The following is a 57,671-nucleotide window of genomic DNA, read 5'->3' on the forward strand; positions in this document are numbered from 1 at the left end:
TTTAAACCCGTTTCTTCTAACACTTCTCTTCTTACTGTATCTTCAACAGTCTCGCCAATTTCCATAAATCCGCCAGGGTGTCCCCATTGTCCATTATCAGATCGTAATTGCAAAAGTACTTCATTTTTTTCATTAAGTACAAAACAACCTGCGGCCACCATGATTACTTTTTCATGCCCAACCATATTTCTTAAATAGCTTATATAATCCATCCGTTTCAGCTCCAATATTAATTTACATCCATTATAAATGATTCCAGGGAATTTCATTTTGTCCTTTTTTAAAAGAATAGAATAAAAGGATGGTGTATATAAAAAACAAGGTTCCTCAAAAAGGAGGAACCTTGTTTTCATTTAGAAATTGAACGTTACATCCTTGGAGGTTCCATTCCAGCTAGAGCCCATTCTTCTTTTGCAGGGCCGTAAATACCAGGAACCTTTAATCCAGCTTGACGCATAAGTACCGTCATTTGTCCGCGATGGTGGTTTTGATGGTTGATGACAGTCATTAAAAATATTGAATTTGGCATTGGTTTTCCAAAGAAATCATTTATCGTTGCTAAATCTTTATCGGTCCATTGTGTCTTTATTGCCTGAGTAAATGCCTCATTCATTTGACGATAGCTGTCTGCGATATGCTGAGCTGAAGTTGGCACAGGATAATCCTTTGTTTCTCCTTCAAACTTTAGTCCTGTACGGGATGTAATGACAGGAATAGCAGTTACAATATGCCATGCAATGCGTCCTAACGTCCAGTTTTCCGGCGTGATTTCTTGTTTTAACGATTCATCGGTAAGAGCATCTAATACCTTTTGTGTTGACTCTGCTTCGTATTTCCATGATGTTAAAAAGCCTTCAATTGTTTGGAACATAGAACAAACCTCCTATGGTTAGATTCAAATGGTAAATTCGTGAAAGTTTTGTAGTTTCCTTCTAGTATGAAGAAAAATAAAAGATTCCAGTTTTATTATTTGTTAAAGGAAATAACACGAACGTCTTGAAGTTATGTATGTAGGGGAGATGTGTGGTTCATAACACACATCTTTTTCTTATGTAAAGAGAAAGAATGGGGAGATAAGATGGGGTAGAAAAAGAAAAAATCGTAGCAAGTCATAAGCAGCATGAGTTTCTACAAGGAATGAAGCACATTTTACCGATTGCATCTGCAAGTATTGTAGATGGACTCATTTTTGGTATTCTCGCGAAACAAACAGGATTAGGTGTGATTGAAGTATTGCTTCTAAATATGACTTCATCACAATTTGCAGCAATTGGATTCATTAATCAAGGAATCATTGGATGGCCAATGATTTTGTCTACGACGCTATTAAATGTTAGACAAATGCTCTATGGATTATCTTTAGGTCCAGCATTTCGTAATATTCCTACTGGAAAGTTAATGATGATGGCGTGGATGTTAAATGATGAAATGTATGCTTTAAAGTCTGCCTATGTAGCAAAAGAAAATAAGGCCAGTTTACCTTATTATTTTGGAGCAGGAGTGTTAGATTATGTCATTTGGAATGTCAGTACACTTGTGGGATTGTTTTTTGGCACATTTATTTCTAATCCAGAAGAATACGGTCTTGATTTTGCGTTTATTGCAACGTTTCTAGGGTTTCTAGCAACGAGTATCGTTTCTCGTTTTTATGCAGTTGTTGCACTTGTTTCGGGAGCAATTGCATGTTTAGGCTATTATATAGAAGGAACGGCATTGGCGGTTGTTTTTGGTACCATTAGCGCTGTAATTGTAGGAGTGATGCGTCGTGAATAATATGCTATTTGTATCGATTTGTATTATGGTTTTACTTACGTATTTAACTCGTTTTCCTATGTTATTGTTAAGTTCCCGCATTTCTTTTCCAAAGTGGGTAGAAAGAGGATTGAAAGTCGTTCCGATTGGTATCTTTGCTTCGTTAACAATTCCGCTTGTTCTGTTTCATATGAAAGGAGGGAGCTGGAGTTCTGAGTATATCGTTGCGGGAATTGTGGCATTTTGTATAGGAGTATGGAAAAGGCAAGTTGTGTTTTCATTATTAACGGGAGTGATTACACTTGTTTGTTGGAGAATGCTTGTAGGATGGTAATAGGTGTAGAATAGTCTGAATATTATGATTGTAACGCGATAATCCCTATACTATAATGAAAATAGTCAACATGAATACACATTCAGTTTACCTTGTTGTTAGAGGAAAGAAAGCCGTTAGTACAGGAGAATGAGATGCTGATGGTAGTTTTATAATGTAGAGAAGGGGGAGTTTTTAAATGGAAAGGCCCTGGTTAAAAAGTTATCCAAAGGAAATTCCGCATACAATTTCCTACGATATGCAGCCTCTTCATGTGTATTTACAGCAAACAGCTTCACAATACCCAGATAAGAAAGCACTTCATTTTCTTGGGAAAGATATTACATTCTCAGAACTAGATTGTAAAGTTAGGCAATTCGCCAACTATCTTCGCAAACTAGGGATAGAAAAAGGGGATCGAGTTGCCATTATGCTGCCAAACTGCCCGCAAGGTGTTATCGGTTATTATGGAACACTATTAGCTGGCGGTATTGTTGTACAAACGAATCCGCTTTATACAGAAAGAGAGCTTGAATATCAGCTTCATGATTCAGGAGCGAAAGTCATTCTGTGCCTCGATTTAGTGTTTCCGAAAGTCAGCAATGTGCAGTCCTCAACCGACATTGAGCATGTCATCGTAACACGCATCGCAGATTTTTTACCATTTCCGAAAAATTTATTATATCCATTTGTGCAAAAGAAACAAACGAACCTTGTGGTGAATGTAAGAGAAAGTGAGAATATCCACGTTTGGAGGTCCATTGAACGTGCAGGGGATGAAGCGGTAGACGTTTCGTGTGATCCCGAGGAAGATATAGCACTTCTGCAATATACAGGCGGGACGACAGGATTTCCAAAGGGTGTAATGCTTACCCATAAAAATCTTGTATCCAATACAATTATGGGCATGCATTGGCTGTATAATTGCAGAAAAGGAGAAGAAGTTATTCTTGGTGTACTTCCATTTTTTCATGTATATGGTATGACGGCAGTAATGAATTTATCAATTATGCAAGCGTATAAGATGGTGCTCGTTCCGAAATTTGATATTAAAATGATGCTAGAGGCGATTAAAAAACATCGTGTGACGTTATTTCCTGGAGCCCCGACCATGTATATTGCTCTATTAAACTATCCTGAGCTTCATAAATATGATATTTCTTCCATTAGCGCATGTATTAGTGGTTCCGCCCCGCTTCCGGTTGAAGTGCAAGAACAATTTGAAAGTGTAACGGGGGAAAGCTTGTAGAAGGATATGGCTTAACGGAATCATCCCCGGTTACGCATGGTAACTTTTTATGGGCAAGACGGGTGCCGGGAAGTATTGGGGTGCCGTGGCCTGATACGGATGCGCGCATTATTTCGTTAGAGACAGGTGAAGCATTGCCAATAGGAGAGGTTGGAGAAATTGTTGTGAAGGGTCCGCAAGTGATGAAGGGGTATTGGAATAAACCAGAGGAAACAGCAGCAGTTTTGCAAGATGACTGGCTTTATACGGGTGATGTTGGATATATGGACGAAAACGGCTTTTTTTATGTGAAAGATCGTAAGAAAGATATGATTGTTGCCAGTGGATTTAACGTATATCCACGCGAAGTAGAAGAAGTATTGTATGAGCACGAAAAAGTGCAAGAGGTTGTCGTTCTTGGTGTGCCTGATCCGTACCGTGGTGAAACAGTGAAGGCGTTCGTTGTTATTAAAGATGGTGCAACATGTTCAGAAGAAGAATTAAATGAGTTTGCTCGTAAATATTTAGCAGCGTATAAAGTTCCTAAAATATATGAGTTTCGGAAAGATTTGCCGAAAACAACTGTTGGGAAAATTTTACGTCGTGTGCTTGTTGAAGAAGAGCTGCGAAAACAAGAAGATGAGCAGACGGGCTAAACGCCCTTTCTTTTTTGGGATGAGTAGTATTGACAACATTTTAAATAGTCAGTATTATTGAAATGTGAATGAATCATCATTCAGTCATCTTCTTGAAGGGGATAGTACTGTGAAAAAGAATCGACCGAAATATAACCAAATTATTGATGCAGCGGTGATTGTCATCGCAGAAAATGGATATCATCAAGCGCAAGTTTCCAAAATTGCAAAGCAAGCTGGTGTTGCCGATGGAACTATTTATTTATATTTCAAAAATAAAGAAGATATATTGATTTCTCTATTTCAGGAGAAGATGGGAGAATTTATTGAAACAATTCGTCAAAAAACAGCAGGAATTGAAAGCGCTGTAGAGAAGTTATTTATGTTGGTAGAAACGCACTTCTCTTTACTGTCGAAAAATGATCCTCTTGCTATCGTTACGCAACTAGAACTTCGCCAATCTAACCAAGAATTACGCATCAAAATTAATGAAGTGCTAAAAGGGTACTTGCAAGTCATGGATGAAATTTTAGAAACCGGCATACAACAGGGAGAATTTCGCACGGATCTAAATGTACGCGTGGCAAGACAAATGATTTTCGGAACAGTAGATGAAGTTGTAACCAACTGGGTAATGAGCGATCATAAATATGATTTGGTCGCAATTTCAAAAACGGTGCATGAGCTATTAGTAGCAGCTTGTGGTTACCGCAATTAATGGGGAGGGAGTACATTTGAATTTCCTATCTTTAACGGTGGAAGATTACGTAGCAATTGTAAAGATCAATCATCCGCCGGCAAATGCGATGTCTTCACAAGTCATTAGTGAAGTTGGTGAACTTCTTGATGTAGTGGAAACGGACGAAAATGTGCGCGTTGTACTTGTTCATGGAGAAGGTCGCTTTTTTCAGCGGGAGCGGATATTAAAGAATTCACTTCTGTTGAAGAAGCAAAAGAGGCGACGAAATTATCACAACATGGGCAAGTCATTTTTGAACGTGTTGAAAAGTTTTCAAAGCCAATTATTGCGGCTATTCACGGTGCAGCGCTTGGCGGCGGGTTAGAATTTGCAATGTCTTGCCATATGCGTTTTGTAAGTGAAACTGCAAAAATCGGTTTGCCGGAGCTAACGCTAGGGTTAATCCCAGGTTTTGCGGGGACGCAGCGCTTACCTCGTTATGTGGGGAAAGCAAAAGCTTGTGAAATGATGCTAACAAGCGATCCGATTTCAGGTGTGGAAGCAGTTGAATATGGACTTGCAAACCGAGCATTCCCTGAAGAAGCATTGCTAGAAGAGACGTTAAAACTAGCGAAAAAGATTGCAGGAAAAAGCTCAGCATCTACTCGCGCTGTGTTAGAGTTATTGCAAACAACAAAATCTTCTTCTTATTATGAAGGAGTGCAACGCGAGGCACAGTTATTTGGTGAAGTGTTTACAAGTGGGGATGGAAGAGAAGGCGTTGCTGCTTTCTTAGAAAAACGTAAACCTTCTTTTAGTGGTAGGTAGTTCTATATTTTTTAACATAAATAAACAGAATATTATAATTAACAAAATTTTTATAAAAAAACAAGGGGGTAAATAGAATGAACATCTACGTACTCATGAAACGAACATTTGATACTGAAGAAAAAATCGCAATTAAGAACGGTGCAATTTACGATGGCGAAGCGGAATTCATCATCAACCCTTACGATGAATATGCGATTGAAGAAGCAATTCAAGTAAGAGATGCACAAGGCGGTGAAATTACAGTCGTTACAGTTGGCGGTGAAGATAGTGAAAAAGAACTTCGCACGGCACTAGCGATGGGCTGTGATAAAGCAGTATTGATTAATATTGAAGATGATGTTGAAAATGGCGATCAATATACAACAGCAAAAATACTTACTGAATACTTAAAAGAGAAGGATGTCGATTTAATTTTAGCTGGTAACGTAGCGATTGACGGCGCATCTGGACAAGTTGGACCACGTGTCGCTGAAGCGCTTAATATCCCATATGTAACAACAATTACAAAGCTTGAAATTGACGGTACAAACGTAAAAATCGAGCGTGATGTAGAAGGGGATACAGAAGTAATTGAAACGACATTGCCAATTTTAGTAACAGCACAGCAAGGATTAAATGAACCGCGTTATCCATCGCTTCCAGGTATTATGAAAGCGAAGAAAAAGCCGCTGGAAACATTGGAATTAGATGATTTAGATTTAGAGGAAGATGATGTAGAAGCGAAAACAAAAACAATTGAAATCTATTTACCTCCTAAGAAAGATGCTGGAAAAGTGTTACAAGGCGAACTGCAAGATCAAGTAAAAGAACTTGTATCGTTGTTGCATACAGAAGCGAAAGTAGTTTAAAAAATACTAGGATATCCAGGAGGGAAAACATATGGCTCGTAAAGTATTAATAATGGGAGAAGTTCGTGACGGATCTTTACGTAACGTTTCATTTGAAGCAGTAGCAGCAGCAAAAACAATTGCAGAAGGCGGTGAAGTTGTCGGTCTTTTACTAGGTGAAAGCGTCGCTTCATTTGCGAAAGAACTGATTCATTACGGTGCAGATCGCGTTGTGACAGTTGAAAGCGATAAGTTAAGCTCATATACATCTGATGGATATGCACAAGCATTTCTAGCAGTGTATGAAGAAGAAAAGCCAGAAGGAATTGTCTTTGGACATACGGCGCTTGGGAAAGATTTATCACCAAAACTTGCAGCGAAATTACATGCAGGTCTTGTTTCTGACGTGACAGCGTTAGAAGTGGCTGGTGGAAACGTTGTGTTCACACGCCCAATTTACTCTGGTAAAGCATTTGAGAAAAAGATTGTAACAGATGGTGTATTATTTGCGACAATTCGTCCAAATAACATTGCGCCGCTTGAGAAAGATGAAGCACGCGAAGGCGATGTTTCTTCTATGACAGTCGACGTAAAAGATTTGCGTACAGTTATCAAAGAAGTTGTTCGCAAAACAGCAGAGGGTGTAGACCTTTCTGAAGCAAAAGTCATTATCGCAGGTGGACGCGGTGTGAAGAGTGAAGAAGGTTTCAAGCCGTTAAAAGAATTGGCGGATGTGCTTGGCGGAGCAGTTGGCGCTTCTCGCGGAGCATGTGATGCAGAATACTGCGATTATTCACTGCAAATTGGACAAACAGGTAAGGTTGTAACACCAGATTTATATATTGCATGTGGTATTTCTGGTGCGATTCAACATTTAGCTGGTATGTCTAACTCAAAGATTATTGTAGCAATTAATAAAGATCCTGAAGCAAACATTTTTAAAGTAGCTGACTATGGCATCGTTGGCGACTTATTTGAAGTGTTACCGCTTCTAACAGAAGAATTCAAAAAGTTAAAAGTACATTCTTAAACATGAAGTTACGCATAATGGGTTCCCATTAAGTAATTACCCCTATATAAATAAAGGAAGGCGAGAGGTCCCCTGCTTCTCGCTTTTTCGTACGAAAAGTAATACTTTCTTATAGTATAAAGGCATGATTATTTGATACAATACTTAACGATACATATTATTCGCCACGTATATAAGATAATGATATACTTTGGTTAGAAAGTTCATAAAGGAGGAAATAAAATGGCAATTGTAAACGCAACTGACCAAACTTTCGCAGCTGAAACAAGCGAAGGTGTTGTATTAGTAGATTTCTGGGCACCTTGGTGTGGCCCTTGTAAAATGATCGCTCCTGTATTAGAAGAAATCGATGCAGAATTAGGCGATAAAGTAAAGGTAGTAAAAGTAGATGTTGATGAAAACCAAGAAACAGCTCGTAAATTCGAAGTAATGAGCATTCCATCTCTTTTCGTAGTAAAAGATGGTCAAGTGGTTGATCAAGCATTAGGTTACAAACCGAAAGAAGCGTTAGTTGAATTAGTATCTAAACACTTCTAATTATGAAAAAAGCTGCCGCGGGGCAGCTTTTTTATGTACAAAAAATATGGTTAACTTCGTAAAGGAATTTTATATCTTCTTTAGCGGTTGCTATGTATAATGTTTTCATTTTTTCTACTTTCCGTTACAATAAAAGAACGTATGTTGGGGAAATGGTTTGTTGTATTTTTTTAGGTGAAACAAGAATGATAAACATGCAAGAAACGGAGGAATACGAGTGCACGAGCATTTAAAAGAGAAGTTAGCGATTTTACCAGATCAACCGGGCTGTTATTTAATGAAAGATAAGCAAGGAACAGTTATATATGTTGGGAAGGCAAAGGTGTTAAAAAATCGTGTGCGCTCGTATTTTACCGGATCACACGATGGGAAAACACTACGTCTTGTCGGAGAAATTGTTGACTTTGAGTATATTGTGACCTCCTCGAATCTGGAGGCTCTCATTTTAGAATTAAATTTAATCAAAAAATATGATCCAAAATATAACATCCAATTAAAAGATGATAAAACATACCCATTTATTAAAATTACCGCTGAAAAACAACCGCGTTTGCTCATTACGAGAAATGTGAAAAAGGATAAAGGGAAATATTTTGGTCCGTATCCAAATTCGCAGTCGGCTCATGAAACAAAAAAATTGTTAGATCGTATGTATCCGCTTCGGAAATGTACAAATATACCAGATAAAGTTTGTTTATATTATCATATGGGGCAATGTTTAGCTCCTTGTGTGAAAGAAGTAACGGATGAACAAAATAAAGAAATTGTAGATGGGATTATTAAGTTTTTAAATGGTGGACATAAAGAAATTCGTTCAGAATTGGAAGCGAAAATGTATGAAGCTGCGGAAAAATTAGAGTTCGAACGAGCGAAAGAATTGCGAGATCAGATTGCTCATATGGATGCGATTATGGAAAAGCAGAAGATGATTATGAGCGATCTAGTTGACCGTGATATTTTCGGTTATGCGGTAGATAAAGGCTGGATGTGTGTGCAAGTTTTCTTTGTTCGAAAAGGAAAGTTAATCGAGCGAGATGTTTCGATGTTTCCCATTTATGATGATCCAGAAGAAGGTTTCCTGACATTTATCGGGCAATTTTATGAACAAAATAATCACTTTAAGCCGAAAGAAATTGTTGTACCAAGCAGCATTGATAATGAACTGATCGAAAAATTTTTAGAAGTAGAAGCGACGCAGCCAAAACGCGGTAAGAAAAAAGAACTCGTTGATTTAGCGAGTAAGAATGCTAAAATTGCGCTGAATGAAAAATTTTATTTAATTGAACGCGACGAAGAACGCTCAATTAAGGCTGTAGAAAACTTAGGAGAACATCTTGGGATTGAAACACCGCACAGAATTGAAGCATTTGATAACTCTAACATTCAAGGGATAAATCCGGTTTCCGCCATGATTGTCTTTATTGATGGAAAACCTGCGAAAAAAGAGTATCGAAAATATAAAATTAAAACGGTGCAAGGACCGGATGATTATGAATCGATGCGCGAAGTTGTGCGCCGCCGTTATACACGTGCTTTAAAAGAAAATTTGCCTCTTCCCGATTTAATTGTAATCGATGGCGGAAAGGGTCATTTAGCTGCAGTAAGTGATGTGTTAGAAAATGAACTCGGTCTTTCTATTCCAACAGCAGGACTTGTTAAAGATGATAAGCATCGTACGTCACATTTAATTATCGGTGAACCTCCTGAACCTGTTATGTTAGAGCGTAATAGTCAAGAGTTTTACTTATTGCAGCGTATTCAAGATGAGGTGCACCGCTTTGCGATTACGTTCCATCGTCAAATTCATGGGAAATCTGTCATTCAATCGGCATTGGATGATATACCAGGAGTCGGAGAAAAACGGAAGAAAACACTTTTAAAACATTTTGGTTCTCTCAAGAAAATGAAAGAAGCGTCTGTTACAGACATTATAGAAGCAGGAATGCCGCAAAAAATAGCAGAGACGATTCATTCGTATTTAACAGGGAAGACATTGTAGTTTACAGTGTCTTTTCTTTTTTGTTATAATTTCAGAAGATTGAAAATAATAAAAACCGAATGTTTATACATAAATAAAAAAGTCAACTGGACATTTTTATGCCTAGTTGACTTATAAAATAAACATTACACTTCGACAGGATCTTTTACATCCCATTTTACGAGAAACATAATAGAGTCAGAACGCTTCTTTTGTTCTTCATAGGATTCAGCAACTACACCACGCTGTTTTTGAATTTGCTCTGCAATAAACCCAGCTTCTAATTGGTAAGAAGAGTGTCTATTTTGTTGTTGGCGTTCCTTAATAAGAGCACCTGTTAGTTTAAATTCCATTTCACGGCGTTTATGTTCAATGATGGTTAAGTCACCCCATCCAGCTTTTACGAAAAATTGAATCACTTCATCAATTGTTTCTAAAGGATATTTTCGTGCTAAGTTTCTGCCAGCCCAATATAGAATAGCATCTAATTCTTTCCCTATTAAGTCTGGGAGTAATTCTTCACGCAGCAATTCGTAGGCAAAAGCACTCATTGAAATATTTTGTAAAGATTCGCTTTCGATTTTTGTTGTACTCACAATATTCCCCACTTTCTATACTGCCAATATTATATACCATTTTATATATATAAACCCAGCTATTTCTTGGCAAAAAATCTGATTTAGAGAATGAAAAAAGAATATAAAAATTATATACAGATTATGTATACGTTTTCTTGACGCTTCGACAAAAATAGGAGTAAAATGAACTTGGTATCAAATTATGCTGAAATATTGCGAATAATTTTTTCAGTTTTTCTTATAGCAATAGTGAAAAAATGCTATTGTTATAAAGTGACGTGACAAACAGTAGTCAAACATTCGAGGGGGTAATGGGGACATGAAAGGCCGCGAGTATACGTTTCGCAAGTGGCATTCGTTAATGGGTGTCATTCCGATTGGTGTCTTTGTGACACAACACTTAGTAGTAAACCACTTTGCAACACAAGGGGCAGAGGCTTTCAATAGCGCTGCTCATTTTATGGAAATGCTTCCATTTCGGTATGCATTGGAAATCTTCGTGATTTTCTTGCCGTTGTTGTATCATGCTGTGTACGGTTTATATATTGCTTTTACAGCGACGAACAATACAACATCTTATAGCTATTTCCGTAACTGGATGTTCGCTCTGCAACGATTCACAGGGGTGTTTACGCTAATTTTCTTAGCTTGGCACGTTTGGCAAACGCGCCTTCAAGCTGCAATGGGACAAACAGTAGACTATGATATGATGGCAAGTATTTTAAGCAATCCGTTTATGTTTGGTTTCTATTTAGTAGGGGTTGTATCGGCTATTTTCCACTTTGCAAATGGATTATGGACATTCTGTATTAGCTGGGGTATCACGGTATCACCACGTTCGCAGCGTATTTCTACGTATGTAACATTAGCAATTTTCTTAGCGTTATCTTACGTAGGGGTGAGCGCATTACTTGCGTTCATTAATCCGAATCTAGCAAACATGTAAGGAGTGGGAGAGCATGAAAGGGAAACTTATTGTAGTTGGCGGTGGATTAGCCGGCTTAATGGCAACGATTAAAGCAGCGGAAGCAGGCGTGAATGTAGAACTATTCTCTTTAGTACCGGTGAAACGTTCTCACTCTGTATGTGCACAAGGCGGCATTAACGGTGCTGTAAATACAAAAGGTGAAGGGGATTCTCCGTGGATCCACTTTGACGATACAATTTATGGAGGGGACTTCTTAGCGAACCAACCTCCTGTAAAAGCGATGTGCGATGCAGCGCCTGGTATTATTCATTTAATGGATCGCATGGGTGTTATGTTTAACCGTACGGAAGAAGGTTTACTAGATTTCCGTCGCTTTGGTGGAACACAGCATCACCGCACAGCATTTGCTGGTGCGACAACAGGACAACAATTATTATATGCATTAGATGAGCAAGTGCGCCGTCATGAAGTAGCAGGTCTTGTTACGAAATATGAGGGCTGGGATTTCTTACGCGCTATTGTGGATGACGAAGGCGTATGCCGCGGAATCGTAGCGCAAGACTTACAATCTATGGAGATTAAAAGTTTTCCAGCTGATGCTGTAATTATGGCAACAGGGGGCCCTGGTATCATCTTTGGAAAATCTACTAACTCCATTATTAATACAGGTACAGCAGCATCTGCTGTGTATCAGCAAGGTGCATATTATGCAAATGGTGAGTTTATTCAAATTCACCCAACAGCAATTCCGGGTGATGATAAATTACGTCTAATGAGTGAATCTGCACGTGGTGAAGGTGGCCGCGTTTGGACATATAAAGACGGTAAACCATGGTATTTCCTTGAAGAGAAATATCCAGCATACGGAAACCTTGTACCTCGTGATATTGCAACGCGTGAAATTTTTGATGTGTGCGTTGAGCAAAAGCTTGGTATTAACGGTGAAAACATGGTATATCTTGATCTTTCTCATAAAGATCCGAAAGAGCTTGATATAAAACTAGGTGGTATTATTGAAATCTATGAAAAATTCATGGGTGATGATCCACGTAAAGTACCGATGAAAATCTTCCCTGCTGTTCACTATTCAATGGGTGGACTATGGGTTGATTATAAACAAATGACAAATATTCCAGGATTGTTTGCAGCAGGTGAGTGTGATTACTCTATGCACGGTGGTAACCGACTAGGTGCTAACTCATTATTATCAGCGATTTACGGCGGTATGGTAGCGGGACCAAATGCAATTGAATATATGAAAGGTCTTTCAAAATCATCAGATGCTGTTTCATCTGCTTTATATGAGCAAAATGAATTAATCGAAACAGAAAAATTCAATAATATTTTAACGTTAGATGGTAATGAAAATGCGTATGTTCTTCATAAAGAGCTTGGAGAATGGATGACAGATAACGTAACAGTAGTTCGTGAAAATAAAAAATTATTAGAAACAGATGCGAAAATCGTAGAGTTAATGGAGCGTTATAAACGCATTAACATTAACGATACGGCGAAATGGAGTAACCAAGGTGCTTCATTTACACGTCAGCTGGCAAATATGCTTGAATTAGCTCGTGTTATTACAATTGGTGCATATAACCGTAATGAAAGTCGCGGTGCACATTATAAGCCAGAATTCCCAGATCGTGATGATGAGAACTTCTTAAAAACAACAATGGCGAAGTTTGAGGGAGCAGGAAATGCACCAGCATTCCATTACGCAGACGTTGATATTTCATTAATCGAACCACGTAAGCGTGATTATTCTTCAAAACATGAAGTAGCTGCTAAGGGAGAAGAGAAGGGGGATAAACAGCATGTCTGAGAAAACAATCCGCCTTATTATTACAAGACAAGATGGTCCGAACTCACAGGAGTATGATCAAGAATTTGAAATTCCATATCGCCCAAATATGAATATCATTTCGGCATTAATGGAAATTCGCCGTAACCCTGTTGATGCAAAAGGGAATCATACAACACCTATTGCTTGGGATATGAACTGTTTAGAAGAAGTGTGCGGAGCATGTTCTATGGTGATCAACGGAAAACCACGTCAATCATGTACAGCACTTATTGATCAACTTGAACAACCAATTCGCTTAAAACCGATGAAAACATTCCCGGTTGTTCGCGACCTGCAAGTGGATCGCAGCCGTATGTTTAATGCGTTAAAGCGCGTTAAAGCATGGATTCCGATTGATGGTACGTATGACTTAGGTCCAGGGCCAAGAATGCCAGAGAAAAAGCGTCAGTGGGCATATGAATTATCAAAATGTATGACTTGTGGTGTATGTTTAGAATCATGTCCAAACGTAAATAGCAAATCTGATTTTATCGGTCCAGCACCGCTTTCACAAGCACGTTTATTTAATGCACATCCAACAGGTGAAATGCATAAAGCGGACCGTTTACGTGCAATCATGGGTGATGGAGGACTTGCAAACTGCGGTAACTCACAAAACTGTGTACAATCTTGTCCAAAAGGAATTCCATTAACGACATCGATTGCGGCTTTAAACCGTGATACAACGATTCAATCATTTAAAGATTTCTTTGGTAGTGACAATAACTATTAATCTAATAAATATTGCCTCTTCAGTTTGAAGAGGCAATATTTATATCATTCTTACTTAAGTTACTTAATTATATGTTTACATCTGAGTATACTTATTCTTACCTTAATAGATCGTAATTTTATAGGTTTTTAATTCAGAAAAATCAAACAATATAAAATGAGAGAAATTTTAAAGGAGATGAATAATTATGAAGAAGATTCATTATATTGAACACTTTGAGCAATGGGAAAGTACATTTTCATTTTACATCCCTATAAAGGTTCGTTTTAGTGAAACAGATATGTTTGGACATATGAATAACGGTGTTGCGTTTACTTATTTTGAAGAAGCTCGTATTGAGTTTTTTAAAGAGCTTGGCTTTATGCAAGAGTGGGTACATGAAGCATCGGAAACAATGATTGTAGTGGCGGATTTACAATGTAATTTTTTGAAACAAGTGTTCTTTGATGAGAACTTAAAAGTGTATGTAAAAGCTGAGAACGTCGGAAATTCTTCTTTGGATTTGCATTATATGGTAAGGAACGAAGCAGGAGAGATTTGTTTGATGGGGCGAGGTGCACTGGTGCAAGCTTCTAAAAAAACAGGGAAAGGAGTACCTTGGCCAGCGGAATGGAAACAACGGTTATTAGACAAAAAATAAGAGGGCGCGTCGCCCTCTTATTTTTTGTCTCCCATTGCTTCTTCTAATGTCAGATGATGCTCGTATAAATATGTAGCTTGTGGATTGCCGACAAAACGAAGATGCCACGGTTCATAATCATATCCTGTAATGTCTGTTTTATCTTCTGGATAACGAATGACAAATCCGAATTCGTGAGCATGCTCTGCTACCCACTTTCCTTCAGGTGTTTCTCCAAATATCGGCTCCAATTGAAATTTTGCTGATTTAGAGCTAATATCCATGGCAAGTCCAGTTTGATGTTCGCTTGTCCCTGGAATGGCGCTTAATGCATCAGCAGCTTTTTTCCTTGACGATTTACATATGTATTATGCAATGACTCTTGTCGTTTGTAAGAGCGAAATCCAGATACTGCAGTAAGTTCAATCCCTTGCTGTTTTGCAGCTTTAAACATTTCTTCTAGGGCATCTGCTGCTGGTTTACGAAGTAATGTTTTCTCTTTATCTTGCAGACTGAAAAATGGAACATCTGGTTTTGTTAAATCGCGTGGTGTGTAGGAATCTGGGAGTTTGCGATGTTTGTTTACTAAAACGAGTAATGAATCAGTGTTAGTTACAAGTGAATATTGTTCATCGGTTTTTTTAGCTGTTGCGCTTGCTTTTGGGAATGGAGGAATCTTCTCTTTTGGATGTTCAGCATGCTGCTTTGTTTCAACTGCTTCTGCTTGATTATGTATATTTCCTGTAAAAGCTTTGGAACCAAAATTTATTAAAGAAATAACAATGAGAATCATAATTGAAATTAAAATTGTTCTTTTCATAATTGTTTTTTTCATAATTTTTAACCGATTTATTCCTTTCTAAAATACTTGTACTTTATTATCTTTTTACATTATAAGTCTATCGTATATAAAAAGGAATAAAGGAGTCCTCATGTAACAAAATTGAAAAAAATTTGTAAAAAAAAGTCGATTTCTTCATGATTTTGTTTAAAATGACACATTGCAACCTTTCATGAATTCTATTTTCTGTATAATATATATAGATAGATGTAACGATTATATTATGATATGTAGCTTCTTATTGTATCGAATAATCTAGGAGGGAACAACGATGAATTTGGCATCAATCATTGGAATTATCCTTGGGATAGTTGCCGTTGTATTAGGAATGTTTTTGAAAGAAGCTGCACTTAATGCGCTGTTAATTTTACGCAAGTATTGCTCCAAAATAAACAACTGCTTCCGGAAAAATTTAGTGCAATTGGCTACGGAGAATATCGTCCTGTCGCACCGAATGATACACCGGAAGGAAGAGTGAAAAATAGACGAGTAGAAATATTTATTTTACCTCTTATAAAAGATAAAAAATAAAGGGTGGCGTAGTGCCGTCCCTTATTCTTTTACTTCGAATAATTTTAAGTTGTCCCTGCGAATTTTATCTTTTTCTGCATCTGATTTTTTTAAGTCATAGTTATATAAAGCGCCTTCCCAATCGCCGTACATTGGATTTGGGAAAATAATGAATTTCTCGCCAAATTGGTCTTTCGTTTCTTCTACTGCTTTATTACGATCTTGTACAGATTTTGCATCAAATCCACTGAAATCTGATAAATTGTCACCAAATAATAAGACGATATCATGCGTTGTTGAAACGAGTTCTCTACGCTTTTCTTTTCCTTGTTCTTTCGGTTCTTGTAGTAAAATATGCTCTGTCTTTGCTTGCGGGGCACCAATGCGTTCTAAATTTTTAACGGTTGCATCGAGTTGGTTTGTTTTACGATTTGAAATGTAGTAAATGTCTACACCTTTTGATTCTGCATATTTTAAGAAATCAAGTGCACCAGGAAGAGCTGCTGCATCTGCTTGATTAACCCATTCATCCCATTTATAAGGATAGCCTTTTCCTGTTTTTATTGTCATTGCTTGGTATGGACTATTATCTAAAACGGTTTCGTCTAAGTCTAGTACAACAGCTGGTTTCTTGCTTGTCCCTTTTGCAAGAGAAGCATCTAGCTTAAGTGTGCCGATGTTGTAGCCTTGATGGTATAATGCTTTTGCTTCACCAGCTGTTTGATACCATAAATTAGCCATTATTTGTTGATCTGTTAGTTTGACTGTTGCTTCTTTTGCTGTAACCTCGTAAGTTGTCAAGGATGTTGATAATAATGCAACAGATAGTAGAGTTGCAAACTTTCGTTTGTTTTGCATACGTATCCTCCTAGGTGTGTATGTGAATATTTTTAAGGGACTTCCAATATATTTTTCTGTTACAATTATGAGTCTATACATAGTATGTATAATGTTTTTTACTTTATATGATGAAGGAAAATAGTATATAATAAAGGATACGTTATTTTTAAATAGATGAGAGAGAATGAACATAAAGGAGGGGGATACAAGTGGGGATTAGTAGTCGTTTTACAGTAGCTGTTCATATGTTAACATTGCTAGAAGTCGATAAAAAATCTCGATGTACATCTGAATGGATTGCTGGCAGTGTCAATACAAACCCAGTCGTTATTCGCCGAATTACAGGAATGTTAAAAAAAGCGGGATTAGTTGATGTACAAGCTGGAAAAGGTGGTACCTCCTTAGCTCGTGATTTAAATGAAGTTACGTTACTTGATGTATATAAAGCGGTTGAAGTTGTAGAAGAAGGACATTTATTTTCTTTTCACGATAATCCAAATGTGGAATGCCCAGTTGGAGCTAATATTCAAACTGTGTTAGAAATTATATTGTTGCAAGCGCAAGACGCGATGGAAAATGTCCTTGCAAATGTAAAGGTAAAACAGCTCGTTACAAATTTAGAAGAGAAGATACAACAATAAAAGAACCTAGCCTTGTATTGATGGAAGGCTAGGTTCTTTTTTATCCTGCTATTCGTGGGCAGTAAGGTCCTCTCAAGATTCAGAGAGAAGGATAACTGCCCGTAAAAGCCCGATTGGTTCAACTAACCCTCAGTGGGGGATGAAGAAAATACCCACTGAGGGAAGTTTCACTTTATTAGGCGTTACGTACTGTAAAACGTTGACGAGAAAATTGTGGGTTTTCTACTTCGTCTAATAAAGCAACAGCGTAGTTTGGAATTGTAATTCGGCTCTCACCGTTTTCGTCTGTTAATAGTTGATCTGTTCCTGTGACATATTTGCCTGTACGCTCACCAGGCTCAATCATCGCAGCAGGACTTAAATTCGTCCAGTTGAAATCGGATTGTTTATACACCTGTAATGCATCGCGGTGTGCTAATGCGATTGGTTTCCACTCTGCTGGGAAGTCTGGTGTATCAACAACTTGTAAACCAGGCGCTACTTCTAAGCTGCCTGCGCCTCCAACAGCTACAAGACGAGAAACACCAGCTTGTTTTGCTGCTTCTAATAAAGAGTGCGTTGCTTCTACAAGTTTCTCATCTTCACCATGTTTAGGGCCAAATGCACTAATTAAAATATCGTGATTTACTGCTTCTTTTGCAATACTGTCTGCATTGAAAATATCACCTGTTACAACATGTAAATTTTCATGTGCTGTTTCTACGCGAGATGCATCGCGAACAATCGCTGTTACCTCGTGTCCACGTGTTAAAGCTTCTTCAATAATTTGTTTTCCGATGTTACCAGTTGCGCCTACTACTGCAAGTTTCATAATCATTCTCCTCTTCCACTTTGTTTTATATAAAAATGTATTTACTTTTGATTTAGTTGTAATCAATTCAGTTACAACTTTATGTAACTATTATAGTTACAACTATTATTCTTTGTCAACATAAAAACAAGTTGCTTTTATATTGAGTAAAAAGCAACTTGCGGAAAAGATAATTATGCTGTTTTCTTTCGTTTTGTAACAGGGACAGAGCGGTTTAAAATGCTGTTTGCTATCATTCCAATTATGATAACAATCATCCCAATTAAAGATAATCCAGTAGGCCAAGAACCGTTTAAAAATAGAATTTCACCGAGAACAGTAAATATCATTGTTCCTGCTTGAGTCGCCTCTACTGCTCCTAACAAAGCAAAATTGTTTTTTGCAAGGTCAGTAGCAAAGAAAAATGTCATTGTGGCAATAACGCCAGAACATAGTGCCAATAAGAAACCTTGCATCATTTGCCCAGATGTTGGTATGCCAGTTGTAGACCATCCGTAAATTACCAATATAATACTGACGGGAAGACTGCCGATTGCCATACCTAACACACGTTGAAATGTATCTAAACGTCCCCCGACAACTTCCATCATTTTTCTGTTACCGAAAGGATATAGGAATGCAGCGATAACTACAGGTAGGAAACCGGATAAAAATTGAGAAACAGTAATGTGCCCAGCTTCTGTTGCTTGCATGCAAATGACACCTACTAAAATAAATAAGGAAATGAGCAAGCTTCGTATTGGGATTTTACCGCGAACTCGTTTTGTTCCTGATTTCGTTTCAACTGTAATAAAAAAAGCGGAGACAATAATAAGCCAGCTAGGATTGTCGTTTGCCATGTACCTGCAACGAGCCATGCAGGACTAAATACAGCGGCGAAGCTTAATAAGGAATAAAATCCAACGCCGGCTAATGTGCCGAAACTAATCCATGCCAAAGGGTGTCTTCGCATTTCTGTCCATAATGGACGAAGGTTTTTGCGAAATAAGACGATAAAGAATAAAATAGGTAAAGCGAATAAAAATCGGAAAGAAGCGGTCCAAGCCCAGCTTGTGCCTGATACGTTCATAGCCCGGTTTATAATAAATGTAGCGGAAAAAAAGGCGGATGATAAAATGCCTAATAAAATTGCACGCATTACGTTCGCTCCTTTTTATAAAGTGATGTATATTATAATATTCCTTTTATATTAAAAAGTAAACTATAATGTATTTTAGGATGTGAGGATACATATGCGAGAACAAGAAGATATACAGACGAAAGAAGTTATTCAACAAGTTGGTCAGCTGTTGAGACAAATACGAAATGAACAAAAATTAAGTTTAGAAGAATTAGCGAAAAAAACTGGTGTTAGTAAATTAACATTAGGAAAAATTGAAAGGGGGAAACAAACCCTACATTGGGCGTGATTTGGAAAATTACAAAGGGATTATCCATTCCGTTGTCACGGCTTATGGTTGTAGGAGATACAATAAATGTTTCACGCTGTGGAGAAGGGTTCACTGTAGAGGAAGAAAGTCAAACTTGGCGATTAGAGACTATATTTCGCTATGCAAAAGAAACAGGGATGGAAATGCATCGTGCTTGTTTGCAGCCGAATAGCACATACGAAGCAGATCCGCATCATGAAGGAGCCATTGAATTTGTAACAGTAATGAAAGGGAAAGTTTCCATTCAAGTTGAACAAGAAGTATATAAATTAAACGAATTTGATTCTATCCAATTTGAAGCAAATCGAAAGCATAGCTATGAAAATAAGGGAAATGAAGTAGCAGTTCTACATTTAACAATGAAATATTCATCGTAAAATAATAAAAAGGCACCGGTGGAACCGGTGCCTTTATTCAGAAGATTGTGGCATAAGTAACATAAGAATAAAATAAGCTAAAAAGCCTGTTCCGAAAAATAAAATTGCAATTATCCAAAGAATACGGATCATATTTGTGTCCACACCGAAGTATTCCCTAAGCCACCACAAACACCGATAAACACTTTATCTGTTGAAGATTTACATAATTTTTTATCCATGATGAAATCCTCCCCTTTTCGTGATTCACCATTTTCCTATGTAGTAGTGAATACCTATGCTGTTATCCTGCATGGAAAGAAATATAGGAACTATCGAATTATATTATGTTTTTGGGGGAAGATTACAGTTTTATCCCACTATTTGTAGGGAGTAAGATCCACTACCTTAAGATTCAGAGAGGAGCAAGGAAGATAGGTGATGGAGAACTGATGGAAGTTTCACTTTATATGGTTACTGTTTTTTATTATTTCGTGTGTTTGCATGGGAAATATAAACATAAATAATAAACCAAAAGCAATGATTAAAAATAAATCATTGCTTTTGGCTTTCTATAAGGATAAAGCATCTTTATTTCTTAAATCGATACGGGACAGTTGAAACGATAACATTCTTTTTATACAAAAGATATATTCTTAGTAAAACACTCGATTGGTTATGCAAAAAGTTATGCCAATTTTTTTTCGTAATAAATTGCGGAATGAGAACGGTAACTGCATAATGTTCCTCTTCTGCTTTATCTTGAATTGTAGTTACTAATTTTTTTATGGGTCTCATTAAGCTTCGGTAAGAGGAAACCAATGTAACAAGACGAATGTTGGGTTGCCACGCATTCCATTTCTCCTGTATTTTGATCTCGCTTTCTTTGTCGAAGGCCACGTAAACAGCAATGACAGTATCTCCAATAGATTCAGCGTAATTGAGCGATTGTTCCACTACCTTTGTAATTCCAGCAATAGGTACGATGACGACGTTGCCCTCGATTTTTTGAGGTGATTCATTAGGGTTTATACGTAGTTGTTCACCTACCGCGTCATAATGTTTATAAATGCGATGGAAGGTAAATACAATAATGGGTAAAAATATGAAAATGGCCCAAACTTGCATAAATTTTGTAACAAAGAAAATGAGCAGTACGGTTAAGGAAATGAGTGCTCCTAATAAATTAGTGAGTAATTTTGGTAACCACCCTTCTGGTTTTTCCCGAATCCATTTTATAATCATACCTGTTTGTGACAAGGTGAAAGGGAGAAATACACCCACTGCGTACAATGGAATTAAATGTTCGGTTTTCCCGTGAAACGTAATAATTAAAATAATGGAAGCAAAACTGAGTGTGATAATACCGTTTGAATACCCTAAGCGATCACCACGCATCAAATACATGCGAGGCATATATTTATCTGATGCTAAGTTGTAAGCTAACAATGGAAATGCTGAGAATCCGGTATTGGCAGCTAACACTAAAATAAGAGCAGTTGCTCCTTGAATAAAGTAGTAAACAAAGTTTCTTCCAAATACATTGGAAGCGATTTGAGAAACAACAGTTTCAGTATGTTTAGGAGCAATGCCGTACCAATATGCTAAAAAGGTAATGCCAGTGAATAAAACGGCAAGAATCGCTCCCATCATGACTAATGTATTGGCAGCATTTTTAGCAGCGGGTTCTTTAAAGTTTGGAATGGCGTTGGAAATTGCTTCAACACCCGTTAATGCAGAACACCCGGATGAGAATGCCTTTAATAAGAAGAATAATGTAATTCCAGGTACTGCCGTACCAATAGGTGTGTGCAAAGTGGCCGGTGCTTGTCCAGATGTAATTTTAAACATCCCAACAATAATTAAAATAACGAGCGCTAGCACAAAGAGATAGACAGGATAAGCTAATACAGAGGCAGATTCCGTTACCCCTCTAAGATTGAGAATTGTAATAAGAATAACGAGTATAACAGCGATAGGAATGGTGTACCGATGTAAAGTCGGAAACGCAGATGTAATGGCATCTGTTCCTGCTGATACACTTACTGCTACTGTAAGGATATAATCTACCAACAATGACCCACCGGCGATGAGGCCTGCATTTACGCCTAGATTTCTTTTAGAAACTACATAAGCTCCGCCCCCGTGTGGGTAAGAATAGATAATCTGTCGGTATGATAAAATAAGTGCTGCCAATAGAACTAAAACACCGACAGCGATAGGAATGGAGTACCAAAATGCAACTGCTCCAATTGTTACAAGAACAATTAATATTTGTTCTGTTCCATATGCAACTGAGGAAAGCGCATCAGAAGACAGGATAGCCAGCGCTTTTAATTTATTTAACTTCTGCTCTCCTAATGCTGTTGATTTTAAAGGTCGCCCAATTAAAAATCTTTTGACTGTAGAAAACATATTTACACCACCAATATGCAAAATTTCCATGAATAGATACTATGTAGTATGAGCGTCTTGTAGCCAAATATTTAGTAAGGAAAGAGGTAATAAATGGGGAGTTTTTATTTAATGGGACATTGTGTAAAACAGAGAAGAATAAAAATGAAATACAAACAACTTTTTTATAATTAAAACATGGAATTTCTCTTCGTTTTTATTCACCACCACTTACCTCTATTCATACAATATCATGACTAAATAAACACCCAACTTACACATATACAGCTCTGGCTTAAGCAAGGAGGGTTATACCAATTGAAGGAAAAAGAATATCAATCCAAACCGTTGCTCACAAAAAGAGAAAGAGAAGTGTTTGAGTTACTTGTTCAAGATAAAACAACAAAAGAAATTGCAAGTGAACTTTTTATTAGTGAAAAAACCGTACGTAACCATATCTCAAATGCAATGCAAAAGCTAGGGGTTAAGGGACGTTCACAAGCGGTTGTTGAGCTCCTTCGTATGGGAGAGCTTGAATTATAAGGGATGAAGCCGGCTTTTATATAAGGAAAAGCCGGTTATTTTTGTATGTTGCAAATTACTAGAAAAAGGAGGAGAATAAAAAGGTCTAACATGTACATAAAGTGAAGCTTCTATCAGTGGGGGATCTTTATTTCCAAACTGATGGAAAGCTCTTACCAATCGGGCTCTTATGGGCAGTTATCTTCTTCCTCCCTTCTTTGATTTCTCGGAATCTTGAATTGGAAGTTTTATTGCCTGTTAGAATGGGATGAAGTGAACCTTCTATTAGTCTATGTATGTTGTACTGATGATGAGTGCACGATTTGGGAATGTACGCTTAGATTATGAAAGAGAAAACGGGGCGATTGTTTTGAATAGAGCGATTGGTGTAATTGATTCAGGCGTTGGCGGATTAACAGTAGCGAAAGAATTAATTCGGCAATTACCGAAAGAGCGAATTATATATTTAGGAGATACAGCACGTTGCCCGTACGGTCCGCGATCGCGTGAAGAAGTAAGACAATTCACATGGGAAATGACAGAGTATTTATTGGCGCAGGATATTAAAATGCTTGTCATTGCTTGTAATACTGCGACAGCAGTTGTACTTGAAGAAATGCAAAAAAATTGTCTATCCCAGTGGTAGGGGTAATCCACCCAGGTGCGCGCACTGCACTTAAAATGACAAATACGTACCATGTTGGTGTAATAGGCACGATTGGAACAGTGAAAAGTGGTGCGTATGAAGAGGCACTAAAATCAATTAACAACCGCGTATTAGTAGAGAGTTTAGCTTGCCCACCGTTCGTTGAGCTTGTAGAAAGCGGGAATTTTGAGAGTGAAATGACGTATGAAGTGGTAAGAGAAACGCTACAACCATTGAAACAAACTGAAATCGATACGCTGATTTTAGGATGTACGCATTATCCAATTTTAGGGCCAGTTATTAAACGGGTCATGGGTGATTCTGTGCAATTGATTAGTTCAGGTGATGAAACAGCTCGTGAAGTGAGCACCATTTTATATCATAGTAAGATGCTGCATGGCAGAGAAGAGCAAAGTGATCATCTTTTTTTAACAACAGGAGAAATTGATGTGTTTAAAGAAATTGCTTCCAAATGGTTTGGGCAACCAATTGAGAATGTGAAGCATATCATTTTATAAAGAGGCTGTTTTCATAGCTATCAAATTAAGAGAATAATATAAAAAGACAAAAAGACCATCCTTATTCAGTGTGTATCTGAAAATGAAAGGATGGTCTTTGATTTTACTGAATTGTACCCCGAATAGTAGCCGCTCTGAGGGAAAGTTCATTATTTGGGTTGTAGTGTAGTTCAAGGGTGAATGAAAGTTACTGCTCGTAAGAGTCTGATTAGTTCAACTAATCAACAGTAGGGATGAAGAAAACTCCCACTGTTGGAAGTCTCACTTTATAAGCTGTGAAAGAACAGCTGTTAGTTTTTGTTTGATTTGTTTTGCAAATGCTGGATCTTTACCTGAAGTGGATATACTTACAATATACTCGTTATTTCGAATAATTGCGGGCGTGTGAAAAGATGATTGCGTGCCATCACTTACGATATTAACCCACTGAAAATCATGCGCTGCTTGTTTGACCATCATATTTACATCGTGATGATTTGTTGCAGCATAAATGAGATGAGCATCTTTTATATCTTCCTCTGTAAATGCTTTTTGTTTCCATGTAATATAGGAGAGCTTCTCCATTTCCTCACAAATGTCTGGGCTCACAACAGTGACAATGGCTCCTGTATCCTTTAATCCAACCGCTTTTCGGTATGCGATTTTGCCACCGCCGATGATGACAACGATTTTGCCTTTTAGATTAAATATAAGAGGATATAGGTTGCACATGTATATATTCCTCCATTCGTTCTAATAATGCGGACTTCATATAGGGATCAAATTGAAGGCAGTTGCATGTTGTAACGTTCGTATATGTGTGTGCATGGCGCTCAATTTTCCGGAGTAGTAATCCAGTAAAGAGAAGGTATGGCATGACATATACATGTTGAGCTGATGATGCTATACCATTGAGTTCTTCGGTAAAAGAAGGTGCTCCTTTTGTTAAAAAAGAGCAGGAAACGGGCATGCCGATTTTTCGCTCAACTGCTGATCCGATTTGCTGCAATTCATGTATAGGCTGAGGATCACTACTACCTCGGCCGACGAGTAGAATTTTGCTACCTTGTGTGGGCATGGCTTCATGTATTCTTTTGATTACAAGTTCAATCATGAGCGGGTGTGTACTAAAAGGTGGTACAACTGAAAATGTAATATGCGGATAGCGCTTTTGTATTTGCTCAATTTCAAAAGGAACGTCACGTTTATAATGAGCAGCTGCAAATAATAAAACAGGGACAAGTAAAACTTCAGTTGCTCCGTCTAGAATCGCTTCTGTAATCGCATCCTGGACAGTTGGTGTTGTGAGTTCAAGAAAGCCAATTTTTTGGATATTTTCACTCCGCTCTTTTATAACGGACTGGACAAAGTGAATGAATTGTTCATTTCCTTCTTGTAATCGGCTACCGTGCCCAATATAAACAATCCCTTTCATTGTGCCGCCACTTCTTTCTCATTAAAAATAGCTTGTAATTCATAATCAATGTTCTGTAATCCGACTTTATTTGCATACTGCAAAGTGAGTTCATCTGTATACGAGAATGGTAAATTGAAAATATGCATGAAACCAAGGCGTTTGATCTCTGCTATAAATGTATCAATTGCGGCACGCCCTTCAAATACAATGCTATCCCATGTAAATTCAGAGAGCATACGTGTATGAATTTCATCAAAACGATGATCTATTTTATATTCATGTGTCATTATATAAGAACCGGGGCCAATTTTTTCTTGAATAACGGCAATTCGATTGATGTTTCGCCCTAAATACACAGTTGATTCTGCAGAAAATTTTGCTGGTTCACCGAAGAGTCCATATTGCATAAGTACCTCTTGAGTGCCGCTATTCATATACTGCAGTTCCCCCTGCAAGGAACGAACATCTTTACGATGTTGTGCACATGATTGCAACAAAATTGCTACGCTTTCGGCTGAACAAAAAACAAGACGTTTAGCGTCAAATATTTCACGGAGTTGTTCCTGTGTTAATGTGTATTCTTGTTTTTTGAAAGTTGGAATCTGATATGTTTCTGCTCCGGCTTCTTGTAAATTTTGCTCTGCTTTACTTGTTTTATTTGATGAAGAGGCGAGCAAAACTTTTTTCCGTGTAGTGGCTTATGTTCTTTCCAAGCAATTTGTTTTCGCAAGGATACGACATCTCCAACAATTGTCATGGAAGGATTTGAAATGTGTTCTTTTTTGACTCTGTCAACAATTGTGGATAGAGTACCTGTAACGACTCGCTGTCTTCCTGTTGTACCCCATTCAATGACTGCTACTGGTGTATTTTTTTCTTTCCTGTTTGTAATAAGTTTTCACAAATGATTGGTAAATTTTTAATGCCCATGTAAAAGGCAACAGTATCACTATTTAAGAGTGAGTTGTAGTTGACATGATCCTGAATCGGTCCCTTTGTATGACCAGTTAGTAATGTCACGCTATTACTGTAGTCGCGATGGGTGAGAGGGATGCCGGCATACGCGCTAGCGGCGATGCTAGATGTAATACCTGGTACAATCTCATATGGAATGTTTTCTGCTGCTAAAGCGGCTGCTTCTTCACCAACTCTGCCAAAGATAGAGGGATCTCCGCCTTTTAAGCGAACAACGGTCTTACCTTCTTTGGCAGATTGAAGTAAATGAGCGTTAATCATTTCTTGGCGCATAATATGATTTGTTGGCATTTTTCCGCAATAGACAAGTTCACATGTTGACTTCGTATAGCGAAGTAAATTTTGATTCAATAAGCGGTCATATAAAACAATATCTGCTTTTTGTAAACACTCCATCGCTTTTTTTGTAATAAGCCCTTCATCACCAGGTCCTGCACCGACTAAATATACGTATCCGTTCATCTCTACACCTCATCTGTTTTTACTGGAAAGGAAGCCGAGAAGAGGCTTCCTTATATAAGCTACATGTATATATAAATATCGCCATCAATAACTTGTACTTCATACGTTTGAATGCAACCATCATCAGGTTTTTGTACTTCACCTGTTAGTAATGAAATTTTCCAATCGTGCAGTGGACAAAAGACAAATTCACCAGAAACAATTCCTTCCGCTAAAGGTCCATTTTTATGAGGGCACCGATTTTCTACAGCACGAATGTCGCCGTTTGCAAGGCGAAATAAGGCAATAGACATATCCTTTATTCGCACTTCCTTACCAATTTGTACGGGAAGATCTACAGCATGCATGATTTTTATTTTTTCTTTCGTTTGTAACATACGAATCGCTCCTTACTTTACAATCTCTACTTCATACATCGTTTTTAATGATTGCGTTTCTAGTGCTTGTCCCCAAGCCTCTTCATATGTGCTACGTGCTTTTTGGAAACGTTCATTTAGCATAGCGACCATACTTTCATCTTGCAGCACTTCTTTTATGTGGTGTAAGCCCATACGCTCTACCCAAGGAGCTGTACGTTCGCCATAAATACCAGTTTCACGATAGTATTGTACGTAAGCTGTGGCAATGCGAAGTACATCTTCCTCCGAAGGGACAATCATTACAAAATCAGCTTCACGCACTTCTGTACCGCCATTACCACCGATATAAAGTTGGAAGCCGTTTTCAACACAAACGACACCGAAGTCTTTCGTTAATGCTTCCGCACAGTTACGCGGGCAACCTGTTACACCCATTTTCATTTTATGTGGTGTATCTACCATTTCTAATGACTGTTCAAGCAACATGCCAAGTCCTAATGAATCTTTTGTACCGAAGCGGCAGAAACGAGATCCGACGCATGATTTTACATTGCGAAGGGACTTCGAGTAGGCATAGCCAGAGTTCATACCAAGGTCGGCCCACACTTTTGGTAAATCTTCTTTTTTAACCCCATATAAACCGATGCGGCTTGCGCCTGTTATTTTCACGAGTGGAACGTCGTACTTCTTCGCAACTTCTGCAATTTTCATTAAATCATCTGCTGTTGTAACGCCGCCGTACATACGTGGAATAACAGAAAATGTTCCGTCATGTTGAATATTTCCATTCATTCTTTCGTTAACGAAGCGGGATGCTTTATCATCGGCATACTCTTCTGGGCAGGCCATACGTAAATAATAATTTAATGCAGGACGGCATTTTGAACAGCCTTCTTCGTGCGCGAAGTCAAGGACGTTTCGCACTTCTTTCGGTGATTTTAAACCTTTCTCATGAATTGCTGCTACAACTTCATCGCGAGATAATGTTGTGCACCCACACATACCTGCAGCCTGAGCAGAAGCATCAAAACTATCTCCAAGTGTATGAGATAGAATTTGTTCAACAACTGGGCGACATTTACCGCAGGATCCTGCAGCTTTTGTGCATCCTTTTACTTCTTCAAATGTCGTTAGGTCTTGTTCTAAAATAGCGTGAACAATGGCTCCTTTTGTGACACCGTTGCATCCGCAAACAGTTTCATCAGCACTCATACTTGCAATATCAAGTCCGCTATCTTCACCAGCTTTGTGAAGAAGAGAAGCTGGTGTATATTCTTGTATATCTTCTTCTTTTTTTAACATGCTGAAGAGGCGTGTGCCATCAGCTGTATCACCATATAAAACAACACCAACAACTTTATTGTCTCGGATTAGTACTTTTTTATAGGAACGTGTACACTCGTCAAATATGGAGATTGCTTTTGTTACCTCATCTTCATAAATTTGACCAGCGGAGAATAAATCGCATCCCGCAACTTTCAGTTGTGTACCGACGATGCTGCCTGTATATCCATCTGTTTGTGTATTTGTAATCTGTTTTGCTAATACAGCACCTTGCTCATAGAGCGGTGCAACAAGACCATAGGCAACCCTTTTATGCTCTGCACATTCACCAACCGCATAGATGGATTGGTCATTTGTTTGCATATAGTCATTGACTATAATGCCGCGGTTCACAAGTAAACCGGCGTCTTTTGCTAACTGTGTATTTGGGCGTATTCCAACAGCCATGACGATTAAATCACAATTTACAATATCGCCATCTGCAAATTGAATGCCCTCAACGTGATCTGTACCAAGAATTTTTACCGTTTTCTTCTCCAGAAGGAACTTCATACCTTGTGATTCTAAGTCTTCACGCAGTAATGAAGCTGCCTTAGCATCGAGCTGTTGCTCCATTAAGTGTGGCATTAAATGAACAACGTGCACGTCCATTCCTAAATCAATAAGCCCTCGTGCGGCTTCTAAACCAAGTAATCCGCCGCCAATTACAACTGCTTTTTTATATTGCTTAGCCGTATCCATCATAAATTGTGTATCTTCGATTGTGCGAAATCCTGTTACACCAGGGAGATTTGAACCTTCCACAGGTAAGATAAAAGCACTGGAGCCTGTTGCGATAATGAGCTTGTCGTACATAACAAGACGATTCTTTTCTGTAACAATGACTTGTTCTTCCCGATCAATATGAAGTACTTTTTCATTTGTATACAACGTAATATCATTTTCTTCGTACCAACTGTATTCGTTCATAATGATATCTTGCATATTTGTTTTTCCTTGTAGGACGTGGGAGAGCATAATACGATTGTAGTTCGGGTGCGGTTCATCTCCAAAAATGGTAATGTCGTATAACGTATTGTTTTGTTTTAAAATTTCTTCGATGCAGCGTATTCCAGCCATACCATTCCCAATCATGACTAAACGTGTTTTCATATTCATGTCCCTTCTTATATGTGAAATATTTAACAAACTTTGATACTTGTATTATAAAAGTTTTAGAAAATAAGGAGATGTGATATTTATCACAGTTTTGGAGGATTCATAAATTGTTCAAATTTGCACATAATTTGCTGTAATCTCCTTTTACATTTGATAATTTTATCTTACTAGTTGTAGGTAGTAAGACCCCACTTCAAGATTCAGAGAAACTAAAAAAGATGGATGGGGGATGAAGCCTCAACTAATGAAAGTTTCACTTCATCCCGCTATTTGCGGGCAGTAAGACCCCCACCTCAAGATTTAGAGAGAAGCAAAGAAGATAGGTGGGGGAACTCCGTAAAAGTCCGATTGGTTCAACTAACCATCAGTGAGGGATAAAACCCCACTGATGGAAGTTTCACTTTATCGCGAAAGAATAATACGGAGACGTTAGTAAAGAGGCTGAAAATATTCCAACAGAGGTAAGGAGTAAGTTTTTGACCATGATATAAAACTTTGCGCAGGTATTTTTTAGAAGAGATAAGTTGTCATCGCTTGTTCTAAAGTGAAAGTTGAGCTCGTATACATGTAGTACAAACTTAGATTTTTAGGAGGAAAGCGTATGCCTAAATCGACTTTCAAATGGCTTGTTTGTGCTACATTAAGTACAGTTTTATTAGCAGGATGCGGATTGTTTGGTAAGGAAAAAGGAACAGAGCAAATTGATCCACCTAAGAAAGTTACCTATACAGACGGTGAGAAGAAAGAAACAGCGAAGCAAGGGGAAACGATAAAACAAGATTTATATCTCGTAGATAAAAATGGTTATGTTGTGCCGCAAACGGTGCAGTTACCTGCTCCGAAAAATAATGCGGTCATTAAGCAATCATTACAATATTTAGTGAAAGATGGACCAGTAACAAATTTATTGCCAAATGGATTTCAAGCTGTACTTCCCGCAGATACTGATATGACAGTTGATGTGAAAAACGGGACAGCGGTTGTTGATTTTTCTAAAGAACTGAAAAATTATAAAAAAGAAGAAGAACGTCGCATTGTAGAAGCAGTTACTTGGACATTAACGCAGTTTAAAGAAGTGAAGAATGTGAAGTTTCGTATGAATGGGCAAGATTTAGCGAAGATGCCTGTTGCTGGTACGCCGATTGGTAATGGATTAAGCCGGGCAAATGGCATTAACTTTGATGATGAGCAAGTGGCTGATATTACAAACACAAAACCAGTTACGTTGTATTTCTTGGCGCAAAATAATAAACAAAATTATTATGTACCAGTAACGCGCCGCGTTGCAGAAGGAAAAGAAAATGAAGTCGCGACAATTGTAAATGAACTTGTAAAAGGACCAGCGCATCAATCAGCGTTAACATACGACTTTAATCCAGATGTGAAGCTAATCAATGAGCCGAAACTTGAAAAAGGAACGGTGACGCTAAACTTTAATGAAAATATTTATGGGAATAAAGGTAAAAGTATGATTTCTGACTATGTACTCCAGTCTCTTGTATTAACTTTAACGGAAAAACAAGGAGTAGAAAATGTGTTAATTCAAGTGAATGGAAAAGCGAATCTTGTTACAGAGAAAGGTGATAAATTAATAAAACCAGTCGCTCGTCCGCAAAACGTGAACACAGGTAGTTTTTAAACAGGAATAATTTGATATACTTAATTTATGAAAAGAAGGGGAACTCCCTTCTTTTATTGTCATACATAACATAATTTTTAAATTGGCTATACTAACATGTAGCAGTTATAAGGGGGTTATTTTTATGCGAGTAGATGGTAGACAAGCATCAGATTTGCGCCGTGTACATATTCATACGAATTATTTAAAACATCCAGAAGGATCAGTATTGATTGAAGTTGGTGATACGAAAGTTATTTGTACAGCAACGATTGAAGAAAGGGTTCCGCCGTTTATGAGAGGCGAGGGAAAGGGATGGGTTACAGCTGAGTATTCCATGCTTCCTCGTGCAACAGAACAGCGTACCATTCGTGAATCGAGTAAAGGAAAAGTAACAGGGCGCACAATGGAAATTCAACGTTTAATAGGACGAGCATTACGTGCTGTGGTTGATTTAGAAGCGCTCGGTGAAAAGACGGTTTGGATTGACTGTGATGTCATTCAAGCTGACGGCGGAACGAGAACTGCTTCTATTACCGGTGCGTATGTTGCGATGGTATTAGCGTTTGAGAAGCTTGTAACAGCAGGGAAAGTATCAAAAATTCCAGTGAAGGATTACTTGGCAGCAACGTCTGTTGGAATCGTTGATGAGAATGGTGTTGTGTTAGATTTAAATTATGCAGAAGATTCTAAGGCAAATGTCGATATGAATGTCATTATGACAGGGAAAGGGCATTTTGTTGAAGTGCAGGGTACAGGAGAAGAAGCGACATTTAGCCGCGGTGAATTGAATGAATTGCTTGATGCAGCAGAATATGGAATTTTACAGCTTATTGAAATGCAAAAAGAAGCGTTAGGCGATATTGTAACTCATATGGAATAGAGGTAAAAATATGAAACAAGTTGTAGTAGCAACAAAGAATGCTGGGAAAGTACGTGAATTTGCGGAGCTATTTGAAAAGTTTGATTTAGAAGTAAAATCACTTTATGATTTTCCTCATATTGAAGAAGTAGAAGAAACTGGTGAAACGTTTGAAGAGAATGCCATTTTAAAAGCGGAACATCTGTGTAAACAGCTAGATGAAATTGTCATTGCGGATGATTCAGGTTTAATTGTAGATGCCTTGCAGGGGAAACCAGGGGTTCGTTCGGCTCGTTATGCAGGAGAGGAAAAGGATGATCAAGCTAACATTCAAAAGGTTCTAGAAGAATTAAAGAATATTTCAATGGAGAAACGGACAGCACGTTTTTATTGCGCATTAGCCGTTGCGTTTCCACAAGAAGATAAAAAACCATTGATTGTAAACGGAACGTGTGAAGGGAAGATTTTAGAACAACAGCGCGGGGAAAATGGCTTTGGTTATGATCCAATCTTTTATGTAGAAGAATACAAAGGCGCAATGGCAGAATTGTCATCCGATGAGAAAAATAAAATTAGTCATCGCGGGCGTGCTCTTCGTAAATTAGAAGAAAAAATTCCAGTATGGTTTTTAGGAGAAGAATAATAAGGGAGCGAAACCGATGAAGGCGTTAATTGTGAGCGATAGTCACGGTTCTGTGAAAGAGCTAAAGCAATTAAAAGAGCGGTATGAGGGAAACGTAGATGTGATGATTCATTGCGGTGATTCTGAATTAACATCTCATCATTCTGAACTAGAAGGGTTTCATGTGGTGAAAGGAAATTGTGATTTTGTTGGTGATTTTCCAAATGACATCATCACAGATGTGCAAAGCACACGTTTTCTTGTAACGCATGGCCATTTATACAATATTAAAATGACGCTGCAAACACTTTTATATCGTGCGAAAGAAGCTGAGGCAAATATTGTTTGCTTCGGTCATTCGCATATATTGGGAGTAGAAATCATAGACGATATATTGTTTATCAATCCAGGAAGTATTCTCTTGCCGCGCTCGCGAAGAGAAAAAACATTTGCTTTACTCGAAATACAAGAAAGCGAAATAGATATTCGTTTTCTTACATTAGATGGTGCAACTGTAGCGGAAAAAACGTTTAAAATAGGGTGAAGAACTTTTCTTCACCCTATTTTAAAAAATGTTGACTTTAATTATTGATAATAATATAATAAAAACTGTCGATGAGACATTAGCAAAAATTTCATATCATGCGGGTGTAGTTTAGTGGTAAAACAAGAGCCTTCCAAGCTCTGGTCGAGAGTTCGATTCTCTTCACCCGCTCCATGTCCCAGTAGCTCAGCAGGATAGAGCAACGGCCTTCTAAGCCGTCGGTCGGGAGTTCGAATCTCTCCTGGGACGCTAAAAAAACCTTGTTATCTTTTGATAACAAGGTTTTTTATTTGTTTTAAACGCATTCTTTTTTGCGTGAGCCAGTAGAATGGTAGTAATACGAGTATAAGGATGGTTAAAAGGGGATTTGAAATGAAACGATTTATAATGCTTTTAGGCTTTATAGCGCTTTTTACTCTTTTGACAGCTTGCTCGTCTAAGCCATCTTTAGAACTTGTAAATTCAAAAGTTGATATAGTTACCGATAAAAATAAGGTTGGTGCGATAGGTATAACAGAAGGTGATAAGAAAGGGCAGGAGCTTGTACCAACGGCATTATATTATGAGTTTAAAATTAAAAATAATGGGAAGCAAAAAATTGGAGGGATTGGTGATAAAGGTTTACAAGTTAAAATTGAACCCAGTGATAAATTAGTAGCTACCTCCAAAGAAATAGTGGGTTTTAATATTTTTGATCCCTCTTCATATGAAGGAACGGGTGTAGGTTTTGGAAGTTCCTTTGACGGAGAAATCAAACCTGATAAAAATGGGGAATATATTCTAACTTTTGATTTAGGTGTAGGCGAAGAAAACTCTCAAGTTCCACTAAGGGTTCCATCAAAAGAAGCATTGAAAAAACTTGAGAATAACGCTTTAGATGCTTCCCTATTAGTGACGTTAGATGGTAAAGAAATAGCTCGATTTGACTTAAATAAGAAAGAGTAAGTGTGTTATTTAATATCATAAAAAAGTAAAGCATCAGTGATAAAACTGATGCTTTTTTTAGTGTTAAATGATTGTTATTTTATTTGTTTTTTTAACTTTTGTTCCTTGGAAGAGAACTTGTTATAAAGAATGCTTTCCTTTTTTTAATAAATTTCTCATTTAGATTTAATTAGATTTTCAGACGAATTTCATTAAAAGATAGTAAAGTAGGGACTAGTTCTTGTAGTAATCATCAAATGAATAAACGAGAATCACGAAATGATTTGAGACATTGATTATCGGTTTAAATACAATAAAAAGGAGATGAGTTCATTGGCAAAAAATCTATCCGTTTCTGATGAAGTCGCTGCCGCCTCGTCACTAGGCCGGCAGATGTTGAATAAGGTTCCAGAAGTCACGATCTTCTTCTGGATAATCAAAATTTTATGTACAACTGTCGGTGAAACATTTGCTGATTTCCTAAATTTCAACCTTGGATTTGGTTTAACTTTCACTACCATAATTATGGGAGTAGCGTTTTTCGTTGTATTGTATCTTCAATTCAGAGCAACTAAATATGTTCCAGGCATTTATTGGCTAACTGTTGTTCTTATAAGTGTATTTGGAACGTTGGTAACTGATAATTTAACAGACAATATGGGAGTACCTCTTGAGGTTAGTACGGTAGTTTTCTCCGTGCTTCTAGGTTTAACTTTTCTTTTTTGGTATCTTAGTGAAAAAACACTCTCAATACACTCGATTTTTACAAGAAAAAGAGAAGTTTTCTATTGGCTTACCATTCTTTTCACATTTGCACTTGGAACAGCAGTCGGAGATTTATATTCCGAACAACTCGGTCTTGGCTATCTTTACACAGGAATAATAGTCGTTATGATAATTGGTTGTGTATTTTTGGCATGGAAATTTTTGAAACTTGATGGGGTATTAGCGTTTTGGATTGCGTATATTCTTACTCGTCCACTCGGAGCATCATTAGGAGATTACCTATCTCAACCAAAAAATAATGGCGGGTTAGGTTTGGGAACAACAGTTACTAGTGTAATTTTTCTTATAGCTATTTTAGCGATAATTGTTTTTCTTGCTGTTACAAAAGTTGATACAAAGGCAAAAAGTGATACAGCAGAAACAAACCAAGTGAATGGAAACAAGAAAAATGTTTTGACACAAACCATTGTTGTACTGTGCATTTTCTTAGTTGTTGGCATAGGCGGTTATGTTTGGCGCAGTAATAATATAGTACCGCAAACCGGTTCTGCACAAACTACATTAGCTGGGCAGTTAACAGATTTTGTTAAAATTGAAAGTGATATGCTAAACCATGTAAACTCAAATGACTTTACTTCGGCGAAAAAAGAGGCTGACGATTTAGAACATGAATGGGACACATCGGAGCCTAAACTTAGGAAAATAGATGGCTCAACATGGACTAAAATTGATGGAACTATTGACAGTGTATTAGCAGCAGTTCGTTCATCAAACCCTGATGTTAACAAGTGTAAATCTGCACTTAACAATTCGCTTAGTGTCATAAACGGAGCGAATAAATAAAAATTCTAGGAATCGCAAATGAACTGCACCTCAATTGTTAGACACAACTAACAATGGGAGGTGCAGTTTTTTTACGACCAAATCTTTGGAAACGAAGTTAGATGCTGTCCATGCCTATCTTAACGGTGTAGAATCCTTTCATGGATACGCCATGAAGGGATTCTATTTTTATGTTTTCAATGAATTTTACAGAAAAACTGTAGTTATTAGAAAAAGAATTAAAAGCAAAATTAGTTTAGGTTAATTGTTAATAAACTTCTCAAATACAAAGCCAAAATCTTTTACATTATATTGTTTCTTTGTATCAACAAGCCAATTGAACGCAATTTGATTAATTTCTTTAAACTGTGCTGCTAGATCTACTTCGGCATTTCTTACGTTGCCTAATGTGGAAGATGCCATTTCTAGGCTCTTATGTGCGTATTGCGTTGCGATATCATTTTCGTGAGTGATTTCTGCAATCTTTAGAAGCGCCTTATATAAATCTTTTACTTCTTCAATATGTTTTTTATGTATGTCGATGGAGTAATGCTCTCCGCCCATATTAAATTTAATCTCAATATCTAAGTCTACTGTCCCTGCTGTTTCAAGCAGAACGTTAGAAATTTTATGCGTGTTGTAATTATAACGGCGAAGTGTACGTTTCTTACTTACCGCACTTGTTCCGTCAACATGAATAAGAGCTGTATTTGTAAAGCAATACTCATCTGTTTTTGATTTGATTAAAAAATAAATTTTTTCGTTTTCTTCATGCATGACATAATCATCAGCATCTACTTTATCGTAATCAGCAGGGGTAATAACGGACCCAATATCACTTAAACCAAGCATATCAGCTGCTACTTTTTTAAACATTGTATATCGCCCTTTCGTTTTGAAATTTCTGAATCATTTCGAGTTTATTATAACATGAGAGAAGTCTATTTTGAGAAATCTTACAATTCTGTAAGGTATATGTAAGAAAATTCGATGGTAACTATTTCTAAAAAATTTATAATAAAGGCAACATAGACGAAGCGAGGGGAAGAAATAGTGAAAGGTTTAGCTATAACAGCCTTATCAATTGCTTTTGGAGTTGTTGCCTATGATAAATTGATGAATATGATTAATGTGATAAAACAATTAATTGCATAAATAAAGATTTAAGGGGATAAGGGATGGAATGGTTACTTGGTATTATTGGAATTTGTAGTGTTGTTTTATTATTTATGTTTCCAATTGGATTATTAAGTTCAAGCATAAGTGTATTTTTTATGTGTTTAATCATCAGTACGATAATGATTATTATAGTATTAATGAAACGTAGTAAGTCTATTTTCTTTTTTAGCATTATCGTGATGACAATTATTGTTCTTCAAATGATAACCCTCTTTGTATATCCTACTATTATAAAAGCTTTCCATTAAAACTCTTCGCGCCGGTAGCCGAGAGTTTTTTATTTTCTCTCGTAGAATCCTCATTTGCTATAAAAGTTCTATTTTCGTATTTCTAGGCAATATATTCGATTTTTATATAGTAAAAATCGGTATTTTCTCAGTAAAAACGAACAGATTCCAAAGATTGTGTTCTGAACTATCATTTGTTATATTAACTTTGAAGTGTATTGAAAATCTAAAAAAAGAGGCGAGCGTATGGATAAAAAAGAAAGTACGGTCGTATTGTTTCCGCAGTTGTCAGCGCGATTTATCGACGAAGGATTTATTGCATTGCGTGAGCGTCGGTTTGAAGAAGCGTTAACATGCTTCGAAATGTTGCGCCAGTACGGGGCACAGACAGAACAATCAGAATTGGCTTCAGTTATTTGTTTACTAGAATTAAAGGAAACGAAAGAAGCGAAAGAGCGATGCGAGGAATTGCTTGAAACAGGGGAACTCTTATTTCAAGATATTCTTGAGACATATGTTACAATTTTAGTGCAAATAAATGATTATGAAGGCATTATTGAAACGGTACAGTCCGTTTTACAAACGAAAGAAATAACAGAAGAGCAAAAAGAGAAATTAGCACAACTTGCATTGTTTGCAAAGAGCATGCTAGATGGTGAAGAAGTAGTAGAAATAGACAATGACGTATTTTTTGATGAACCTGCGTTTGCAGACGCTTTGCTTAAAGGTGATTATGGGAAGCAATTGCGGGCGATAAATGAGCTTGCGAATAGAAATATCGAAAGCGCGTTGCCGGCGCTGTGTACATTTTTACTAGATGAAACGAAACACCCGTATATTAAAACTTCTATCTTATACATATTAATGGAAAATCGAATACAAGAAAGCATAGATGTGGAGAAATTCGGTGAGACAATAACGGTCATACCGGCTAATTTATCTTATAATCCATATGATACAGAAGAAGTGTTACATATATTGTCTGATCGCTTAGAGCATGATAATCCAACGATGTATGAGGCGATTGTTGCATATTGGAAAGAAATGCAAACAAGCATCTTTCCGTTTCCTTTCTTAATAGAGAAAGACAAGTTATGGGCAGCTGTTTTAGAGAGAGTTGGAAGAAAACGATTTGGAATGCCGATTCATGAGGATGAGCTTCTTCGAGAGTATGATATTACACTTGAAGAATATCATGTTGCATATCAGTGGTTTTTACGTATTGAGAAAGAAGGATTTATGCCAGTATAATGAAAAAGAATGTTTCGGTTATTGAAACGAGAGTATTCTATGTTATAATGTAAGGGTTGCAAAGGGCTGAAATCTGCCTTTTTATAAGAGAATAGAAACAAATATTCTCTTACTTATATGTTTCATATTATTCTCGAACAAAATATACCGTATTTGTCTTTTTGGCAAATAGTAGATTGAGAATGATACGTCCGAAGTTTTCATAACGGATGGTAAAGCTGAATACATCAGCTTTACAGAGTGTTTGTTGTTTCTTTATAAGAAACGATAAATGCCTCGATCTTTAAAGGTATGTGTATACATTATTATAGTTGGAGGGAAAGAATAAATGGCTGCAAAATGGGAAAAATTAGAAGGTAACGCTGGCGTTTTAACAATCGAAGTTGATGCTAAAGAAGTAAACAACTCTTTAGACGCTGCGTTCAAAAAAGTTGTAAAAACAATTAATGTACCGGGCTTCCGTAAAGGAAAAATGCCTCGTCCTCTATTCGAACAACGCTTCGGTGTAGAATCTTTATACCAAGATGCTTTAGATATCATCTTACCAAAAGCATACGGAGAAGCAATTGATGAAACTGGTATCTTCCCAGTTGCTCACCCTGAAATCGACATCGAGAAATTCGAAAAAGGCGAAAACTTAATTTTCACTGCGAAAGTTACTGTAAAACCTGAAGTGAAATTAGGCGAGTACAAAGGCTTAACAGTAGAAAAAGTTGATACTACTGTAACTGATGAAGATGTAGAGAATGAATTAAAATCTTTACAAGAGCGTCAAGCTGAGCTTGCAGTTAAAGAAGATGGCACTGTAGAAAACGGTGATACAGCTGTAATCGACTTCGAAGGTTTCGTTGATGGCGAAGCATTCGAAGGTGGAAAAGGCGAGAACTACTCTTTAGCAATCGGTTCTAATACATTCATCCCAGGATTTGAAGAGCAATTAGTTGGTCTAAAAGCTGGCGAACAAAAAGAAGTGGAAGTATCATTCCCAGAAGAATACCATGCAGCAGAACTAGCTGGTAAACCAGCAACATTTAAAGTAACAGTTCATGAAATTAAGGTGAAAGAACTTCCTGCTTTAGATGATGAGTTCGCGAAAGATGCAAACGAAGAAGTAGCAACTCTTGACGAGTTAAAAGCAAAACTTCGTGAAAACTTAGAAGAGAACAAAAAACAAGAAGCTGATAACAAACTTCGTGACGAAGTAGTAGAAAAAGCTGCTGCAAATGCAGAAATTGACATTCCAGAAGCAATGATCGAAACTGAGTTAGATCGCATGGTTCGCGAATTCGAGCAACGCTTAAGCTACCAAGGCATGAACTTAGAGCTTTACTACCAATTCACAGGTACTGATGAAGCAAAATTAAAAGAACAAATGCAAGAAGACGCAGCAAAACGCGTAACAACTAACCTTGTTCTTGAAGCAATCATCAAAGCTGAAAACATTGAAGTAACAGAAGAAGAAGTAAATGCAGAAGTTGAAAAAATGGCTGAAATGTACAACATGCCAGTAGACGCTGTGAAACAAGCTCTTGGTAACGTTGAGGGTGTAAAAGAAGACCTTCAAGTTCGTAAAGCAGTAGATTTCTTAGTAGATAACAGCAAGACTGCATAATAAAATAACAAGGCGCGACATTGCTCGTGCCTTGTTTTATAAATATAAATATATTTGTAAATCATTTTTATTATGAAGAAGGAAAAGATTCTTCGAAAGTCGAATATACATATTTCAAAAGTTTCAAATTTTTTTTAATTGTACATAACTAACCGTATTATTTGTATTTCTCGCCACGTAGTGACATAATATGTATTTACATACGATACATTTATCGTGTACATACGAAGGCAAGGTATTAGCACTTTGTAAGGGGTGTGAAAATATGTTTAAATTTAATGATGAAAAAGGGCAATTAAAATGTTCTTTCTGTGGTAAAACACAAACGCAAGTTCGAAAGCTTGTTGCAGGTCCTGGTGTCTACATTTGTGATGAATGTATAGAACTTTGCACAGAAATCGTGCAAGAGGAGCTTGCAAAAGATGAAGAAGTAGAATTCAAAGATGTACCGAAACCAGTAGAGATTCGTGAAATTTTGGATGAATATGTAATCGGACAAGATCAAGCGAAGAAGGCTTTAGCGGTAGCGGTATATAACCATTACAAGCGCATTAATTCTAACAGCAAAATTGATGATGTAGAATTAGCGAAAAGTAATATTGCTTTAATTGGACCAACTGGTAGCGGTAAAACGTTACTGGCACAAACGTTAGCACGTATTTTAAATGTTCCATTTGCAATTGCTGACGCAACATCTTTAACAGAAGCGGGATACGTTGGGGAAGATGTAGAAAACATCCTACTAAAACTTATTCAAGCAGCTGATTATGATGTAGAGAAAGCGGAAAAAGGGATCATTTACATTGACGAGATTGATAAAGTGGCACGTAAGTCAGAAAATCCGTCAATTACACGTGACGTATCTGGTGAGGGTGTGCAACAGGCACTTCTTAAAATTTTAGAAGGTACTGTAGCAAGCGTTCCTCCGCAGGGTGGTCGTAAGCATCCACATCAAGAGTTTATTCAAATTGATACAACAAACATTTTATTCATTTGTGGCGGTGCCTTTGATGGCATTGAACCAATTATTAAACGCCGTCTTGGTGAAAAAGTGATTGGCTTCGGTTCTGAGAAGAAAAATGCTGATGTAACAGAAAAGCATGTTTTATCGCATGTATTGCCAGAAGATTTATTAAAATTTGGATTAATTCCAGAATTTATTGGTCGTCTTCCGGTTATTGCGAATTTAGAGCCGCTTGATGAAGGTGCTCTTGTTGATATCTTAACAAAACCGAAAAATGCGCTTGTGAAACAGTTCCAAAAGTTATTGGAACTTGATGATGTTGAATTAGAGTTTGAAGAGGGTGCCCTTGTTGAAATTGCGAAAAAAGCAATTGAACGTAAAACGGGTGCGCGTGGACTTCGTTCAATCATTGAAGGTCTTATGCTTGATGTGATGTTCGAACTTCCATCTCGTAAGGATATTGAGAAATGTGTGATTTCAAAAGAAACAGTAGCAGAGAATGCTACGCCAAAATTAGTGCTTCAAGATGGTACTATACTTGAACAAGATACAAAAACATCTGCATAAAGTGAAACTTTAATCAGTGGGGATTTCATCCCTGCTGATTATGAGTAGAACGAATCGGATATATACCAGTAATTGATCCCCACCTAACTTTTTTGCTTTTTGCTGAATTTCGAGGTGGGGATATTACTGTCCGTGAATAGCAGTATAAACGATAAGAAACAGCAATTGTATAATTGCTGTTTCTTATTATGTTTAGCGTGTTTCCTCCCAGGGGATACTGATAAGTAAAACATAGCGGGAGGAAATGAGTATGAGCTGGACAAATATTTTTTTAATCGTTCAACTTGTCTTTGGTGTAATTGTCGGATTATATTTTTGGCATTTACTCAAAAACCAGCGAACACAAAAAGTTTCAATTGATAGAGAATCAAAGAAAGAGCTAGAGCAACTTCGAAAAATGCGGGAAATTTCTTTAACAGAACCCCTTGCTGAAAAAGTTCGTCCGGCGTCTTTTGCTGATATTGTTGGACAAGAAGACGGTATTAAATCATTAAAAGCTGCGCTATGCGGTCCAAATCCGCAACATGTCATTATATATGGACCGCCAGGAGTTGGGAAAACAGCAGCGGCTCGGCTCGTATTAGAAGAAGCAAAGAAAAACTCGAAATCTCCATTTCGAATCACTGCAACATTTATTGAGCTGGATGCCACAACGGCTCGGTTTGATGAGCGGGGGATTGCTGATCCGTTAATTGGTTCTGTTCATGATCCGATTTATCAAGGTGCTGGAGCGATGGGGCAAGCAGGTATTCCGCAACCGAAAAAAGGGGCGGTCACAGATGCGCATGGAGGTATTTTATTTATTGATGAGATTGGGGAGTTGCATCCAATTCAAATGAATAAAATGTTAAAAGTGCTGGAGGATCGCAAAGTATTTTTGGAAAGTGCATATTATAGTGAAGAGAATTCTCTCATTCCAACGTATATTCACGATATTTTCCAAAAGGGATTACCAGCTGATTTTCGCCTTGTTGGCGCAACAACACGTTCTCCGGATGAAATTCCTCCGGCTATTCGGTCACGCTGTTTAGAAGTCTTTTTTCGTGAACTAGATACAGGAGAAATCGAAGCAGTAGCGAAAAATGCTGCTGAAAAGGTGGATATGGAGCTAGGTGACCAGGGTATAGAAATGATTGGAATGTACGCACGGAATGGAAGAGAAGCCATTAATCTTGTGCAAATTTCTGCTGGAATGGCAATTAATGAAGGACGATCTTTTATAAAGGATGAGGATATTGAATGGGTCATTCATTCAAGCCAACTGACGCCGAAATACGAAAAGCGGGTATATCCAATTCCGAAAATTGGTCTTGTAAATGGCCTGGCTGTATATGGACCAAATACAGGAGCACTACTTGAAATAGAAGTAACAGCAATTCCAGCAAAAGAGAATGGATCCGTTGTGGTAACAGGGATTGTTGAAGAAGAAAGTATCGGTAATCAAACGAAATCAATTCGCCGTAAAAGTATGGCAAAAGGTTCTGTTGATAATGTTGTAACTGTTCTTCGTTCGCTGGATTTGTTACCTGAAGGATATGATATACATATTAACTTTCCAGGCGGTATTCCAATTGATGGACCATCTGCCGGCATTGCAATTGCAACAGGCGTATATTCTGCCGTTCATCGCATGTATATCAATAATGAAGTAGCCATGACTGGAGAAATTAGTATTCACGGAGAAGTAAAACCAGTTGGTGGCGTTTACGCAAAAGTAAAAGCAGCGAAAAAGCTGGGGCAAAGAAAGTGCTAATCCCAGCAGAAAATATGCAGCCTTTTCTTTACACAATCAAAGGTATTGAAATCGTTCCTGTGCGAAAATTAAAAGAAGTATTTGCATTAGCATTTGTAAAAGAGAAAATTGAGCCAACAGGCGATACATTGCTTTCTTTAGATGAAGGTGACGTGCAATCGATGTAAAGGGTAAAGGGTTAGGTGAACCAATCGGGCTCATATGGGAGAGACGCTAACTTTACTGCCTGTTAGAGCAGAATATCCTAGGCTTCGTTTAAGTTGTTATATGCTTAAGCGAAGTCCCTTTTTCTTTAACGAGCAATAGAGCATCGAGTCTCTGAGATTGCATAAGGCTTTATTGTAATATAAAATAGGGAAACAAAGATATTTATGGAGGTGCTATGTCTAATATGAATGCGAACGAAAGAATCGTGCCCCTCCTACCATTAAGAGGCGTTCTCGTATATCCGACGATGGTTCTGCATCTTGATGTAGGACGTGATAAATCGATACAAGCGCTCGAGCAGGCGGCTGTAGATGAAAATATAATTTTTTTAGCGATGCAAAAAGACGTGAATATCGATGATCCGAAAGAAGATGATATTTATAAAGTAGGTACGTTAGCAAAAATAAAGCAAATGCTCAAATTGCCAAACGGGACGATGCGTATCCTTGTAGAGGGTTTACATAGAGTAGAAATGACAGAGTTCATCGAAGAAGATGATGTAATTACAGCTAATGTCCGTACATTAATGGAAGAAGAAGAGGGCGATTTAGAAGAAAAAGCACTCATGCGTACATTAATTGAGTATTTTGAGCAATATATTAAGCTGTCTAAGAAGGTTTCAGATGAAACTTTTGCAACAGTTGTTGATGTTGATGAACCAGGTCGATTAGCTGATCTCGTATCATCTCATTTGCCTCTCAAAATGAAGCAAAAGCAACAGATTTTAGAAATCACTGCGGTGAAAGAACGATTACATACACTTATTTCTTTTATTCAAGATGAAAAAGAGTTATTGAACTTAGAAAAGAAAATTGGTCAGCAAGTGAAGCGTTCTATGGAGCGTACACAAAAAGAGTACTTCTTACGTGAGCAAATGAAAGCTATTCAAAAAGAACTTGGTGATAAAGAAGGAAAAGGCGGCGAAGTAGAAGAGCTTCGTGAAAAGATTGAAGAATCGGGAATGCCAGAAGAAACGCAGCAGGCAGCTTTAAAAGAGCTAGATCGTTATGAGAAATTGCCGGCAAGTTCAGCAGAGAGCGGTGTGATTCGCAATTATATTGATTGGTTATTATCTCTTCCTTGGACTGAGGCAACAGAAGATCGTATAGATCTTATACGCGCTGAAAAAATTTTAAATGAAGAGCATTATGGGCTTGAAAAAGTAAAAGAGCGAGTACTTGAATATTTAGCAGTGCAAAAGCTGACGAATTCATTAAAAGGACCTATTCTTTGTTTAGTCGGTCCTCCAGGGGTTGGGAAAACATCGTTAGCTAAATCGATTGCGACATCATTAAATCGTAATTTTGTTCGAGTTTCACTTGGCGGTGTCCGTGATGAGTCTGAGATTCGTGGCCATCGTCGTACGTATGTCGGTGCGATGCCAGGTCGTATTATTCAAGGAATGAAAAAGGCAAAGACAATCAATCCGGTCTTTTTATTAGATGAGATTGATAAAATGTCGAATGATTTTCGAGGAGATCCTTCAGCAGCATTATTAGAGGTATTAGATCCAGAACAAAATCATAACTTTAGTGATCATTACATCGAAGAGCCATACGATTTATCGAAAGTTATGTTTATTGCAACAGCTAATACGCTGGCAAGCATTCCAGGCCCTCTTCTTGATCGCATGGAGATTATTTCAATTGCTGGTTATACAGAACTTGAAAAAGTACATATTGCCCGTGAGCATTTGCTTCCTAAACAATTACAGGAACATGGTTTGAAAAAGGGAATTTACAAGTACGTGATGAAGCGCTTCTTGAAATTATTCGTTACTATACACGTGAAGCGGGTGTTCGTACGTTAGAGCGTCAGCTTGCGAAGCTTTGCAGAAAAGCAGCGAAGATTGTTGTAACAGAAGAGCGTAAGCGCGTTGTAGTAACGGAAAAGAATATTACAGAGTTGCTTGGAAAGCGTGTATACCGTTATGGTCAAGCTGAAACGAGAGATCAAGTAGGTATGGCAACAGGTTTAGCGTATACATCAGCTGGAGGAGATACGCTTGCAATTGAGGTATCTGTATCTCCGGGTAAAGGAAAGTTAATTTTAACAGGGAAACTTGGGGATGTGATGAAGGAATCTGCACAAGCGGCATTTAGTTATATTCGTTCGCGTGCAGAAGAATTGCATATTGATCCTGATTTCCATGAAAAACATGATATCCATATTCATGTTCCCGAAGGTGCTGTACCGAAAGACGGACCATCAGCGGGCATTACGATAGCAACGGCTCTTATTTCAGCATTAACAGGAATTCCTGTTAGTAAAGAAGTAGGAATGACGGGTGAAATTACACTTCGTGGCCGTGTGTTACCAATTGGTGGATTGAAAGAGAAAACGTTAAGTGCGCATCGTGCAGGTTTAACGAAAATTATTTTACCTGCAGAAAATGAGAGAGATTTAGACGATATTCCAGAAAGCGTAAAGGAAAACCTTACGTTTGTGCCAGTTTCTCATTTAGATGAGGTACTAGAGCACGCATTAGTAGGAGTGAAAAAATGAAAGTAACAAAAGCGGAGATTGTCATTAGTGCAGTCAAACCAGAACAATACCCTGATGGTGATTTACCAGAAATCGCATTAGCAGGTCGTTCCAATGTTGGAAAGTCATCCTTTATTAATAAAATTTTAAACCGAAAAAAATTAGTGCGCATTTCTTCTAAACCAGGAAAAACGCAAACACTAAACTTTTTCATTATTAATGACATGATGCATTTTGTGGATGTACCAGGTTATGGGTATGCGAAAGTATCGAAGTCAGAACGAGCAGCATGGGGTAAGATGATCGAAACGTATTTCACAACAAGAAAGCAGCTAGATGCAGCTGTTCTTGTTATTGATTTACGTCACAAGCCGACAAATGACGATGTGATGATGTATGATTTCTTAAAGCATTATGAAATTCCAACAATCATTATTGCAACAAAAGCCGATAAAATTCCAAAGGGAAAATGGCAAAAGCACTTAAAAGTTGTAAAAGAAACGCTTGATGTAGAACCAGAAGATGAAGTTGTATTATTCTCTTCAGAAACAGGTCTTGGGAAAGAAGAAGCGTGGAAAGCGATTCATAAGTTTACAAAAACAAAAAACGTGTGACATTCGTCACACGTTTTTTGTGTATTATAGTACGTTTAATGTAACTTCAATATTCCCTCTTGTTGCTTTAGAGTATGGACATACCCCGTGTGCAGCTTCTACTAATTGTGTTGCTTCTTCGTGAGATACACCAGCTACGCGCACATCTAATGTGACAGCTAATCCGAATCCCCCATCTGTATCTTTGCCAATTGCTACGTGAGCCGTTACTTCCGTACTTTCTGCTTTTACACGTTTCATACGAATGACAAGCTGTAATGCACTATCAAAGCAAGCTGCATAACCTGCTGCAAATAATTGTTCAGGGTTTGTTGCTTCCCCGCCCATACCGCCTAATGCTTTGGGCATTTTTACATCAAGGTTTAATACACCATCTTCAGAGATTACTTTTCCGTTTCGTCCACCTGTTGCTTTTACAGTAGCAGTATATAATGCTTCCATGTTTATTCCTCTTTTCTATCATTTATTGTTTTCATTGTTTCAATTAATTTGTTTAATTGAATTAGTAAAGTTGTATAATCTTCAGTTGTAATTCCTAAATGTGATGCCATTGTTTGTGGCAATGAACATGCTTTTTCTTTAAAGTAGATCCTTGCTCTGTTAGTTCAATACATACTTTTCGTTCATCTTCCTTTGAACGAATACGCTTAACAAGTTGTAAACCTTCCATTCTTTTTAACATAGGCGTTAATGTTCCGGAATCTAAAAATAATCGTTCACCAATTTCTTTTACTGTTATTCCGTCTTGTTCCCACAATACTAACAAAGTAATGTACTGCGGATACGTAATGCCCATTTCTTCTAAATAAGGACGATAAAAACGTGTAACTTCTCTAGAACAAGCGTAAATAGAAAAACAAAGTTGATTATCTAGATGTAAAGGATTCTCGTGTATGAGTATCCCTCCTTTTTGAATTGTGCACAATTTAATTTTGTAAAATTAATATAAAATAAACCCAATAAGATGTCAAACAAAAAGAAAATCAATCATTTGGAATAATCATACATATTTTCTTTCAATTGAAAGAAGCTAGTAAAAGATAGTCTTTCAGCATGTATGGAATAGTTTCCATTACTTGATTCCGACAATTTTTTTGATAACGTACAGATAGAGTTATTATTTTATAATTATTTTAAAGTGAAATATTTCTTCTCTAGATGAGGGAGGATTTTTACTGTCTTTTTGAACGGAAAATAGGATTTTTGTATTCTCCACCGATGGTTAGTTGTATACATCGGCTTTTATGAAAAGTTTTTCTCACCTTTTTTCCTTTCATTCTTTACTTATTCCAGTGAATGTTTTACTGTCAGTTAAGTAAGGGATAAAGTGAAACTTCCATCAGTGGGGGGCTTACTGCCCACGAATAGCGGGATAAAATGAAACGATGTTCACATGATTGTCAGATTTAAAAGGGGAAAGTTGTATTATGATAGTAGATAAGATGAAAAATCGGTTGAAGGGGGACATGCTGCGTGCATATTCTTGTTGTTGGTGTTAACTATCGAACAGCCCCTGTAGAAATTCGTGAGAAACTAACGTTCCAGGCAGCAGAGTTAGAGCAAGCAATGACAACGTTACAAAAACAAAAAAGTGTATTAGAAAATGTCATTGTATCGACATGCAATCGAACGGAAATCTATGCTGTGGTAGATCAGTTACACACAGGACGCTATTATATTAAGAAATTTATGGCTGATTGGTTTCAGCTTGAAATAGAAGAAATTTCACCATATTTGTCTATATTTGAACAAGATGGTGCTACCGATCACTTATTCCGTGTAACATGCGGGTTAGATTCAATGGTAGTTGGAGAAACACAAATTTTAGGTCAAATGCGTGATAGCTTTTTACTAGCACAAGAAGTAAAAACGACAGGAACGATATTTAATGAATTGTTTAAACAAGTTGTTACGCTAGCAAAACGTGCTCATTCTGAAACAACAATTGGCGGCAATGCGATGTCAGTAAGTTATGCAGCTGTTGAACTTGGAAAGAAAATTTTTGGTGACTTGAAAGATTGCCATGTTCTTATTCTAGGTGCGGGGAAAATGGGTGAATTAGCACTGCAAAATTTATACGGAAGCGGTGCTCATAAAGTGACTGTTATGAATCGTACGTTTGCAAAAGCGGAAACGATGGCAGAAAAATATATGGGACGTGCAAAGCCATTAAATCAACTGCAATGTGCATTGTTAGAAGCTGATATTGTAATTAGTTCAACAGGTGCTTCTCAATATGTGATTACGAAAGAAATGATGTCCAAAGTAGAAGGTATGCGCTCTGGTCGTCCGCTCTTTATGGTAGATATTGCGGTGCCGCGGGATATTGACCCAGCAATTGATGCGTTAGAAAGTGTTTTCTTATATGATATTGATGATTTACAGGGCGTTGTGGAAGCGAATCGTGCCGAGCGATTAAAAGAAGCTGAAAAAATTCAAATTATGATTGAAGAAGAAATGATTTTATTTAAATCATGGTTAAATACGCTTGGTGTTGTACCATTAATTTCGGAGCTTCGTAATAAGGCATTAGCGATTCAAAGTGAAACAATGCAAAGCATTGAACGAAAGATTCCAACGCTAACAGAGCGTGAGCGAAAAGTGATTAGTAAGCATACGAAAAGTATTATTAATCAATTGTTAAAAGATCCAATTTTAATTGCGAAAGAGTTGGCAGCTGAAGAAGATGCGCAAGCAAAGCTTGCTCTATTTGCGAAAATTTTTGATTTAAATGCGAAAGAAGTAGTAGAAGAAAACGCAGCAGAATGCAAACAGACAGAGAAGTGGACAGTATCCGCTCCATCTTTGTAATGGAAAGGGTAATCGGATGAGTGTTTTAAACAATAGCATTATTTATCATATTGCCATTATTTTATATGCCTGCAGCGTGAGTTTATATTTTATAGATTATTTTCAAAGTAACCGAAAGGCAAATCGGATTGCCTTTTGGTTACTTTCGGTTGTATGGGTATTATATTCTATATTTATGTTACTTCGAGCAACAGAAGCGAAAATCAATCCTGTTTTAACGTTGCTATCGGGTATTTATTTTTATGTATGGCTATTAATTACATTATCATTAGTTATTAACCGATTTATGCGTATTGATTTTTTAGTCTTTTTTACAAATATGATTGCATTTGGTGTAAGCGCTGTTTCTATTTTTACTCCGCTTGGAAAAATGTCGCCAGTGTTGGCCAATCAATTGGTATCGGAGCTTGTCTATGTGCATGTTGGTATGGCGATTATTTCCTATGCAACATTTACAGTTTCCTTTATTTTTTCCATTATGTATTTAATTCAATATCGTTTATTAAAACAAAAAAAATGGAATGCAAGATTAAGGCGTTTAGGAAATTTACCAAAGCTTGATTCTATGTCATACGGTTTGAATTTATTTTCTATACCATTCTTTTTATTAGCTATTTTGCTTGGGTGTATATGGGGATATACGAAGTTAGATAATTTTCATTGGTATGATACAAAGGTGATTGGATCTTTCGTTGTTTTATTTGTGTACTGTGCGGGTATTTATTTGCGCGGATCAGATACATTGCAGGGGAAGAAAATTGCAAGTTGGAACATCGGGGCATTTCTCGTAATGTTAATTAATATTTTTCTATTTAGCAGTTTATCGAATTTCCATTTTTGGTACTTATAATGAGGAGAGAAAAATATGCGCAAAATTATTGTAGGATCAAGAAAAAGTAAATTGGCATTAACGCAAACACATTGGTTTATCGATCAATTGAAAGCACTAGGATTGCCATATGAATTTGAAGTGAAAGAAATTGTAACGAAAGGTGACGTTATTTTAGATGTGACACTTTCGAAAGTAGGCGGAAAAGGATTGTTCGTAAAAGAGATTGAACATGCGTTGCTTACAAAAGAAATTGATATGGCTGTTCATAGCATGAAAGATATGCCAGCAGTACTTCCTGAGGGATTAACAATTGGATGTATTCCAAAACGTGTGGATCCACGTGATGCGTTTATTTCCAAAAATGGTGAATCGTTTGATGAGTTACCAGAAGGAGCCGTTATCGGTACAAGCAGTTTACGTCGTAGTGCACAGTTGTTAGCGGCGCGCCCGGATTTACAAATAAAATGGATTCGAGGAAATATTGATACAAGGCTTCGTAAGCTAAAAGAAGAAAATTACGATGCTATTATTTTAGCAGCAGCAGGACTAAAGCGAATGGGCTGGGCGGATGATGTGATTACAGGATACTTAGATGAAATGGTATGTGTACCAGCTGTTGGACAAGGTGCGTTATCCATTGAATGTCGAGAGGATGATGCTGATTTATTACAATTACTAAGTCATCTGAATGATAGTGTAACTGCGAAAACAGTTGAAGCAGAACGAGTATTTCTTCATAAGTTAGAAGGCGGCTGCCAAGTACCGATTGCTGGATATGCAACGCTGAAAGAAGATGACCAAATTGAATTAACAGCTCTCGTTGGATCTGCAGATGGAACTGTCTTATTGAAAGAAGTTGTTATTGGTGAAAGTTCCCAAGAAGTTGGAGAACAAGCAGCAGACTTGTTAATTGGGCAAGGAGCGAAGGAACTTATTGCTTTAGCAAATCAGGGGCAAAACTAGCAATATGCCTTCTCTTTGTGGAAAAACAGTGCTAATTACGAGAGCTAAGCAACAGGCGAAGCAAATGAGTGCAGAAGTGCGAAAGCAGGGCGGAATTCCATTAGAAATTCCGCTTTTGCATATAACAGCAGCCGCGCATGAACAATTTCAACAAGTGCGTGATGAATTAATCACGTATGACTGGATTATTTTCACAAGTAAAAATGGTGTGAATTTCTTTTTAGATGGTATGAAGCAACCGTTACCACATACCCTTAAAATTGCTGCAGTTGGTGTGAAAACAAAGAAAGAATTAGAGAAACGCGGCTATACTGTCCATTTTGTACCAACAGCATTCGTAGCTGAAGCATTTGCGGAAGAATTTGTGAGTTATATAGGAAGCGGGACGCGTGTATTACTGCCAAAAGGAAATCTTGCAAGAGATGTGATACCGGAAGCATTGCGAGGTCATGGTGCTATCGTACGTGAGCTTGTTGTATATGAAACTGCCGTCTATGTACAAAAGCGGGGGCACCTTATCGATGCACTGCAATCAGGAGAAATCGATGTGATTACCTTCACAAGTCCATCGACTGTGCAGAGTTTTATCGCATTGCTTGAGGGTGAAAACTGGAGAGAATGGATAAAAGAATGTACAATTGCTTGTATAGGCCCCGTTACAGAACGAGAAGCACGTAAACATTTTCAAAATCTTCTCATTCCGAAAGAATATACAATTGAAGCTATGTTACAATGCATTTCAGAATATTATTATAAAAATGTATAATAAAGTGAAACTTTAAGAATTGGAGATGGAAAGTTATGAATCCTTTACAATTTAACCGTCATCGTCGTTTACGACAAAGTGCAAGTATGCGTGCTCTTGTGCGTGAAACACATTTACATACAGAAGATTTCATTTATCCAATTTTTGTTTTAGAAGGGGAAAACAAGCGTAATGAAGTTTCCTCTATGCCAGGTGTATATCAAATTTCTTTAGACCATCTGCAAGCAGAAATGCAAGAAGTTGTCGATTTAGGTATTCGTTCAGTTATCGTATTCGGTTTACCTGCTGAAAAAGATGAAGTTGGTTCTTCTGCGTATTGTGAACATGGTATTGTACAGCGAGCAATTACGCAAATTAAAGAGAAATTCCCAGAATTAGTTGTAATCGCAGATACATGTTTATGTCAATATACGAGTCATGGCCATTGCGGTGTAATTGAAGACGGAATTATTTTAAATGATGAATCGTTAGAGGTTCTTGCAAAAACAGCAGTAAGTCAAGCGAAAGCAGGTGCGGATATTATTGCACCATCTAATATGATGGATGGATTTGTAGCGGCTATTCGTCATGCGTTAGATGAAAACGGCTTTGCGCATATTCCAGTTATGTCATACGCAGTAAAATATGCGTCTGCCTTTTATGGACCGTTTCGCGATGCTGCACATGGTGCGCCGCAATTTGGTGATCGTAAAACATATCAAATGGACCCAGCGAATCGTCTAGAAGCGTTCCGCGAAGCTGAGTCAGATGTGATGGAAGGGGCAGACTTCTTAATTGTGAAGCCAGCACTTTCCTATTTAGATATTATTCGTGATGTGAAAAATAGCTTTAATCTTCCAGTTGTTGCGTATAATGTGAGTGGTGAATACTCAATGATTAAAGCGGCAGCACAAAATGGCTGGATCAATGAAAAAGACATTGTTCTTGAAAAATTATTAAGTATGAAACGTGCCGGAGCAGATTTAATACTTACATATCATGCAAAAGATGCAGCGAGATGGTTACAAGAAGGGAGCGCACGATAATGAAAAGTTTTGATAAATCGATTGAAGCGTTTGAAACGGCAAAAGATTTAATGCCAGGCGGTGTAAATAGCCCAGTGCGTGCATTTAAATCTGTCGGTATGAATCCATTATTTATGGATCGTGGAAAAGGTTCTAAAGTTTATGATATTGATGGAAATGAATACATTGATTATGTATTGTCATGGGGTCCGCTTATTCATGGACATTCCAACGACCGGGTTGTTGAGGCGTTAAAAGCGGTAGTAGAAAAAGGGACAAGCTTCGGCGCGCCAACAGAAATTGAAAATAAATTAGCACAGCTTGTAATCGACCGTGTACCGTCTATTGAAATTGTACGTATGGTTAACTCTGGAACAGAAGCGACAATGAGTGCACTTCGCTTAGCACGCGGTTACACAGGGCGTAATAAAATTTTGAAATTTGAAGGTTGCTATCATGGGCATGGTGATTCCCTTTTAATTAAAGCTGGTTCTGGCGTTGCTACGCTTGGTTTACCAGATAGCCCTGGTGTGCCAGAAGGTGTTGCGAAAAATACGATTACTGTTGCGTATAACGATTTAGAGAGTGTGAAATATGCTTTTGAACAGTTCGGTGATGATATTGCGTGTGTCATTGTAGAGCCGGTAGCTGGAAATATGGGCGTTGTACCGCCGCTCCCAGGATTTTTACAAGGACTTCGTGATGTTACAACAGAATACGGTGCACTTCTTATTTTTGATGAAGTTATGACAGGCTTCCGCGTAGCTTATAATTGTGGACAAGGATATTTTGGTGTAACACCTGATTTAACATGTTTAGGTAAAGTAATTGGCGGGGGACTTCCTGTTGGGGCTTATGGTGGTAAGGCTGAAATTATGAAGCAAATAGCACCAAGTGGACCGATTTATCAAGCTGGTACACTATCTGGTAACCCATTAGCGATGACAGCTGGATATGAAACGCTTGTCCAATTAACACCGGAGAGCTATAAAGAATTTGAACGTAAAGCAGAAATGCTTGAAAAAGGTTTACATGAAGTAGCTGTAAAATATGATATTCCGCATTGTATTAATCGTGCTGGTTCCATGGTAGGTATTTTCTTTACAGATGAAAAGGTTATTAACTATGAAACAGCAAAAACGTCTAATTTAGAATATTTTGCAGCATATTACCGTGAAATGGTAGAACAAGGTGTATTCTTACCACCTTCTCAATTTGAAGGGTTGTTCTTATCAACTGCACATAGTGATGCTGATATTGAAGCAACTATTGCAGCGGCAGAAATGGCTATGTCTAAATTAAAAGGATAATTTGTTAGTTCTTTTATTTTGTTAAATATGTGGGACAAAAATCGCTCTCAAGTGAGGGCGATTTTTTTATTCATAAAGTCTCTGTTTCTCACATAAACCTGTAATGACATATAGTTTGAGAGGGGAATACGAAGTGGCAGCAGATCAACAAACTTCATTACGGTTTTCGTTAAAAGAATCTGTCTGGTTTCAAAAAGGACAGGAAGTCAATGAGTTACTTTCTATTTCGTTAGATCCTGATGTTGTTATAGAGGAACGTGAATATGAAATTGTTGTATGTGGACAGCTAGATTTAACAGGAGAATATATTGCAAAGGAAGAAATAGAGGCTTTTTCATTGCGAGAATTATCACCAGTTCGCACTGTAGATTATGTGGAAACACGTGAAGATGGTATAAATGAATTAGTACATTCGTTTCCATTGGAGATTTCTATTCCAAGAGGACGTGTGAAGCAAGTCGAAGATTTATATGTGGATATTGAAGAATTTGATTATGAATTGTTGGACAATGGCTGTTTGCAGCTTTTAGCAGATATTTCAATTCACGGATTGTGTAATGAAGAGCGTGAAGAGGAAGAAATACAAGAAGAGGAAGAGGTAGAAGAAATAAGAGAAGAGGAAGAGGTAGAAGAAGCGGTAGAGACTGATGAGTGGGAAGATTATGCTTTTGAGCCATTTCAGTTAGAAGCTCGTCAAGAACCAGAGCTTGATTTAGAAGAGGAGCAAGAAGTCGAGGAAGAGGAGGAAAAACAAGAAGAAGTCGCACCGCAGCTGTTTTTTGGACGTAAGGAATCGAAAGTGAAACAGGAAGCTGCCAATGAGGAGGCACAAGAAGAAAATTCATACTCACAGCGAGATGAAAATGCGTTATATTTAACAAAATTATTTGCAAAGCAGGAAGATGAATTTACAAAGCTGCGATTGTATTTTGTGCAAGAAGGCGATACGATTGAATCCGTTGCAGAGCGTTATGATACTTCCGTACAACATTTACACCGTGTAAATCAAACGGATGATATTTATTTAACAGCAGGACAAATTTTGTATATACCAGTGCCAAAAGTGAAAACAAAGTGAGTGAAGAGAAATCTTCCTCACCTCTTTTCTTTTTATCCCGCTATTTTGGGGCAGTAAAATCCCGATTGGTTCAACTAATCATCAGTGGGGATGAAGCCCCCACTGATGGAAGTTTCACTTTATGCTCTTGGAGAAAGGGTCGTTGTTCGTATGGACATGGAATTACGAGACCGTTATGCTTCTATTTTGCAGCTATATCAATTAGCTCCTGAACATATTGAGGAATATGGGAATGTAACAAAAATTTATACGAACCAAGGTCCATATGCGTTAAAAAAATTACCATCTCGGAAATTAGAACGAAGTAATCTTATGTATCATGTTCAATTTTTACGGGAAAAGGGCTTTACGAATTTTGCGCCGATTTATCATGCAAAAGATGGAAGTCATGTGTTCAATGATGGTGAATATAGTTATTATTTAATGCCTTGGCTAGGAAGTGCAGAAGGACAAGGTGAAGAGAATGATCAGTATCATAAAATGTTTCAAACACTTGCTTTGATGCACAAAGGAACGGTGCGAGAGGAAGAAGTGAAGGAAGAAGTGCTTCAGGAACATTTTGATACTATTTCAAACCGTTGGGAAGAAGATGGAGCCCTATTAGAGCAGTTTTTAGTTGAATCTGAAGCAAAGTGGTATATGTCTCCGTTTGAATTGCAGTATTGTACGTACTTTCATCAGGCGCTGCGTGCTCATGAATTTGCAAAGAAACAGTTTACAGAATGGCATGAAGCGATGAAAGAAAAAGAAAAAACACGCATTTCATTTATTCATGGCAATGTTTCCATGAATCACTTTTTATTTGATTATCAGCGAAACGGCTATTTTATTAGTTTAGAAGATGCGCAGTTTGCTACCCCAGTTCAAGATATCGTTCAGTTTTATTCACGTTCCTTTAACACATATCCAATTGCAAGAAATGATCGATATGAATGGTACCAAATCTATCAAAATAATTTTGCGTTTACAAAGGAAGAAAAGTTACTTATGTTTGCATATTTAGCTTATCCCAAAACATTTATAAAGCAAGTGCAGTCATATATAAACGCTCGAAATGTGCGCAATGGAGCACAGGAGCTAAATGATGTAACGATGCTTCAACAAGCGCATTGGCTTATAAGTAATATTGAGTATTTTGTTGCACAGCTTCAAGCTGCTGCGCAAAAAGCGCAGTAAAATTAACATAAAGTGAAACTTCCATCAGTGGAGGTCTTACTGTTCGCGAATAGCAGAATAAAATTAGCCGTAGCCTCAAGAAGAGGTTACGGCTGAAAATGTAAGCGAACCGTTACTGCTATGAAAATAACAAGTATGACGAAATCTAAAAACGTAGGGAGAAGTAAAGTGCGAATGCCTTGGAAAATCGTGAGCGGGATTGCAAAGTCAGAAAACATGGTTTGTATATTTCTTAGCCATGAAGGGGCTGAAAAGTTATACGTGCGTCGAAAGCGTCGCATAATGGTCCTCCGTATTAGAAACTCCTCTCGGATGCAATCATAAGAGAAGAATAAATGTGATATTACATTATGCAGGATAAGCGTCTAATGTGCTTGTGCTGCACTTTTCCATTTTCTTTGCATATGTTATAAAAAACTTGGTTAAGCTGATTGAAAATGAATACTCCCCCACTTAGCGGAGCTGGAAGTGGGGGTTTCTAACGTTTCGACCTAACGGAGGATTAACGTTAGTGGAGTTAACACACTGGCGAGCTGTTTCACACCTAACCCCTCTATCCCGTTTGTCCATGCATTCGGGAATGCTTTTCGTAAAATATTTGCTGCAGCGTTTACGTCTGCATTAATGAAGATTCCCTTCGCAGAACGATACATACCACGCTTGATTCGTTTTCCTGGAAAAGTTGCATGCTTGTCATTTGTTCCATACGTTGGAATGAAGTCAAGATTCCAAAAACTTGCTTTGGATGTATACGATTCTTCGATTACAATCACTTCGATACCTACTTTTTTTGCTTTATATGTAATCATTTGAATCAATACACTGTGTGGGATATGACAAAACGTTTGGTTCTGTTTCTTTCCCATATCCGTTTCCTGTTTCCAATTTTTGTTCTGACCAACTACGATTTTGCAAATTCTCTCTTCCTGTGCTCGTTTTACAATCTCATGACTTGCCTTATGAAAAAGATCTTTGATTTTCAGATAACGTTTTTGATGAAGTTTTTCTAATCTTTTCGAAGTATACTTGTAAAATCACTCTTTAATTTGTTGTAGAATTGATTGATGCTTTTGATCTGCTTGCCCTTCACAAGAACAG

The 57,671-nt window shown here is 37.6% G+C and carries 45 protein-coding genes, 2 tRNA genes and 13 pseudogenes (2 of these 60 running past the window's edge); 41 read left to right on the forward strand and 19 right to left on the reverse strand.

The window, feature by feature from the left end; genetic code table 11:
- Both ACEWFJ_RS06125 and ACEWFJ_RS06130 read right to left on the reverse strand, forming a co-directional pair.
- Positions 1 to 212, reverse strand: the 5' portion of a protein-coding gene (locus ACEWFJ_RS06125; protein WP_473691078.1) for an NUDIX hydrolase. Its footprint begins 247 nt before the window's first position; only the first 212 of its 459 coding nucleotides appear in the window; its start codon is at positions 210 to 212; its stop codon lies off the left edge, out of view.
- 155 nt (positions 213 to 367) lie between these two features.
- Entirely contained in the window at positions 368 to 871 is a 504-nt protein-coding gene (locus tag ACEWFJ_RS06130; RefSeq protein ID WP_429706463.1) for a DinB family protein, read from the reverse strand.
- Between the two features lie 266 nt (positions 872 to 1,137).
- On the opposite strand from ACEWFJ_RS06130, the gene ACEWFJ_RS06135 reads away from it, so the two are divergent.
- From ACEWFJ_RS06135 to uvrC, 9 genes and pseudogenes are all read left to right on the forward strand, one after another.
- On the forward strand, positions 1,138 to 1,773 hold the full coding sequence (locus tag ACEWFJ_RS06135) for an AzlC family ABC transporter permease (RefSeq protein ID WP_473691080.1): 636 nt from the start codon (positions 1,138 to 1,140) through the stop codon (positions 1,771 to 1,773).
- Position 1,774: 1 nt separating this feature from the next.
- Complete coding sequence (locus tag ACEWFJ_RS06140; protein ID WP_429706687.1) at positions 1,775 to 2,086, forward strand: AzlD domain-containing protein; 312 nt, start codon at positions 1,775 to 1,777, stop codon at positions 2,084 to 2,086.
- Between the two features lie 178 nt (positions 2,087 to 2,264).
- Positions 2,265 to 3,949 (forward strand): annotated as a pseudogene (locus tag ACEWFJ_RS06145) (long-chain-fatty-acid--CoA ligase).
- Between the two features lie 109 nt (positions 3,950 to 4,058).
- On the forward strand, positions 4,059 to 4,646 hold the full coding sequence (locus ACEWFJ_RS06150; RefSeq protein WP_429717665.1) for a TetR/AcrR family transcriptional regulator: 588 nt from the start codon (positions 4,059 to 4,061) through the stop codon (positions 4,644 to 4,646).
- A gap of 16 nt (positions 4,647 to 4,662) precedes the next feature.
- Positions 4,663 to 5,435, forward strand: a pseudogene (locus ACEWFJ_RS06155) (enoyl-CoA hydratase).
- 77 nt (positions 5,436 to 5,512) lie between these two features.
- On the forward strand, positions 5,513 to 6,286 hold the full coding sequence (gene etfB / locus ACEWFJ_RS06160; protein WP_473691082.1) for an electron transfer flavoprotein subunit beta: 774 nt from the start codon (positions 5,513 to 5,515) through the stop codon (positions 6,284 to 6,286).
- Positions 6,287 to 6,317: 31 nt separating this feature from the next.
- Positions 6,318 to 7,295 (forward strand): electron transfer flavoprotein subunit alpha/FixB family protein, encoded by a 978-nt coding sequence (locus ACEWFJ_RS06165; protein ID WP_098305185.1) that lies wholly within the window; start codon positions 6,318 to 6,320, stop codon positions 7,293 to 7,295.
- Positions 7,296 to 7,517: 222 nt separating this feature from the next.
- Positions 7,518 to 7,832, forward strand: coding sequence for a thioredoxin (gene trxA / locus ACEWFJ_RS06170; protein ID WP_098305183.1), 315 nt, complete (start codon positions 7,518 to 7,520; stop codon positions 7,830 to 7,832).
- Positions 7,833 to 8,049: 217 nt separating this feature from the next.
- Positions 8,050 to 9,831: an excinuclease ABC subunit UvrC gene (gene uvrC, locus ACEWFJ_RS06175; protein WP_473691084.1), complete on the forward strand. Its 1,782-nt coding sequence runs from the start codon at positions 8,050 to 8,052 to the stop codon at positions 9,829 to 9,831.
- A 125-nt stretch (positions 9,832 to 9,956) separates the two neighbouring features.
- Here uvrC and ACEWFJ_RS06180 read toward each other — a convergent pair whose 3' ends face one another.
- The gene (locus ACEWFJ_RS06180; protein WP_301287849.1) at positions 9,957 to 10,361 is read right to left on the reverse strand and encodes a YslB family protein; all 405 of its coding nucleotides are present in this window, start codon (positions 10,359 to 10,361) and stop codon (positions 9,957 to 9,959) included.
- A 346-nt stretch (positions 10,362 to 10,707) separates the two neighbouring features.
- Between ACEWFJ_RS06180 and ACEWFJ_RS06185 the strand changes: the two genes are divergently transcribed.
- From ACEWFJ_RS06185 to ACEWFJ_RS06200, 4 genes are all read left to right on the forward strand, one after another.
- Complete coding sequence (locus tag ACEWFJ_RS06185) at positions 10,708 to 11,334, forward strand: succinate dehydrogenase cytochrome b558 subunit (RefSeq protein WP_098305163.1); 627 nt, start codon at positions 10,708 to 10,710, stop codon at positions 11,332 to 11,334.
- A 13-nt stretch (positions 11,335 to 11,347) separates the two neighbouring features.
- The gene (gene sdhA / locus ACEWFJ_RS06190; protein WP_473691086.1) at positions 11,348 to 13,141 is read left to right on the forward strand and encodes a succinate dehydrogenase flavoprotein subunit; all 1,794 of its coding nucleotides are present in this window, start codon (positions 11,348 to 11,350) and stop codon (positions 13,139 to 13,141) included.
- Positions 13,134 to 13,895: a succinate dehydrogenase iron-sulfur subunit gene (gene sdhB, locus ACEWFJ_RS06195; protein WP_098305159.1), complete on the forward strand. Its 762-nt coding sequence runs from the start codon at positions 13,134 to 13,136 to the stop codon at positions 13,893 to 13,895. The genes sdhA and sdhB overlap by 8 nt, the downstream gene beginning before the upstream one ends.
- A 187-nt stretch (positions 13,896 to 14,082) precedes the next feature.
- Positions 14,083 to 14,535: an acyl-CoA thioesterase gene (locus tag ACEWFJ_RS06200; protein WP_098305157.1), complete on the forward strand. Its 453-nt coding sequence runs from the start codon at positions 14,083 to 14,085 to the stop codon at positions 14,533 to 14,535.
- A 17-nt stretch (positions 14,536 to 14,552) separates the two neighbouring features.
- On the opposite strand, the pseudogene ACEWFJ_RS06205 reads toward ACEWFJ_RS06200, so the two are convergent.
- Positions 14,553 to 15,334 (reverse strand): annotated as a pseudogene (locus ACEWFJ_RS06205) (M15 family metallopeptidase).
- 378 nt (positions 15,335 to 15,712) lie between these two features.
- Here ACEWFJ_RS06205 and motB point away from each other — a divergent pair.
- Positions 15,713 to 15,886, forward strand: a pseudogene (motB, locus tag ACEWFJ_RS06210) (flagellar motor protein MotB); the annotation flags it as partial.
- Positions 15,887 to 15,907: 21 nt separating this feature from the next.
- Here motB and ACEWFJ_RS06215 read toward each other — a convergent pair.
- Complete coding sequence (locus ACEWFJ_RS06215) at positions 15,908 to 16,723, reverse strand: 5'-nucleotidase, lipoprotein e(P4) family (RefSeq protein ID WP_473691089.1); 816 nt, start codon at positions 16,721 to 16,723, stop codon at positions 15,908 to 15,910.
- Between the two features lie 191 nt (positions 16,724 to 16,914).
- Between ACEWFJ_RS06215 and ACEWFJ_RS06220 the strand changes: the two genes are divergently transcribed.
- Positions 16,915 to 17,346, forward strand: coding sequence for an Rrf2 family transcriptional regulator (locus ACEWFJ_RS06220; protein WP_098305153.1), 432 nt, complete (start codon positions 16,915 to 16,917; stop codon positions 17,344 to 17,346).
- A gap of 175 nt (positions 17,347 to 17,521) precedes the next feature.
- Here ACEWFJ_RS06220 and ACEWFJ_RS06225 read toward each other — a convergent pair whose 3' ends face one another.
- Together ACEWFJ_RS06225 and ACEWFJ_RS06230 are read right to left on the reverse strand one after the other, a co-directional pair.
- Complete coding sequence (locus ACEWFJ_RS06225) at positions 17,522 to 18,157, reverse strand: NAD(P)-dependent oxidoreductase (protein WP_440602501.1); 636 nt, start codon at positions 18,155 to 18,157, stop codon at positions 17,522 to 17,524.
- 173 nt (positions 18,158 to 18,330) lie between these two features.
- Positions 18,331 to 19,295, reverse strand: a pseudogene (locus ACEWFJ_RS06230) (DMT family transporter).
- A gap of 94 nt (positions 19,296 to 19,389) precedes the next feature.
- On the opposite strand from ACEWFJ_RS06230, the pseudogene ACEWFJ_RS06235 reads away from it, so the two are divergent.
- Positions 19,390 to 19,964 (forward strand): annotated as a pseudogene (locus ACEWFJ_RS06235) (helix-turn-helix domain-containing protein).
- 33 nt (positions 19,965 to 19,997) lie between these two features.
- On the opposite strand, the pseudogene ACEWFJ_RS06240 reads toward ACEWFJ_RS06235, so the two are convergent.
- Both ACEWFJ_RS06240 and ACEWFJ_RS06245 read right to left on the reverse strand, forming a co-directional pair.
- Positions 19,998 to 20,185 (reverse strand): annotated as a pseudogene (locus tag ACEWFJ_RS06240) (PspC domain-containing protein).
- A 349-nt stretch (positions 20,186 to 20,534) separates the two neighbouring features.
- A complete protein-coding gene (locus ACEWFJ_RS06245) occupies positions 20,535 to 22,358 on the reverse strand; it encodes an APC family permease (protein WP_473691092.1) in 1,824 nt (607 codons plus the stop codon).
- Between the two features lie 297 nt (positions 22,359 to 22,655).
- Between ACEWFJ_RS06245 and gerE the strand changes: the two genes are divergently transcribed.
- Both gerE and racE read left to right on the forward strand, forming a co-directional pair.
- Entirely contained in the window at positions 22,656 to 22,880 is a 225-nt protein-coding gene (gene gerE, locus ACEWFJ_RS06250; RefSeq protein WP_020060005.1) for a spore germination transcription factor GerE, read from the forward strand.
- 343 nt (positions 22,881 to 23,223) lie between these two features.
- Positions 23,224 to 24,023: pseudogene (gene racE / locus ACEWFJ_RS06255) on the forward strand (glutamate racemase).
- A 261-nt stretch (positions 24,024 to 24,284) separates the two neighbouring features.
- On the opposite strand, the gene ACEWFJ_RS06260 reads toward racE, so the two are convergent.
- The 5 genes and pseudogenes from ACEWFJ_RS06260 to nirB all read right to left on the reverse strand — a co-directional run bounded on the left by ACEWFJ_RS06260 (position 24,285) and on the right by nirB (position 29,651).
- Positions 24,285 to 24,734 (reverse strand): precorrin-2 dehydrogenase, encoded by a 450-nt coding sequence (locus ACEWFJ_RS06260; protein WP_473691094.1) that lies wholly within the window; start codon positions 24,732 to 24,734, stop codon positions 24,285 to 24,287.
- Positions 24,706 to 25,437 carry a sirohydrochlorin chelatase gene (locus tag ACEWFJ_RS06265; RefSeq protein WP_473691096.1) on the reverse strand — a complete coding sequence of 244 codons (732 nt, stop codon included), beginning with the start codon at positions 25,435 to 25,437 and terminating at the stop codon, positions 24,706 to 24,708. Before ACEWFJ_RS06265 ends, ACEWFJ_RS06260 begins: the two co-directional genes overlap by 29 nt.
- A pseudogene (locus ACEWFJ_RS06270) lies at positions 25,434 to 26,856 on the reverse strand (uroporphyrin-III C-methyltransferase). Before ACEWFJ_RS06270 ends, ACEWFJ_RS06265 begins: the two are co-directional and overlap by 4 nt.
- Positions 26,857 to 26,915: 59 nt before the next feature.
- Complete coding sequence (nirD, locus tag ACEWFJ_RS06275; RefSeq protein WP_098305139.1) at positions 26,916 to 27,233, reverse strand: nitrite reductase small subunit NirD; 318 nt, start codon at positions 27,231 to 27,233, stop codon at positions 26,916 to 26,918.
- 12 nt (positions 27,234 to 27,245) lie between these two features.
- Positions 27,246 to 29,651 (reverse strand): nitrite reductase large subunit NirB, encoded by a 2,406-nt coding sequence (gene nirB, locus ACEWFJ_RS06280; protein ID WP_473691098.1) that lies wholly within the window; start codon positions 29,649 to 29,651, stop codon positions 27,246 to 27,248.
- Positions 29,652 to 30,258: 607 nt separating this feature from the next.
- On the opposite strand from nirB, the gene ACEWFJ_RS06285 reads away from it, so the two are divergent.
- The 8 genes from ACEWFJ_RS06285 to ACEWFJ_RS06320 all read left to right on the forward strand — a co-directional run bounded on the left by ACEWFJ_RS06285 (position 30,259) and on the right by ACEWFJ_RS06320 (position 35,796).
- A complete protein-coding gene (locus ACEWFJ_RS06285) occupies positions 30,259 to 31,296 on the forward strand; it encodes a GerMN domain-containing protein (RefSeq protein WP_473691100.1) in 1,038 nt (345 codons plus the stop codon).
- 124 nt (positions 31,297 to 31,420) lie between these two features.
- On the forward strand, positions 31,421 to 32,158 hold the full coding sequence (gene rph, locus ACEWFJ_RS06290; protein WP_473691102.1) for a ribonuclease PH: 738 nt from the start codon (positions 31,421 to 31,423) through the stop codon (positions 32,156 to 32,158).
- A 10-nt stretch (positions 32,159 to 32,168) separates the two neighbouring features.
- Positions 32,169 to 32,780, forward strand: coding sequence for an XTP/dITP diphosphatase (locus ACEWFJ_RS06295; RefSeq protein WP_473691104.1), 612 nt, complete (start codon positions 32,169 to 32,171; stop codon positions 32,778 to 32,780).
- Between the two features lie 16 nt (positions 32,781 to 32,796).
- Positions 32,797 to 33,303: a metallophosphoesterase family protein gene (locus ACEWFJ_RS06300; protein ID WP_098305129.1), complete on the forward strand. Its 507-nt coding sequence runs from the start codon at positions 32,797 to 32,799 to the stop codon at positions 33,301 to 33,303.
- A gap of 100 nt (positions 33,304 to 33,403) precedes the next feature.
- Positions 33,404 to 33,477: transfer RNA gene (locus tag ACEWFJ_RS06305), tRNA-Gly, on the forward strand.
- Between the two features lies 1 nt (position 33,478).
- Positions 33,479 to 33,552: transfer RNA gene (locus ACEWFJ_RS06310), tRNA-Arg, on the forward strand.
- 123 nt (positions 33,553 to 33,675) lie between these two features.
- Positions 33,676 to 34,248, forward strand: coding sequence for a hypothetical protein (locus ACEWFJ_RS06315; RefSeq protein ID WP_473691106.1), 573 nt, complete (start codon positions 33,676 to 33,678; stop codon positions 34,246 to 34,248).
- A gap of 312 nt (positions 34,249 to 34,560) precedes the next feature.
- The gene (locus ACEWFJ_RS06320) at positions 34,561 to 35,796 is read left to right on the forward strand and encodes a COG4705 family protein (RefSeq protein ID WP_473691108.1); all 1,236 of its coding nucleotides are present in this window, start codon (positions 34,561 to 34,563) and stop codon (positions 35,794 to 35,796) included.
- A 240-nt stretch (positions 35,797 to 36,036) separates the two neighbouring features.
- Here ACEWFJ_RS06320 and ACEWFJ_RS06325 read toward each other — a convergent pair whose 3' ends face one another.
- Positions 36,037 to 36,651 (reverse strand): PH domain-containing protein, encoded by a 615-nt coding sequence (locus ACEWFJ_RS06325; RefSeq protein ID WP_253630516.1) that lies wholly within the window; start codon positions 36,649 to 36,651, stop codon positions 36,037 to 36,039.
- 302 nt (positions 36,652 to 36,953) lie between these two features.
- Between ACEWFJ_RS06325 and ACEWFJ_RS06330 the strand changes: the two genes are divergently transcribed.
- The 7 genes and pseudogenes from ACEWFJ_RS06330 to ysxC all read left to right on the forward strand — a co-directional run bounded on the left by ACEWFJ_RS06330 (position 36,954) and on the right by ysxC (position 46,633).
- Positions 36,954 to 37,202, forward strand: a complete 249-nt coding sequence (locus ACEWFJ_RS06330) for a hypothetical protein (protein ID WP_098305125.1) — start codon at positions 36,954 to 36,956, stop codon at positions 37,200 to 37,202.
- Positions 37,203 to 37,427: 225 nt separating this feature from the next.
- Positions 37,428 to 38,432, forward strand: coding sequence for a hypothetical protein (locus ACEWFJ_RS06335; RefSeq protein WP_473691111.1), 1,005 nt, complete (start codon positions 37,428 to 37,430; stop codon positions 38,430 to 38,432).
- A 328-nt stretch (positions 38,433 to 38,760) separates the two neighbouring features.
- Positions 38,761 to 40,044 carry a trigger factor gene (tig, locus tag ACEWFJ_RS06340; protein ID WP_098305121.1) on the forward strand — a complete coding sequence of 428 codons (1,284 nt, stop codon included), beginning with the start codon at positions 38,761 to 38,763 and terminating at the stop codon, positions 40,042 to 40,044.
- A gap of 265 nt (positions 40,045 to 40,309) precedes the next feature.
- Complete coding sequence (gene clpX, locus ACEWFJ_RS06345) at positions 40,310 to 41,575, forward strand: ATP-dependent protease ATP-binding subunit ClpX (RefSeq protein ID WP_098305119.1); 1,266 nt, start codon at positions 40,310 to 40,312, stop codon at positions 41,573 to 41,575.
- A 250-nt stretch (positions 41,576 to 41,825) separates the two neighbouring features.
- Positions 41,826 to 43,495, forward strand: a pseudogene (gene lonB / locus ACEWFJ_RS06350) (ATP-dependent protease LonB).
- A gap of 215 nt (positions 43,496 to 43,710) precedes the next feature.
- Positions 43,711 to 46,040: pseudogene (gene lon, locus ACEWFJ_RS06355) on the forward strand (endopeptidase La).
- On the forward strand, positions 46,037 to 46,633 hold the full coding sequence (gene ysxC / locus ACEWFJ_RS06360) for a ribosome biogenesis GTP-binding protein YsxC (protein WP_473691114.1): 597 nt from the start codon (positions 46,037 to 46,039) through the stop codon (positions 46,631 to 46,633). Before lon ends, ysxC begins: the two are co-directional and overlap by 4 nt.
- A 24-nt stretch (positions 46,634 to 46,657) precedes the next feature.
- Here ysxC and ACEWFJ_RS06365 read toward each other — a convergent pair whose 3' ends face one another.
- Entirely contained in the window at positions 46,658 to 47,074 is a 417-nt protein-coding gene (locus ACEWFJ_RS06365) for an organic hydroperoxide resistance protein (RefSeq protein WP_473691115.1), read from the reverse strand.
- A 2-nt stretch (positions 47,075 to 47,076) separates the two neighbouring features.
- Positions 47,077 to 47,528, reverse strand: a pseudogene (locus tag ACEWFJ_RS06370) (MarR family winged helix-turn-helix transcriptional regulator).
- 578 nt (positions 47,529 to 48,106) lie between these two features.
- Here ACEWFJ_RS06370 and hemA point away from each other — a divergent pair.
- The 8 genes from hemA (at position 48,107) to ysxE (ending at position 56,573) form a co-directional block, all read left to right on the forward strand.
- The gene (hemA, locus tag ACEWFJ_RS06375) at positions 48,107 to 49,444 is read left to right on the forward strand and encodes a glutamyl-tRNA reductase (protein ID WP_473691117.1); all 1,338 of its coding nucleotides are present in this window, start codon (positions 48,107 to 48,109) and stop codon (positions 49,442 to 49,444) included.
- A 16-nt stretch (positions 49,445 to 49,460) separates the two neighbouring features.
- Positions 49,461 to 50,294, forward strand: coding sequence for a cytochrome c biogenesis protein (locus tag ACEWFJ_RS06380; RefSeq protein ID WP_473691119.1), 834 nt, complete (start codon positions 49,461 to 49,463; stop codon positions 50,292 to 50,294).
- Between the two features lie 15 nt (positions 50,295 to 50,309).
- Positions 50,310 to 51,239 carry a hydroxymethylbilane synthase gene (gene hemC, locus ACEWFJ_RS06385; RefSeq protein WP_473691121.1) on the forward strand — a complete coding sequence of 310 codons (930 nt, stop codon included), beginning with the start codon at positions 50,310 to 50,312 and terminating at the stop codon, positions 51,237 to 51,239.
- 4 nt (positions 51,240 to 51,243) lie between these two features.
- Positions 51,244 to 52,005 (forward strand): uroporphyrinogen-III synthase, encoded by a 762-nt coding sequence (locus tag ACEWFJ_RS06390; protein ID WP_473691123.1) that lies wholly within the window; start codon positions 51,244 to 51,246, stop codon positions 52,003 to 52,005.
- 35 nt (positions 52,006 to 52,040) lie between these two features.
- The gene (gene hemB / locus ACEWFJ_RS06395) at positions 52,041 to 53,030 is read left to right on the forward strand and encodes a porphobilinogen synthase (RefSeq protein ID WP_473691125.1); all 990 of its coding nucleotides are present in this window, start codon (positions 52,041 to 52,043) and stop codon (positions 53,028 to 53,030) included.
- Positions 53,030 to 54,319: a glutamate-1-semialdehyde 2,1-aminomutase gene (gene hemL / locus ACEWFJ_RS06400; RefSeq protein ID WP_473691127.1), complete on the forward strand. Its 1,290-nt coding sequence runs from the start codon at positions 53,030 to 53,032 to the stop codon at positions 54,317 to 54,319. Before hemB ends, hemL begins: the two co-directional genes overlap by 1 nt.
- Before the next feature lie 103 nt (positions 54,320 to 54,422).
- Positions 54,423 to 55,397 (forward strand): stage VI sporulation protein D, encoded by a 975-nt coding sequence (gene spoVID / locus ACEWFJ_RS06405; protein WP_473691129.1) that lies wholly within the window; start codon positions 54,423 to 54,425, stop codon positions 55,395 to 55,397.
- 150 nt (positions 55,398 to 55,547) lie between these two features.
- Positions 55,548 to 56,573, forward strand: a complete 1,026-nt coding sequence (gene ysxE / locus ACEWFJ_RS06410) for a spore coat protein YsxE (protein ID WP_473692376.1) — start codon at positions 55,548 to 55,550, stop codon at positions 56,571 to 56,573.
- Between the two features lie 86 nt (positions 56,574 to 56,659).
- Here the strand turns inward: ysxE and ACEWFJ_RS06415 are convergent, their stop codons facing one another.
- Positions 56,660 to 56,854: a hypothetical protein gene (locus tag ACEWFJ_RS06415; protein WP_098305093.1), complete on the reverse strand. Its 195-nt coding sequence runs from the start codon at positions 56,852 to 56,854 to the stop codon at positions 56,660 to 56,662.
- Positions 56,855 to 57,064: 210 nt separating this feature from the next.
- A pseudogene (locus ACEWFJ_RS06420) lies at positions 57,065 to 57,671 on the reverse strand (RNA-guided endonuclease InsQ/TnpB family protein); it runs 832 nt beyond the window's last position.

Source organism: Bacillus sp. EA-CB0995 (genome assembly GCF_055814245.1).

Excerpts from the sequence above, each read along its gene's own strand:
- ACEWFJ_RS06130 (WP_429706463.1), bottom strand. The coding sequence starts at position 871 with ATGTTCCAAACAATTGAAGGCTTTTTAACATCATGGAAATACGAAGCA.
- ACEWFJ_RS06135 (WP_473691080.1), top strand. The coding sequence starts at position 1,138 with ATGAAGCACATTTTACCGATTGCATCTGCAAGTATTGTAGATGGACTC.
- ACEWFJ_RS06140 (WP_429706687.1), top strand. The coding sequence starts at position 1,775 with ATGCTATTTGTATCGATTTGTATTATGGTTTTACTTACGTATTTAACT.
- etfB (WP_473691082.1), top strand. The coding sequence starts at position 5,513 with ATGAACATCTACGTACTCATGAAACGAACATTTGATACTGAAGAAAAA.
- ACEWFJ_RS06165 (WP_098305185.1), top strand. The coding sequence starts at position 6,318 with ATGGCTCGTAAAGTATTAATAATGGGAGAAGTTCGTGACGGATCTTTA.
- trxA (WP_098305183.1), top strand. The coding sequence starts at position 7,518 with ATGGCAATTGTAAACGCAACTGACCAAACTTTCGCAGCTGAAACAAGC.
- ACEWFJ_RS06180 (WP_301287849.1), bottom strand. The coding sequence starts at position 10,361 with ATGAGTGCTTTTGCCTACGAATTGCTGCGTGAAGAATTACTCCCAGAC.
- ACEWFJ_RS06185 (WP_098305163.1), top strand. The coding sequence starts at position 10,708 with ATGAAAGGCCGCGAGTATACGTTTCGCAAGTGGCATTCGTTAATGGGT.
- sdhA (WP_473691086.1), top strand. The coding sequence starts at position 11,348 with ATGAAAGGGAAACTTATTGTAGTTGGCGGTGGATTAGCCGGCTTAATG.
- sdhB (WP_098305159.1), top strand. The coding sequence starts at position 13,134 with ATGTCTGAGAAAACAATCCGCCTTATTATTACAAGACAAGATGGTCCG.
- ACEWFJ_RS06200 (WP_098305157.1), top strand. The coding sequence starts at position 14,083 with ATGAAGAAGATTCATTATATTGAACACTTTGAGCAATGGGAAAGTACA.
- ACEWFJ_RS06215 (WP_473691089.1), bottom strand. The coding sequence starts at position 16,723 with ATGCAAAACAAACGAAAGTTTGCAACTCTACTATCTGTTGCATTATTA.
- ACEWFJ_RS06225 (WP_440602501.1), bottom strand. The coding sequence starts at position 18,157 with ATGAAACTTGCAGTAGTAGGCGCAACTGGTAACATCGGAAAACAAATT.
- ACEWFJ_RS06245 (WP_473691092.1), bottom strand. The coding sequence starts at position 22,358 with ATGTTTTCTACAGTCAAAAGATTTTTAATTGGGCGACCTTTAAAATCA.
- ACEWFJ_RS06260 (WP_473691094.1), bottom strand. The coding sequence starts at position 24,734 with ATGTGCAACCTATATCCTCTTATATTTAATCTAAAAGGCAAAATCGTT.
- ACEWFJ_RS06265 (WP_473691096.1), bottom strand. The coding sequence starts at position 25,437 with ATGAAAGGGATTGTTTATATTGGGCACGGTAGCCGATTACAAGAAGGA.
- nirD (WP_098305139.1), bottom strand. The coding sequence starts at position 27,233 with ATGTTACAAACGAAAGAAAAAATAAAAATCATGCATGCTGTAGATCTT.
- nirB (WP_473691098.1), bottom strand. The coding sequence starts at position 29,651 with ATGAAAACACGTTTAGTCATGATTGGGAATGGTATGGCTGGAATACGC.
- ACEWFJ_RS06285 (WP_473691100.1), top strand. The coding sequence starts at position 30,259 with ATGCCTAAATCGACTTTCAAATGGCTTGTTTGTGCTACATTAAGTACA.
- rph (WP_473691102.1), top strand. The coding sequence starts at position 31,421 with ATGCGAGTAGATGGTAGACAAGCATCAGATTTGCGCCGTGTACATATT.
- ACEWFJ_RS06295 (WP_473691104.1), top strand. The coding sequence starts at position 32,169 with ATGAAACAAGTTGTAGTAGCAACAAAGAATGCTGGGAAAGTACGTGAA.
- ACEWFJ_RS06300 (WP_098305129.1), top strand. The coding sequence starts at position 32,797 with ATGAAGGCGTTAATTGTGAGCGATAGTCACGGTTCTGTGAAAGAGCTA.
- ACEWFJ_RS06315 (WP_473691106.1), top strand. The coding sequence starts at position 33,676 with ATGAAACGATTTATAATGCTTTTAGGCTTTATAGCGCTTTTTACTCTT.
- ACEWFJ_RS06325 (WP_253630516.1), bottom strand. The coding sequence starts at position 36,651 with ATGTTTAAAAAAGTAGCAGCTGATATGCTTGGTTTAAGTGATATTGGG.
- ACEWFJ_RS06330 (WP_098305125.1), top strand. The coding sequence starts at position 36,954 with ATGGAATGGTTACTTGGTATTATTGGAATTTGTAGTGTTGTTTTATTA.
- ACEWFJ_RS06335 (WP_473691111.1), top strand. The coding sequence starts at position 37,428 with ATGGATAAAAAAGAAAGTACGGTCGTATTGTTTCCGCAGTTGTCAGCG.
- tig (WP_098305121.1), top strand. The coding sequence starts at position 38,761 with ATGGCTGCAAAATGGGAAAAATTAGAAGGTAACGCTGGCGTTTTAACA.
- clpX (WP_098305119.1), top strand. The coding sequence starts at position 40,310 with ATGTTTAAATTTAATGATGAAAAAGGGCAATTAAAATGTTCTTTCTGT.
- ysxC (WP_473691114.1), top strand. The coding sequence starts at position 46,037 with ATGAAAGTAACAAAAGCGGAGATTGTCATTAGTGCAGTCAAACCAGAA.
- ACEWFJ_RS06365 (WP_473691115.1), bottom strand. The coding sequence starts at position 47,074 with ATGGAAGCATTATATACTGCTACTGTAAAAGCAACAGGTGGACGAAAC.
- ACEWFJ_RS06380 (WP_473691119.1), top strand. The coding sequence starts at position 49,461 with ATGAGTGTTTTAAACAATAGCATTATTTATCATATTGCCATTATTTTA.
- hemC (WP_473691121.1), top strand. The coding sequence starts at position 50,310 with ATGCGCAAAATTATTGTAGGATCAAGAAAAAGTAAATTGGCATTAACG.
- ACEWFJ_RS06390 (WP_473691123.1), top strand. The coding sequence starts at position 51,244 with ATGCCTTCTCTTTGTGGAAAAACAGTGCTAATTACGAGAGCTAAGCAA.
- hemB (WP_473691125.1), top strand. The coding sequence starts at position 52,041 with ATGAATCCTTTACAATTTAACCGTCATCGTCGTTTACGACAAAGTGCA.
- hemL (WP_473691127.1), top strand. The coding sequence starts at position 53,030 with ATGAAAAGTTTTGATAAATCGATTGAAGCGTTTGAAACGGCAAAAGAT.
- spoVID (WP_473691129.1), top strand. The coding sequence starts at position 54,423 with ATGACATATAGTTTGAGAGGGGAATACGAAGTGGCAGCAGATCAACAA.
- ysxE (WP_473692376.1), top strand. The coding sequence starts at position 55,548 with ATGGACATGGAATTACGAGACCGTTATGCTTCTATTTTGCAGCTATAT.
- ACEWFJ_RS06415 (WP_098305093.1), bottom strand. The coding sequence starts at position 56,854 with ATGCGACGCTTTCGACGCACGTATAACTTTTCAGCCCCTTCATGGCTA.